A 40,862-nucleotide genomic window follows, 5' to 3' on the forward strand; every position below is an offset into this window, starting at 1 on the left:
CCAATCCATTTCTTCATCATTTAACACTCCTTACTCGAGTTTTCATTCCTCTTAAAACTTACACACCTAAGGCTGCTGGAGGTTTTTATCATTTATTTAAAACCTTTCATATAGATTTGTACCTTTATGAAAGGATATTTTCACTGTATGGGGTACAAACAGGAAAAAACGTTATTCAACTATTAAATCTGATCTACAGGCGCTACGGTAAACTTTCCGTATGCCACTCCTTTTAAACTTGTCAACTTATTGCTGAGCTGCTGGATATCTTTTACTTTTCCTTTCACGACGATTATTTCAAGGCAACTCTCGTGATTTAAATGGAAATGTGTTGTTGCAATAATTAAATTGTGTACGCTATGCTGAATGTTTGTCATTTCCTCAAGCAGATTTCGTTGATGATGGTTATAGAATAATAGAATACTTCCTGCAACAATTTGTTCATCACCTTCCCATAATTGTTGAATAAGCGCATCACGGACAAGATCTCGAACGGCTTCAGAACGATTTTCATATCCTTTCTGTTTTACTAAAAGGTCAAACTTCTCAAGCAAATTCCCCTCCATTGAAACACCAAATCGTTTTAATGTTGAATCTTGCACACGGCAACATCCTTTCTTTTTTGTCTTAAATTTTCAATTAAGTAACACGAATTTTAAAATTTGTAGCACCTTTATACATGCTGAACGTTATATTTGCATGTTTAAACACTTCAATAACCTCTATTTTGATAAAAAACATAGAATCAAATCCTTAAGTACGGTTTGTTCCAAATATTAACACTAATACTATAATCATAGATATTTTAAATCAAGTTTTTTTTCAACAGTCTTTTTGAGTTTAAGTAAGTTCTTGCCTGTCAAAACTGCTAACAAGGAAAAAGAAGGAGAACTCAGAATACTAGAAACAATTATCGCTTTACTTTCCTCTTCAATATTCGATAAAATTTGTGTATAATATACGGTAATTGTATATATTAAATGTTTTCTAGGGTTCCGCAATCATTGTATTGGACTGGTCCGAGAGAAAACTCACGCTTAGACGTGCCACGGAAGGATAAAAGCCTGGGAGATACTGTTCATCAGATCTCTCAGGCTTTTTTGTTTCGATAATCGATTGGAGGTGCTATAGAATGAATCAAAACTGGATAAAAGTATTTGTTGCAGCCTTTTTGGAAGTTTTTTGGGTAATTGGATTAGCTCACGCCTATGACTTTTGGACTTGGACTGGTACCATCATTGCTCTCATTATCAGTAATTATTTAATGATTACAGCCGCACAAGTGCTCCCCGCTGGGACCGTCTATGCCATTTTTGTCGGATTAGGTACAGCAGGTACGGTCATTTCGGAGATTCTATTCTTTGGAGAACCGTTCAAATGGGCAAAAATCCTTTTAATCGGATTACTATTGATGGGTGTGATGGGTTTGAAATTAGTTACAGATAACAAGAGTGAGGAAGGAGCTGAATCCTAATGGCTTGGTTTTCTTTAATTTTAGCCGGCTTATTCGAGGCATTTGGTGTCGCCATGATTAATCAATTGTCGGTAAAACGCAATGGGCAAACAATTGTATTATTAATTTTGGGATTTGGTTTAAGTCTTCTATTATTAAGTTATTCCATGAATGTTATTCCTATGGGGACAGCGTATGCGATTTGGACAGGAATTGGTGTCGTTGGCGGTACCTTTGTTGGAATGATCTTTTATGGTGAATCCAAAGACTGGAAGAGACTCGTTTTTATTGCCATGGTTTTATCTGCTGCCATTGGACTAAAACTAGTTTCATAAGAGTAAGGAAAATAAGTTAATATGGCTAATAAAATAGACTATGTTAACGAATCATGTTGATCAGTCAGATTTTTGACTCATCCGTAAAAAATAAAAAACCAGCAGTAGAATACGAATTTCCACTGCTGATTTTTAACTTTACTTCACATCTGCTAAAGAAGAACGAAAATGCTTTTCAAGCTGGCGGCAGATTTCCTCATTGCTTGCTTCAACCACTTCTAGATATTGTGGCTTTTCAAACAACGCCTTAATTTCTTCCGGATAGGTTTGTTCAATCTCACAACGTTCAATCGATTCATTGAATTTTGCTGGATGGGCAGTAGAAAGAGTTACACAAGTTTCCCCTTGCTCATTGCATGCTTCATATGCAGCAACACCACATGAAGTATGTGGATCTAATAGATAGTTTGTTTCCCCATGATACTTACTAATCGTGTTCAAGCACTCTTCGCCCTGTACCCCATAAGCCGCAAAATCTGCTTGTACTTGACGCAGTTGCTCTTCGTTGACTGTTATCTTTCCTTCAGCTTTAAACTGATCCATAAAGACTGTAGTTGCATTAGAACTTTCACCTAATAGATAGTATAAATAACGCTCAAAGTTGCTTGCTACCTGAATATCCATTGAAGGACTATAGGTGCTGTGGAACTCACCTGGTTGGTAAACTCCTTCTTTAATGAAGCGCTCTAGAATATTATTTTCATTTGTAGCAACAATTAGCTTTCCAACAGGCAGACCCATTCTCTTCGCTAAATAGCCAGCAAAAATGTCTCCGAAGTTTCCTGTCGGTACACTAAAGTTAAGGCTCTGAATGTCTTTTTCTTTTGCTACTTGGAAATAAGCATAGAAATAATAGACTGTTTGCGCTAATATGCGGGCAAAGTTAATGGAATTTATGGCACGAAGATGATATTTTTCTTTGAAATCTAAATCAGCAAAGATTTCCTTGATAATTCGCTGACCGTCATCAAACGTTCCTTCAATTGCCAAATTTAACACACTTTCATCATCAACGGTCGTCATTTGCAGCTCTTGCACCTTACTTACCTTTCCATGAGGATGCAGTATACAAATGCGGATGCCTTCTTTACCCCTTACACCTTCAATGGCAGATGCTCCTGTATCACCAGAAGTTGCACCAAGAATATTGATAGTTACTCCCGTCTTCTTTGCAATATAAGAATATAGATTCCCTAAAAATTGCAGCGCCACATCTTTAAAGGCAAAGGTCGGGCCGTGGAACAATTCCAGTACATACATGTCATCCTTCAGCTTTACAACCGGAGTGACCTCGGATGAACGGAAAGTACCATAGCTTTTGTTAATTAATTCCTTTAGTTCGTTTTCAGGAATTTCGCCAGCAACATAATATGAAATAATTTCAAATGCTAATTCTTGATAGCTTAGCTTGGACAATTCCTGCAGTTTCTCTTCAGACAGCTGCGGAATTTTTTCCGGAACTAACAATCCTCCGTCCGTAGCCAGCCCCATTAAAACAGTATCAATAAAACCAATTTTGCTTACATTCCCACGTGTACTAATGTATTTCATAATGTCCTCCAAAGTTATAAAAGATATATTCTTATCGTTACCTAAAATCGGTTTAGAGTCAATAAGAATTATACTGAAATACCTGAATTTTTTAATATACTCTAAGATTAACACTAACTAGCTTATTTATTATGTAAATATAACAGAAATCAATCCACTCTTACAAAAATTTAAGGTAGGTTTATGATTAATTATTCATAATAGGACTAAATAAATAATACGCAATTAATACATATTGCAATTTAAAAGGAGAATATAAGTGAAAATGACCATTCAACGGATATTATTATCAGTTTTCCTTTGATTATTTCTCTACTTTTAGGGATGATTGATGTGCTCTAAAATGCAGTTAAAATACAGTTTTAAAATGTCCTATTACAGGATGATGTTGATTTCTAGCATAAAAAATAGGCCATCTCTTGATGGCCCCATCCTTTCACTAGGTAATCGTTTTTTACCTTTCTAATAGCAGGTAAATGATTGAATTTGTCGTAAGCTGATTCCGAAATAAACCCATCTATTTCCAGTCCAACGGTACCCCGAGACAGAGGTTCTACCAACAAATGTTGGATAATACCAAAATTGTTCAAAACCTCTCAGCCATATATATGTGTGTCTGAATAAACATCCTCTAATACCACCTGGGTCAACTGCATAAGCTTCTACCTGTTGTTGAGGTACAAAAGATGGCGGTGGTGAAGTTGGCGGCCCAGCAGTTGAACCTTGACCAGGAGGTTGAAAACCACCAAATTGTCTTTCATCAGGGATTGCATAGTAATAATTCTCTAGGAATGGTGTTGGAAATAAATAAGTTTGTTGACCATACGGATTGATATAATATGGCTGTATTTCACCAGGATACATAGAATTCACTCCTTACTTTTTACACTCACATCATCCTATTCTTTAATCAATTGCCTATCATCTTGTACCGACAAAATGTGTATATACCTATATCACAGTTATTTATTAGTTTAACAACTATTCACATTTTTTCATTATTTTAATCGTATGTGTATCACTATACTGAAGAATTTCTTAATAATTATAGGCAACAACACAGTCTTGTAGGTATTGACCTACATATCCTACACAAAGAAATTACGTTATGTTTTGGAGGGGGTTAATTGTACAGTCATTTTCAAAAACATAGGTATGGAAACTATACTGATTCTAGAAACATAACGTTCCTGGACATGAAGCAAGGTGATGTTACTGGTGACGGTATAATGGATAAAGTCTATTTAGTTGGAAGGAAACACGATGAAACAAATATCTTCGCAGATCATATTACCCTAATTATTCAAGATGGAGCCTCTAACCAAATATCAACCATTCATCTTCAAAATAATACAGGATATAATGCTAAGCTCTTCCTTGGCGATTTTTCTAAAGATAACATATTTGATATTTTGGTGAGCATTGATTCAGGAGGAAGTGGAGGCTACGGTATTTTTTATATTTATTCCTTCAGACATAATATTCCGCGCAAATTGTTTGATTTTGAGAAATATAATGCTGACTATATCTTCAAAGTCAATTATGAAGATTATTATACTGTAAGTGTAGGAAGCCTATCACTAGACCTGCTTTTTACCCTTGACATTAGCTACAAAGGCGATGATTACCTATCACAGCTTTACAATGAAAATGGCAAATTAAAACAACCCGTTCAAGGCCAGGTTCTTTCTGCTAGTGCTTTATATCCAATTGTTGCAAATCAAAAAAGCACTGGATATGATTTACTTGTTTTTCAACGGATTATTGGTATTTCTAATTCGGATACATTAGGATACGTCGAAAACCTTTTAACATGGAATGGCACACAATTTATATCCACAAGATTGACAACAGCGATACAGGGAACAAAGTTGATTAGCCTCTACTAATAACAATGTCCCCTTGCCCACTGTATCAGGCTCGCTCTATCATTATTAAGCAATGGAGGAATTATATGACCAATTTTTATTCTTTTCACGGGACCGTCACGATGATTAGTGATTTTTTTACAGGTCAAAATGGTGAAGGAGAAGGCTGTTATAAATTAATTACTGCAGAAAACGGATTGGGAGGCATAGTAAATTTCGTGGTGTCACCCTCCACTTACTTTGTAGACTATGTCATGGTGAGCGTAGGAGATCTTGTTACTGGATATTATGATGGTGATGCACCTGCTATTCTTATATACCCTCCCCAATACCCGGCACTTGTTATGGTAAAAGATAACCCAAATCAGAATGTAAAAGTAGATTATTTTAATAGTCAGTTGGTAAGCAGTGATGGACGATTACAATTAACTATATCTCCATTTACAAAGCTTTTATTAACAAACGGGCAATCCTTTTCAAGAAACCCAGCAAACAGAAATCTTGTTGTTATTTATGGACCTTCCACAAAAAGTATCCCCGCCCAAACTACACCCTATAGAATAATCGTTTTGTGCTAGGGTTTATGATCATCTGATTGTTGATTCTTTTTCCATAAACAAAAGGGCCTCAGTTTAATTCCGAGGCCCTTTACCTACACATAATAATTTTTAAATTACTGCCTTTTCAAGAATCTCAACAACGTCCAACGTTTGGACTTTGTCTTCTGCTTCTTTTGCTTTTGTTCCATCACTTATCATGGTTAAACAGTATGGACACCCTGTACTAATAACCGTTGGATTTGTTTCAAGAAGCTGCTCTGTTCTCGAGATGTTGATACGTGTCCCCTGATTTTCTTCCATCCACATTAATCCTCCACCAGCACCGCAGCACATCGCCGTCTCACGCTTCCGCTCAGGCTCGGACAACTTCACACCAGGAATTGATTTTAATATTTCTCTTGGTGCATCATACGTATTATTGTAACGTCCTAAATAACAAGAATCATGGTACGTAATCACTTCGTCTACCGGATTCTTTGGCTGCAGCTTTCCTTCTTTGATCAATTGTTCCAACAACTGCGTATGATGATAAACTTCCGCTTCTAAACCAAACTCCGGATATTCATTTTTAAATGTGTTAAATGCATGAGGGTCCATTGTAACAATTTTCTTCACATTGTACTTTTTAAATGATTCAATATTAGCATTTGCCAGCTCTTGGAATAAAAACTCATTCCCCAGACGGCGCGGCGTATCGCCAGAGTTTTTTTCTTCATTCCCGAGGATGGCTACCTTCACTCCGGCCTTATGTAAAAGACGGGCAAAGGACATGGTAAGCTTTTGACTGCGGTTATCGTATGATCCCATCGACCCAACATAGAACAGATAATCAAATTCTTCCCCTGCTTTTTTCAACTCTTTTGCTGTTGGAATCACCACTTCTTCTAAAGAATCTCGCCAATTAATACGTTCCTTACGGTTGAGACCCCATGGATTTCCTTGGCGTTCAATGTTCGTCATTGCACGCTGGGCATCAGAATTCAGTTTCCCTTCTGTTAGGACAAGGTAACGGCGCAAATCGATAATTTTATCTACATGTTCATTGGCTACGGGACATTGGTCTTCACAGTTACGACACGTTGTACATGCCCAAATCTCTTCTTCTGTAATTACGTCCCCTATTAAACGAACACTTTCTATTGTTGCCGCAACTTCCTGTGCACCACCGCCCGCTAAAGCAAGTTGGTTTGCTCTTGTGTTTTTAAAAGCAAAGGCAGGCGCCCAAGGCTGTCTAGAAGTTACCGCTGCTCCTTTTTCTGTCAAATGTTCCCTCATCTTAACAATCAAGTCCATTGGAGACAATGTTTTGCCCGTTCCTGAAGCCGGGCACATATTAGTACATCGGCCGCATTCTGCACATGCGTATAAATCTATTAGTTGCGCTTGAGTAAAATCTTCAATTTTACCGACACCGAATTCTTCCGCTGTCTCATCCTCAAAATCAATCTTCCTCAATTTCCCTGCAGGACCCTGTTTTTTAAAGAAAATATTGACCATAGCAAATAATTCATGGAACTGCTTTGACTGTGGAACAAACACCAGGAATGTGAAGACGGTCAGCATATGAATCCACCAAAATACGTAGAATAAAATCGTTCCTGCCGTTGTTCCAATGCCAGAGAAGAGTAGTGCAACCGCACCAGAGAATGGAGCATAGACAGGATTTGGTTCATGATTCAACATAACCGCTTCAAACCCTAAAGTAATCAAGATGGATAAAGTTAGAGTGGATAAAGCGATATAAACAAAAGCAGCTTTTCCATCGCGCTTCCATTGTAACCGCTTTAACTTTTCACCATAACGGCGGTAAAAACCATATAAGACTGCCAGCAACATTAAGAACGTAGCCCACTCCTGCAGCAGACTGAAATATTTATGACCATCTCCAAAAGGAAATTCATACCCTTTAATAAAACCTTTAATAATAAGTTCGATGAGACCTACTTGAATGATAAAAAAAGTATAAAATAAAATGAGATGCATTAAACCGCTTTTCTTGTCTTTAAATAATTTCGATTGACCGAAACCATTGATTAAAATGAGATTGAATCGTTCTTTAAGATTGGGTTCAAACTCAGCTTCCTTTCCAAGCTTTATAAAAAGATACCGGGTATATACTAGATTGACAAATAAATAGAAAGCATATCCAGCCACTGCTAGGAAAGCTAGTACATTTAGTAATGACAACATGGTTATTCATCCTCCTAATAATAAACCAGGGAGGAATTCACTCCTCCCTCTAACACATCAGACACCCGTACCCACGGTGATTTTTTTAAATTCTTCCGTTAACAATGGCACAACCTCGAACAAATCACCGACAATGCCGTAATCGGCTACATTGAAAATCGGGGCTTCCGGATCTTTATTAATGGCTACAATCACTTTGGAATTGGACATACCTGCAACATGTTGAATTGCTCCAGATATTCCACAAGCAATATAAAGATCAGGTGTAACCACTTTACCGGTTTGGCCAACTTGTAAAGAATAATCACTGTATCCCGCATCGCAAGCACCACGTGAAGCTCCTACCGCACCACCTAACACGTCTGCTAATTCCTGTAATACGGTAAATCCTTCTTGGCTCTTCACGCCGCGGCCTCCGGAAACGATAATCTTGGCTTCTGTTAGATCTACCCCGCCAGCAGTTTTACAAATCACATCACGGACAATCGTACGTAAATCCTTTATTTCAACATCTATGAACGCTACTTCCCCTGTACGTGAAGCATCTTTGTCCAACGAACTGATATTATTCGGACGGATTGTAGCAAAAATCAGTCCATCCTTAATTACTTTTTTCTCAAAAGCTTTCCCTGAATAAATCGGCCGAGTAAAAGCCATTTCATCTCCATTAACCTCAAGATCAACCACATCTGAAATAAGGCCTGCCTTTAACTTTGCTGCAATGCGTGCAGAAATTTCTTTCCCCATTGAAGTATGTCCGAGAATAATGGCTTCAGGTGTTTCTGCTTCTACTACCTGAATAATGGCCTGAGTATATCCATCTGATGTATAGTTCTGTAAATGAGGATGTTCAGGAATGACCACACGATCAGCCCCATATTGAATCATTGTATTGGCTAGAATTGCAGCCTCGCTGCCTATTAATACCGCAACTACTTCCCCACCATTTGCTATTTGTTTTGCTGCCGCAATAGCTTCAAACGAAACTTGACGCAGCTCCCCCTGACGTATTTCACCTAACACTAATACTTTCTTTGACATTTAGGCCCCTCCTCTAATATCCTCTGATAATTAATCTACTAAACTACCAATTAGATTACTTTTGCTTCTGTTACTAATAAAGATGCAAGCTCCTTCACTTGCTGCGGGATTTCTCCGTCAAGAACTTTCCCGTCTCCTTTAACCGGCGGTAGGAAACGATCAAGTACTTTTGTTTTTGCCTCAACATCCTCTTCATCTATATCTAAATCATCTAATTCTAATTTTTCCAGAGGCTTTTTCTTCGCCTTCATAATGCCCGGTAATGAAGGATATCGAGGTTCATTTAATCCTTGCTGACATGTCACGAGTAATGGAAGGGTTGTTTCAACGGTTTCAATATCTCCTTCTGCATCTCGTTCAATGACAGCTTTATTTTCCTCAATCGTTAGCTTCGTAATGGTTGTAACAATGGATATTCCTAGCTCCTCAGCCAGTCTAGGACCCACTTGTCCAGATCCTCCATCAACGGTTACGTTTCCTGCTAAAATAATATCCACGTCTTTTTCTTTAAAGTATGCGCTCAAAATAGCTGTGGTTGAGAATTCATCACCCTCTTCCAGCTCTTCCTCATCAATTAGAACTGCCTTATCTGCACCCATAGCCAGAGCGGTTCGAAGTTCTTTCTCCGCTTCCTCTTCTCCAATCGTGACAACAGTCACTTCCCCGCCATGCTTGTCTCGTAGTTTCAGAGCTTCTTCAATGGCATACTCATCATAAGGATTGATAATAAATTCTGCGCTATCCTCACTGATTTTTCCATTTTGAATCGAAATTTTTTCTTCCGTGTCAAACGTGCGTTTCATGACCACATAAATATTCATTTGTTTTCCTCCTCGTCTTCGTTTATAAATCTACCTATCTAATAAACTCTGTAACCCAATTATCGTGTGATGTTTGATTGTCCATTAAATATTCACCAAAATACTCTTAGATTTTTCTACCAATTCATGTTGATCAATCTGCTGCTCGTGAATGGATGAAATTGTTTTATCAAAGAATCAGGTTATTCATAGACTTCCCCCTATTCTCAAACTAATAGATAGAGGCCCAGCAACAATAAGCCTGTGCTTATGTTACTGGGCCTCTATCTATTAGTTGAGAAAGATTTTTGGACTTTCCCCATAGATAACCAGCACTACTTATTTATAAAGCGTAAGCTAATGTCTTCGACTCTTTGTATCGATCCCAAGCCGATTTGATTGATTGAATGACTGCGCCTTGTGAAGGGATTAATACTCGACTACGTAGGATTTCAATTAAAGGATTAATTCCTTGTTTTAAATCATATCCTCTGACAAGTGAGGTTAAATAATAGTTTGTTAAGTCTGCAATAAATGTAAATTCAACATCTTCAATCACTTCTGTTTCAACATTTATCACTAAAACGACTGCAAGTGATTGATATTTTTCATACTGCGTAGTTCCCTTTGGAAGCTGGGCAAAGCCAGTGGTTAAAATCGTATTATTACTAACCATACTTATAACCTCCTTGTTATCTATAATTGTATTTTATATCATTATAGGTTATTAATTCAATAGTTTTTTAAAATTTTCCCAATATTCTTTCTAATGAAATGATTACTAGGAAAAATAATGAGAAATGTAGTTCCATTACCTATTTCACTTTTTACTTTAATACTCCCTTTCATTGCCCGCACGATGCCATACGAAACCATCATGCTTAAACCGGTTCCCTTAGGACCGCCTGTCAAATAATAAGGCTTACCTAGCTGTTCTAGCTGCTCCTTGCTCATGCCTGTCCCTTTATCTTTAATTTCAATGATGACATTTGATTGATGTAACTGGGTGCATACAATTAAACTCCCACCTAAGGGCATGGACTCTATCCCATTTTTTATTATATTTGATAAGCATTGCCTGAACTTATTTGCATTCCCTATGATCGTTCCTACTGATAAATAGCTAGTATAAAAGTTAACGGAATGTTCTTCGGCTAACGGTCGCAATGTACGAAGAACATGATTTAGCTCTTGGTTTACATCAATTTCTTCAACTTGTTCTGTAAACTGTCTTGAATAAATCAGATAATCTTTAATAATTAACTCTGCTGCATCCAGCTCTTGCTTTACCATAGAGAGGTATTGCTGGTTTTTGGTTTGATCAACTTCTGTTTCTTGAAGAAGCTGGACAAATCCGATTGCCGTTGTCAGCGGGTTCCTTATTTCATGCGCAATTGCGGCACCCATTTGTTCAAGCGCAACCGTTTTTTCCGAATCAATGACTCGATTATATAAACGAATATTTTTTAAAGAAAATTCAACTGAATAGGAAAAAATAAAAATACCCAGAGTTGGAACGACTATATAAGCAAACAAGGCATCAAAATCTAGTGAAACCCATTCAATCAATGGTAAAAGTAATACCGTTATCAAACTAAAAATAATAGCAAAACTAACTGAAAAAGATATCCGTCTTTTTGGATGTTGTCTTATAAACCAAGGATGTAACTTTATTAAAAGGAAGGTTAATGAACCGTATATCGTTAAACCCACAAAAAACCCTTGATCAATTCCATAAAAAGCTCTAATAATAATAACGATGATTGTCAGTAATGGTCCAATTCCGAAATATAAACCGCCAATTAAGACGGGAATTAGTCTTAAATCGTATGAAACATAGGGAATCGGTTGATAAGAAAAAAGAAAACATACGAATATTGAACAGATGAAACTGCCTATCGTTATGAATTTAGGCATATTTTTTCTTCTCTCTAACCACATTAAATAGAAAAACAAAATAACTAATAATAAGGATAAGTTGAATAAAAGATGTCTAGTTATTTCCATTTTTACACCATCCAGAGAGCTATAAATAAAAAAGCATAATAAAAATTGGAGCAACGCTTCCTATCAGTAAGGAAGGATAGGATCACGTACTCCAATTTGAATCAAATTCGCCCGTCGAATTAAATTAACTCGAAGGCACCTGCCGATAAGAGGCTAAGCTTCCTCCTTTGGCCACCTTACTTGGGAGGTCGCGACCAAGAATTCTTTCCGCTTCCAGGGTTACCTCTATAAGCTTATCTAAGTCAATTCCAGTTTCGATTCCCAGCTCATGACACATGTGAACAAGATCTTCCGTTGCAATGTTTCCGGCAGCACCCTTGGATCCACCGAATGGGCATCCACCTAACCCTCCTACGGAAGAATCAAAATGTGTAACCCCCATCTTTAATCCAGCATAAGCATTGGCCAATCCCATCCCTCGGGTATCATGCAAATGCAAGATAATTGTTTTGTCCGGCCACTTATTTTGAACTTCACCGACAAGATACTCGATGGAAACTGGATTTGCCCATCCAACCGTATCACCAAGGAGGATACGATCTGGATTAAGCCCATGTGCGTTTGCCTTTTCAAATGTTCTGGAAATTAGTTGAACCACATGCTCTGAATCAACATTTCCCTCATAGTTACAACCAAAAGCAGTCATAACAGCAACGGTACTAACCGGAACATCAAACTTACGAAGAACGGCAATTCGTTCATCCATTTCATCAAATGTCTCTTCAATGGACCGATTTGTGTTCTTTTTGGAGAACGTTTCACTTGCAATGATACTAATAACGCCTTCCAAATCAAATTTCCCTGTGGCTTGCGCTCTCTCAATTCCCTTTGAATTCAGGTATATAGCTTGGTACTCTGTACCTGGATTCCTTTTAAAGCCTTTAGCAATCAATTCTGCATCTGCCATCTGCGGTACCCATTTTGGACTCACAAATGAAGTCACTTCAATCACAGGAAAATTACATTCAGATAGCAAATCAACTAAGCGAATTTTATCTTCAGTGGACACGGGGGTCCTTTCAATTTGCATGCCTTCCCTTGGCCCTACTTCGCGTATAACTACCTTTTTTGGAAATGCCAATCTTATCCCTCCAATAAATTTAGGTTATTTAATATGACAGCCTTTGCCATTTTCGTTCGAATATTCGAATAAATGATTAGTTATTTAAGTTGATAACAACGTTTCCTGGGTGCCGTGAAGTAACGAACACAACCGGCTCTGTATCACTCATATTTTTTTCAATATGCTGTACATTTGGAGGGACATTGAAAAAGTCTCCAGACTCCAAATCGACGAATTCTTCATAGTTTTCACCGTAATATATACGCAACTGTCCGCTGAGTATATAGCCTCCGGACTGCGCCTCACCGTGATGGTGTGCACCAGAATCTTTTCCCGGCGCAATGACAACCTGTCCCTTCCATAGGTTTGGTGTATCCAATGCGGTCAGCCTTGCTACATTTTCTGTTTGATCCTTAGCAACATTTAATTCATTGGCCCTTACTACGATGAGGTCATCATACTTTTTGGAAAAGACGGATGTGTCCTTTACATCCAGATTAACAACGATATTCCCTTTCGTTCTAGAGGTAATGAAAACGACCGGCTCCGTCTCGCTTAATGTTTCCTCAATATGCGGAATAAACGGAGGCACATACAAAAAGTCACCCTTTTCTAAATCAACATACTCTTTATAACCCTCACCATAGTAGATTCTTGTAGTGCCGCTTAGAATATATCCTGCCGTCTCTGCTTCCCCATGGTGATGCGCCCCTGATACCTTGCCTGCTTCTCCCATTACTCGTCCCATCCAATAATTTGGTGAGTCAACTCCTGTGACTCTTGGCAAGTTATCAGATTGGGCTGTCTGCTTCGAAAGATCAGCTGCTTTAACTGCAAGAACTTTATCGTTACTAGTACTTTTCATAACTCTAACAGCACCCCTTTTTAGAAAATTAATAGATTCACGGATTAATCAGGCCTCAACCCTGATTGATTCATCAACCGTTACAATCCCATTTTTAATACTGCCAATCCCTGAAATTTCCACCTCGACCACATCTCCTGCTCCTAAAAACAACGGCGGATTCCGTTTAGCACCGATACCGCTCGGTGTTCCCGTGAGGATAATGTCCCCCGGCAGAAGCGTCATCCCCTTTGACAGCTCCGCAATAATACGGTTAACAGAAAACATCATTAATTTCGTATTACTGGATTGAACCGTATTTCCATTAACTTTGCAGGAGATTTCCAGATTTTGAACATCTTCTATTTCATCCTTCGTAACCAGCCAAGGGCCCATTGGACAAGATTTATCCATGCTTTTCCCCATAAACCATTGACCGCCATGAGCTTGCTGTACATCCCTTGCAGATAAATCATTCGCACACATATATCCGAAAATATAATCGGATGCTTCTTCTTCAGAAATGTTTTTTCCTTTACGTCCAATAACAACTGCAAGCTCTGCCTCATAGTCGAATTTTTCTGTAAAGTTTTCCGGAAAAGGAATTCCCTCATAAGGACCAGCTACAGACTCTGTGGCTTTTGTAAAGACTGTTGGTTTAGCCGGAAGCTCAATATCTTGGCGGAAACGTTCGTTAAAATGTTCTAAGTAATTCCATCCCACACACATGACGTTTCGCTCTAATTTTGGTATGGGAGATACTAAACTCTCGATACTTAACGGCTTTCGTTCAACGTTCGAACCTAAGATTCTATTTATTTCATCCATTCCATTACGTCCTGCTTTAATAATGGACAAGACATCAGGAAATACATGGCTAACATCAATCACCGTATGATCTTGGACGATTCCGACACTTACTTTATGATCATCAAGAAAAGAAATGATCTTCATTGAGAAACACCCCTCCTTTAAAGGTTTATAACCTATTAGTCATCAATATTATAATTTTACAGCACCGAAGGTTATAAACCATTTAAAAAAATTTTAAAACTATCGTCCACTCCATACCGGCTCTCGTTTTTCTAGAAAAGCATTCATGCCTTCCTTTGAATCTTCAGTTTCACCTAAAATGACGACTTGATCACGCAGGTAATTCAATGATTTTTCATAATCCATTCCTTGAATCATCTGCATCGCTTCTCTGCCTAACGTTAAAGCAGTTGGATTTCGTTTGGCCAGTTGACGGGCAAATTGCGTAGCTTCCTCTATTAATTCATTATCAGGGTAAATGGTGTTTACAAGCCCGATCTCTTTTGCTTCAAACGCAGTGATCTTTTTCCCTGTATAAAATAATTCATAGGTCTTTTTAGAACCAATCGTTCGAATTAATGGTGCACTAATCATCATTCCCCAGAGGCCTACATTAATTTCCGGCGCTCCAAACAATGCACTTTCCTTTGCTAAAGTGATATCACATACAGCAGCGAGTCCTAATCCTCCTGCCAATGCGTAGCCATTAACCGCCGCAACAATCGGCTTTTTCAATTGATGAATCGCAAGCAGACAATTTTTATATTTTGAAACATGCTTCTTATAGGTTAAAATGTGCTGGTCATTATTTTCACTCATGCCGCCCAAATCTGCTCCAGAACAAAAGGATTTTTCTCCTGCTCCTGTTACTAACAAGACACGAACATCAGAGTTTTGATTCAATTCATTTAGAATCGAGACAAAGTCTTCCATCATGTCACCCGTTAAGGCATTATGTTTTTCCGGTCTATTTAACGTAATGGTCGCGACGTGGTCCTGGATATCAACTAAAATATGATTCTCTTTCACTTAAACACCTTCTTCCAGTCTAATAATGGATAATTAATTCACCTTCGTAGCTTTTAAGTAAGTGTCAATAAAATTGGTTGTTGTATTTCCAGCTTTATATTCCGGATGATCGACAATTTTCTTTAATGTTGGAATATTAGTTTTAATTCCTTCTACTATATATTGATCCAATCCTTCACTCATATTTTTTATCGCTTCGTTACGAGTGTGTCCCTTTACAATTAGTTTGGCAATCATCGGATCATAAAATGGCGTTACCACTGATCCTGATTTAACAGCCAATTCGTGACGAATATTTTCTCCGTTCGGAATACTTAAGTTTGTAATTGTTCCTGGTGAAGGGAAGAACGTATTCGGGTCCTCCGCATAAATTCTTACCTCAATCGCATGTCCGTTCAATTGCACGTCATCTTGACTAATTGAGAGCCTCTCCCCATTTGCGATTCGAATCATCTGTTCTACTAAGTCTAAACCAGTGACTTCTTCTGTAACCGGATGCTCAACCTGTAATCGAGTATTCACCTCTAGGAAGTAAAAATTCTTATTCTCATCCATGATGAATTCTACAGTCCCGGCATTTTCATATCCGATTGCTTTTGCTGCTCGGACCGCTGCACCGCCCATCTCTTTTCTTGTTGTTTCATCAATAAATGGCGAAGGAGCTTCTTCGACTACTTTTTGATGTCTTCTTTGAATTGAGCATTCTCTTTCCCCTAAATAAATCGTATTCCCCTCTTTATCTGCCAATAATTGAATTTCGATATGGCGCGGATTTAAAATGAGTTTTTCTAAGAACATCGCTCCATCGCCGAAAAAGTCTTTTGCCCGTTTTTGATTCCCTTGAAATGCCTTTCTAAGCGCTTCTTCATCATCCACCCGTTGCATTCCAATACCGCCGCCGCCAGCAGAAGCCTTTAACATGATTGGATATCCAATTTTTTCCGCCTCAAGAACCGCCTCTTCTACATCTGCTAGAGGGGCATCCGTTCCAGGAACAATTGGAACACCTGCTTGGCTCATTAATTTTCTAGCCTCAATTTTACTGCCCATTTGGGAAATGGTCGCTGGAGAAGGCCCGATAAAGACAATCTTATTTTCCGTGCATTTTCTAGCAAATTCTGTATTTTCAGACAGCAACCCATAGCCCGGGTGAATCGCATCCACGTTTGCCTGTACTGCCACCTCGATAATCTTATCCATATTTAAATAACTTTCATTTACCCTTGGCGGTCCGATTAAATAGCTTTCGTCTGCCATTTCTACATGCGGGGCATGTTGATCAGCTTCAGAGTGGATCGCTACGGTTTGAATCCCCATTTTTTTACACGTTCTCATAATACGAGCTGCAATTTCGCCTCTATTTGCAATCAAGATTTTCTTAAACAATATTTTCTCCCCCTAAGAAGTTATTTCAATTTAATAACCACATCACCATCGTTAACAAAATCGCCTTCATTAACGATAACTTCATCTACAATCCCGCTTACCTCTGCACTAATTGGAATTTCCATTTTCATCGATTCTAAAATCACGACATCCTGACCTTCTGTTACTTGATCACCTGGTTGAACAACTACTTTCCATACGTTACCTGCCATATTTGTTAATACTTCCATTTCTATTCACCTCATATATTGTATTGTTATAAATGTAAGATTCTACTTTTACTTTTATAATTTCTTTTAAACTTTTGTACCTTTTCTTTTAATTATCCTCTTCTAACAACTGTTTTCTTTTGTGCAATTCCTTCTAAAATGTCCCTGTTTTGGGTATATAGACCAAATCGTTGAATCAGATCCTTACGTAAGCGGTCGCCCGGCACAACATCATCAATATAAAGCTCTGATGCAGGACTCCATACATTAATGTCATCATTATATTTTTCACGCTGTTCTTGAATGAATTGCTGACGTTCAGCAGGATCTTCAATGGATTGAATCTTGTTATAATACATCGCATTGACAGCAGCCTCAGGACCCATAATCGCAGGCTGTGCTTGCGGCAGTGCAATGCATGCATCCGGCTGCATAGAAGCACCTGACATCACCACATATCCAGCACCATATGCCTTTCTCACAATAACGGCAATTCTTGGAACAGTCGCGTTTGCAACGGTTGAAAGCATTCTTGCCCCTCTTCTAATAATAGCTTCCTTCTCCACCTTACTTCCTACCATAAAGCCAGGTAAATCGACTAGGAACAGTAAAGGAATATTGTAAGCATCGCAAAGTGAGATAAAATGAGCCGCTTTTTCAGCAGATTCAGGAAAAATAACGCCGCCCTTTACCTTTGATTGATTGGCAACGATTCCAATTGACCTGCCGCCAATTCTACAAAAACCAGTAATCATTTCTTTTGCATACAGCTTTTTGAATTCGAAAAAGGAATCCTTATCAACAATTCTTTCAATAACCGGGTACATATCCATTGGAATTCGTTGATTGGCTGGTACTAGTTCTTCGATACTTTTTCCATCAACTGGAGGTTTTGCTTCAACGACGGCTGGCGTTTTCAACCAATTCTGCGGAAGATAGCTTAAATATTTTTTCGCAGCATCAAGTGCTTCCTGCTCCGTTTCTACTAACATATCACCTAGTCCACTAACAGTATTGTGCATACGGGCTCCGCCCATTTCTTCCATTGATACCTTTTCTCCTGTAGCCATCTCTGCCATACGTGGAGATCCTAAATAAACGCTGGCATTTTTATTAACCATCACGACAAAATCACATAGTGCAGGTAAATAGGCACTGCCTGCAGGTGATGGACCAAATACTAAAGCAATTTGCGGGATTAAACCTGACAATCTTGCTGTATCATAGAAAATCTTTCCAGCATGACGGCGGTCTGTAAAGGTTTCAAATTGTTCATTCAGTCTTGATCCAGCTGAATCAATCATATATATTAGCGGAATCTTTCTTTTTTCGGCCAGTTCCTGCATCCGAATGATTTTTTCAATGGTTTTCTTACCCCATGTCCCTGCTTTAATCGTCAAATCATTTGCGATGATTGCCACTGGCTGGCCATTGATTTTTGCCACTAGCGTAACAACGGCATCACCTGGAAGAAAATCTTCATCCTTGCATCGCGCGAATAGGCCATCCTCCACTTCAAAGCTATCTTCATCTACTAAATACTTGATTTTATCTCGCACAAACATCTTGCCAATAGCTTTCATTTTCTCGTAATATGGACGATTGGCCGATGTTTTGATTTCATGAGCTTTTTCATATACAGTTTGATCAATGCCTTTTTCTTTTGTTAAAGTACTTTTTGTTTCTTCCATTATAATAACCTCCTAAATGAACCTGTAATTGCTTATATTTAACATAATAGATATCAGAATATGAACCTACTATGATATCTCTTTCGCTAATCATTATGGTTTGAATTTCTGCTGATTCTATTAGTCAGCAGTTAATTGGGATACCATACTTCTTTTCTCGGCAGGGCTTCTTCCCATGCTTTTAAATACTGACCTGGTCCAGTGATACTAACTCCTAATTCACTAGCCGCTTTTAATGGCCAATAAGGGTTACGCAATAGTTCTCGAGCAATAAAAATTAAATCTGCCCGATTATTTTTCACGATTTCTTCTGCATGAAGAGCGTTTGTAATTAATCCAACTGCGCCTGTCGCAATGCCGGCATCCTGCCGAATTTTTTCAGCAAGAGGAACTTGATAACCGGGAAAGACATCAATCTTTGCAGGTACAATGGCACCTGAACTGCAATCGATTAAATCGACTCCCTGCTCTTTCATTCTTTTAGCAATATAAACCATGTCATCGATGGTATTTCCCTCAGGATGGTATTCATTTACGGATAGACGTACAAATAATGGTCCATCCCAAACCTCATTAATTCCATCAACAATCTCTTCCAAAAATCGATAACGATTTTCTCTTGTCCCGCCATAGAGATCGCTTCGATGGTTAGATAGTGGAGATAAAAACTGATTAATTAAATAACCATGTGCCCCATGGAGCTCAATAACATCAAATCCTGCTGCTTTTGTTCTTCTGGCTGCTTCTTTAAATTGATATATGATTGCTTTTACTTCTGATATGGATAATTCATCTGGCACCGGTTGATCTTGTTTATATGGGATAGGAGAGGGAGCGTAAATTTCTCCTTCAACATCTGCCTTCCTGCCTGCATGCGATAACTGAATCCCCGCCTTACTTCCAAATCGATGAATCTCTTGGACAAGTTCACTCAAGCCTTCGATGTGATTGTCATCCCATATTCCCAAATCCTTCATCGAGATTCTTCCTTGCGGCTCAACCGCTGTCGATTCAAGGATAATCAATCCAACCTGTCCCATTGCCCTGCTAAGATAATGCATATGGTGAAATTTACTCACATATCCATCTCTATTAAAGGAAGAATACATACACATCGGTGACATCACGATTCTATTTTTTAGGACGACATCTTTTATCGTAAATGGAGAAAATAATTTAACGATGATTTTTCACTCCTTTCACAAAGTGTCTTTTTCTTCCTATAGATATACAGCTTCACTTTCTAAAGTAAAACGCTTGCATTTTGTATGAAATGAATGTTTTATAACTGAATTATAAGTCCATCTCTTTGGCAATAATCTCTTTTTGAATTTCATCAGCACCGCCGCCAATTCTCATTAATCGGGCATCACGCCATTCTCTGGAAATTGGATATTCATTCATATACCCATAACCGCCGTGAATTTGTAAGGCTTTATCGGCCACTTCATAATAAACCTTAGAAGCTAGTAATTTCGCCATCGATATTTCTTTAACCAGCACTTCGCCTTTATCATAGTGAGCAGCTGTATTATATAAAAGAGCACGGGCCGCTTCGACTTCGGTGTTCATTTCAGCCAAGTAATGTCCAAGGACTTGGTTCTTGGACAAGGATCGGCCGAATTGTTCCCGTTCCTTTGCATATTGTACGGCTAAATCCAGACACCTTTGGGCACCTGCCACACAGGCAGTCGCTTGAATCAAACGCTCACCATTTAATTGCCACATCAACTGCTTAAAACCTTCTCCTTCTTTACCTAGCAAGGCACTATCAGGAACAAAGACATTTTCCAGGAAAATTTCAGCCGTATCTGATGCATGCATTCCGACTTTTTCTAACTTACGTCCGACCGTGTATCCTTCTAAATTACTGTCCACCAAAAAGATACTAAATAACGGTCGGCCATTTTTTTCTCCTGTCTTTGCGATTAAGATTTGATAATCGGCTCTTATTCCATTGGTAATAAAAACCTTGGATCCATTTATGATCCAACCGCCATCTGTTTTCGTAGCTGTCGTCCGTAATCCGGCTACATCTGATCCAGCAGAAGGTTCGGTAATACCAAGTGCAGCAATTTTTTCACCGGCAATGGAAGGCGCCAGATAGTTTTGTTTCTGTTCTTCTGTACCGAATTTTAAAATGGGATTCGTTGCCATTAAGGCTTGTACATTAAATGCCATCCCTAAACCTGCACAGCCTGATGAAGCAATTTCCTCTGTTACAGTCATGGCTGCGAAATAATCCATGTTGCTCCCGCCATATTCCTCAGGGTAGCGTACGCCAAATAACCCCATTTGCCCCATTTTTCTAAAAATCTCATTAGGAAATCCATTCTTTTCCCATTCTTCAATATTAGGAACAATTTCCTTTTGGACAAATTTGCGAACTGTTTTTCTTAATTGTTGATGATTCTCCATTACTGCATACTTCATATTAATTCCATCCTTTACCTTTTCAAATTTCAATCAATCATGCTCCATTTACGGGGGTAACAATCCTCCTTTTTCCAAACCAACACAAAAAGCCCAGCAAAAAATAGCGTACACGCATTTTTTTGCTGGGCTTATTTACGAAAAGAGATTGGCTTTTTTTGAAGAGTCAACCCCAATAAATAACAGCTTTTATTTAATTCTTGACTTTATTTTATAAATAAGCCAGTTTAAAGTCAAGGTTATTTTCGGAAAATATCAAAAAATGTAATAACTCTATAAAAATTTCTAAAATAAGACCGCTTTTCTTCTTATAATTCAATCTTTCTATTTAAAAAGATAAATTTTGTCATTGCTTTATTTTTTATATTGACATTTATATTTATTTATCATAAGATTCTGATAGTTCAAATAAATATGAAAGCGCTGTTATTTACGGGGGTATCAAAAAATATCTCTCTTAGTAAATAAGTCCAGCATAAAGTTCTCTTTTTACTTTATGCTGGACTTATTTTTTTTCGTAATAGGAACAGTTGTACCATCCCTCTTACTGGGATGTCACAATATACTGCGTTGTCCGAAGAATGGACATATGATGGTAAATTACATTTCTACACGATCTTATTAATAAAAGGAGGCGATTAGCTAGTGAAATCTACATAACATCTTTATCTTTTTAAATATTTAATACTATTAAAAAGGGGTTGAATGATTGTGTCTAAAAAGGGGAAAAAACTACATTATGCATGGTGGATAGCAGTTGCCTGCTGTGCGATTTATGCAGGAAGCGTCGGAATTGTTGTTGCATGTGCTGGATTATTCTATAAGCATGTGAGTACGGAATTGGGTGTCGGTACAGCTGATATCGTTTTTTATACAACACTTATGTATTTTGTGATCACCATTACCCTTCCTTTTGCAGGAAAAGTCTTTGAAAAAATTAATATGCGTGTACTATTATCCGTTGCTGCACTAACGGATGCCCTTGCATTTGGATTAATGGGCACTTATACATCTGTTTATCAATTTTATGTTTCTGGTGTAGTACTTGGAATCGCCAACTCCTTTTTAATTTATGCAGCCGTGCCGTTAATTATTAATAACTGGTTTAAGGTAAAAATGGGAACGGTTCTAGGACTGTCCATGACATTTATGGGAATAGGCGGAGCAATCTCTGCTCCATTTGCCGGTTATCTCATTGAAACCATTGGATGGAGACCTTCTTATATGGTGCTTGGAGCGATTGTTGCCGTCATCACCCTTCCATTTACCATTTTTGTCATCCGAAAGGATCCAAAAGAAAAGAACATGACTGCTTATGGGGCGGAATTTGCTGAAGAAGCTTCCAAGAATGTTGTGGAGGAAACAGGAACTTCTTTCAAACAGGCCATTAAATCCGTTCCCTTCTATGCGTTATTTATTTTTACAGGCTTTTTAGGTCTTGTGGTAACAGTAAATTTTCACATCCCAAATCATCTTCTATCAGAAGGATTTTCTACTTCATATGCTGCTTCTGTCGTTACGTGTGTCATGATTGGACAAACATCCGGGAAATTCCTAATCGGCTGGTTAAACGATAAAATCGGCATAAAGTTTACAAATCTTATTGGAATTGGTTCAGGTATGACCGGAATCCTGTTCATCTTATTTAGCGGAACCTTGGGTGGTGCTTCTATCTATATTGGCGGACTTCTCTTTGGTATTGGGTATTCCTGCAGTACGCTGTTACCTCCATTCATGATTAAAAACATTTTTGGAAATCGAGATTATGCATCCATCCTTTCCATGATCATGTCAGCGTCTACTTTAGCGATTGCTCTTGGAACAACAATTTTTGGATTTGCTTATGACATAACGGGATCCTATTACGTAGTATTCCTTGTCGTATTATCCATCCAAGTTTTATCTATTCTAATAGGTTTCATGTTACTTAGAAGAAAAACTGCGGCAGCCAATAATGAAACGATTTTAGCTGTTAATGAGAATTAATTATTCCAATTGACGGTGTGTTTACACTCTAGTCGTTTTAGTTCGTTGATTGACATAAGGTAAATCGTAGTCCTTTAACATTTTATCTTGTTAAACAACTTCACGTAGAATATTTAATCAAAAAAGCTCTAGTCTTTCTGCTAGAGCTTTTTTAATAAAGAAAGCGAGCAATAAGATTATTATAGGCGGTGTTTAATATGATAAAAACAATGATTCTACTTGGTGCTCATACAGGACAAAGCAGTGAAGATTTTGAATCCTCTTATCTTGATTCACATGTAAAAAGTGTAGCTGCCAATGCTAATGTAAAAGAGTATACGGCAAATGTCATCAAGGAACCAACGCAGGAAATGATTGATACAGGCTGGGGGTGGGGCGGAGTAGATGATTCCGGAATTTTAGCGATTGATGAGGTTTGGACAGATGGTACTATTGATGTTTTATCTCTGTATCGAGAAATGAACGTAATTGGTGCATATGAAAGCAAACAAATAATCCTACGTCCTTGTTATCCAAAATGGCCGATTGGAGAAAAATCCCGCTGGATTAAACGAATGGGTTTATTAAAATGCTTTGACGAGCAGCGTCCTGAAGATTGCTTTGCCTATTGGGAGCATATCCACGGTCCGAAAGCATTGTTACATCATATCGGCTCAGGAATATACGCTCAAAATCATTTTATTGAAACCATTAAACCTGCTCCGATCAACTGGAATGGATCTGTGTCGCTTTGTTACTGGAATATTGATGCTTTTCAATATGGACATTTCAGCAGGCCAGATTCTATGGATGTAATCAAAGAGGACGGTTCTCATTTCATGGATGTGTTCCAAGCGCTTTATGCTGAAGAATATGTAATGAAAAAATAAGTTTGCTAAATAATGGAATAGCACTAATTCTCAAAGTGCTCAATAAATTTTAAATTAATGTATAATAAGTTATATATTAATACTATTCGGGTAATAAAAGGAGTTCAAAATGGAGCTTTTACATTTAAAGTATTTTCAAACAGCAGCTAAATATGAACATATGACAAGAGCTGCCGCTGAGCTTAACATCTCACAGCCAGCATTAAGCAAGACGATTGGACGGTTAGAAGATGAGCTAGGAGCACCTTTATTTCATAGACAAGGAAAACAGATTTATTTAAATGAGTTTGGGAAAGCTTTCCTAGAACGGGTAAAACGTATATTTTTGGAATTAAACGAAGGCGCCCTTCAAGTGCAGGATATGAATAGCCCTGATAAAGGGATCATATCCATAGCCATGACATTACCGCATATTATGCCCAAGTTTTTTGGAGAATTTCTCAAAGATCATCCGCAAGTCAAAATTAAGCATAAACAAGCTTCCATTTCCGAAATGAAATATCAATTAGAAAATGCTGAACTTGACATCTGTATCTCTACCAGTCCAATTATAGGTGAAAATATTGAGTGGGTTCCGTTACGGGAAGAAGAAATATTTTTATCTGTTCCCCCTACCCACCGATTAGCAAATCATAAAACGATCGATCTTCGTGAAGTTTCTGATGAAAGGTTTATTAATCTATCACAAGGCTATGGATTTAGGGACATTACAGATAAATTTTGTAAAGAGGCAGGATTTACACCGAACGTAGCAATTGAAGTGGAAGAATCCTGGACGATTCAACCTTTGGTAGAATTAGGCCATGGAATTTCCTTTATCCCTAATCTCTCGATACTTCGGGATTCAGCACCTAATACTGTGCGCATTAAAATCAGTCATCCAGTTTGTAAAAGAACAATCGGGATTGCTTGGAATCCCAATCATTATCTATCAAAGGCTGCGTTAGAGTTTCGTGAGTTTTCTATTGAATTTTTTAAACATAAAGTTAATGAATATATTATTTAAACTGAGTCAAGAGTCTGGTGAAATGATTCATATTAATTTAAACATTAACCAAAAAATACCATACAGAACCCTTTTAATGGTAAATAAAAAAGAATCCATTTTGAAAAAGATTGATCAAAATGGATTCTTTTTTGTGTATTAGATTAAAATTTATATACAAGATAGGTTATTTTCTATATGTGAAATCTAACATTCACATCTTAAAGGGCTCCCATTCCACCATCCACTCGATATTGTGCACCAGTGATAAACTTGCTTTCATCAGATGCAAGGAATGATACTAATGCCACAATATCGCTTGAATCTCCATAACGTCCTAACGGAATAGCTTTAGAATAAGCTCCTTTGACAGATTCCGGATTATCCGGATTTGCTTCGGCTTCTATTGAACGCATCATCTGAGTATCTACCGGTGACGGGTGAATGGAATTCACACGGACATTTTTACGCGCTACTTCTAATGCAGCCGTTTTCGTTAATCCAACTACCGCGTGTTTAGAAGCTGCATAGGCTGCCATTTTAGGAGATCCCCTTAAACCGTCAATAGAAGAAGTATTTATAACACTGCCATTTTCTTGTTTAATCATGACCGGAAGCACATGTTTAAGACCCAAGAATACACCCCTAGTATTTACAGCATACACTTGATCAAAATCATCTACTGTCTGTTCGATTAAAGACGTTCTTTTACCTGTTATGCCCGCATTGTTAAAGAAAATATCAATTTGTCCGAACTGTTCCATTGCTTTCTGAACATAATTCTTAACATCTTCTTCTTTGGATACATCTGCTTGAACGATCACTACTTCTCCGTAAGAAACAAGCTCTTCCTTAGTTTTATTAAGAGAGTCTTCAAATAAATCAACTAAAACTACTTTGGCACCTTCTTTTAAAAAGGTTAAGGCTGCTTCTTTCCCAATCCCTCCAGCCCCACCGGTGATTACCGCTACTTTACCATCGAATTTCCGCATCATAATCTCTCCTACTCTATCTAATCTTTTAGGGCTTACATTAAAGTGCCTCTTTACTCATTTAGTACAACTATAGTAGGACAAGGAGCTCCTTGTCCTACTAAACATTTACGTTATTGTGCCGTGTAACCGCCATCAATTACTAATTCAGTACCAGTGACAAAACGTGACTCATCAGAAAGTAAGTACATGGCACCGTATGCAATATCTTCGGGAGTACCCAAGGTAGGCCATGGTGTCTTCTCTTTTAATGGATGTTGACCGTTTTGTACTTCTGCCATGGCTGTTGCAATAACACCAGGATGAATTGAATTAACTCGGATATAATCTTTCGCTAATTCTATTGCAGCCGATTTTGACATTAACCTTATGGCTCCTTTAGAGGAATGATAAGCTAAAGACGTTGGGCTTCCGACAAGCCCCCAAATCGAAGATATATTGATAATCGAGCCGCCGCCTGATTTCTTCATCAACCCTGCTCCATGTTTCATTCCAAGGAAAGTACCGTTCGTGTTAATAGATTGGATTTTTTCAAACTCCTCAATTGACGTATTTAAAATCCCGTTTCTAATTAAAATCCCGGCATTATTTATTAATCCGTCTAGTCTTCCAAATCTCGTTTCTGTTTTTGCAATAACGGATTCCCACTCCTCTTCCCTTGAAATATCATGTTTCAGTGTGAGAATGTCTTCCTGATGATCTTCAATTAAGGAAACGGTTTCAATTAAACCATCCTCATTCACATCCGTTAATACTAGTTTCGCACCATGTTTGGCAAACAATTTCGCTTCTGCTCTACCTTGTCCACCTGAAGCGCCGGTAATCAGAATTACTTTTCCATCTAATCTATTATTCATTCTTTATCCCTCTTTCCTCTTTTTTTATATTAAAATACTGATTTAATTGTTTCTTTCTCATCTAAATACCATTCTTTTAATTTAAACTTTTGTATTTTTCCCGTTCCATTGATTGGAAGTTCTTCTTGAGTCACAAACCTAATATACTTAGGAATCTTGAACCGGGCTAATTTATCAGATACATATGAGAGCATTTCTTCCTTTGTAGCACTTTCACCTTGTTCCAGAACAATCCAAGCCATTCCAACTTCGCCCATTAATGGACAAGGTACTCCTATTACATAGGCTTGATTTACTTTTGGATGACTTGTAATAATATCCTCAATTTCTTTTGGGGCAACATTCTCTGCACCAATCCGATAAATTTCTTTAATTCTGCCAGTCAATGAAATGTATCCGTTCTCATCGATGACACCTAAGTCACCTGTATGCAGCCAGCCGTCACTATCGATTGTTTTTAATGTTTCTTCCGGTTTATTGTAATATCCCTTTGTTACCATTGGTCCTCTGCATATTAATTCCCCTTCCTTTCCAAATGAAAGGATTTCACCCGTATCAAGGTCCGTTACTTTAAATTCAATATTTTTTCCATTCAGCTCTTTTAAGCCCACATGCCCGCCTGGGATTGGACGGCCAACATATTGATTTAAATAATACAACTCATCAGTTGGATCCGTTTGTAATACGCCAGCAGCAATTTCTGTCATTCCGTACCCTGTATTTAATTCTTCTATCCCCATGTCCTCTTTTAAACTTTTCCAAATATGTGCAGGCACTTCTGAACCAGCACAGTACATCGATTTTAAACTCGAGATATCATATTCTTTTAGTCGATAGGCATTCAGTAGTCTTAACCCTATTGTTGGTACACATAGAATATCTTCAACTCTGTGTTTCTCAATGATAGAAAGCGCTTTATATTCTTCAAAATCATGTTGTATGATGATACAGCCGCCTACCATCGATACGGCTACAAGCCCTACAATATAACCAAAACAATGATAGAATGGAATCGGTACAAAGATTCTTCTTCCTTCTTGATAGCCTCTGCTTATACTTGTTCCTAGGGCACTTCTCCAGATCATATCATGTGTAACCAGTACTCCCTTAGGTAATGATGTTGTACCAGAGGTATACATAATATCTGTAACGTCTAATACATGATCGTTACTATCTTTCTCATACCTTACTAAAAATTCATTTGATTGATTGTCTGCTATGGAATGAATGAGTTCATAAAAATCTGTCGTACCCTCATATGTTTTTCCTTCGGGTGAAAAAACAATAATTCTTTTTAAGTTTGGAAACGTTGATGATTGTTTTCCTTCGAATACTTCTGGACAAAGTTCTTTTAAGATGGATACATAATCAAATTGATTCCATCTGTCCAGCGTAATAATATAAGAAGAGTCAGATTGACTGATTAAATAACTTAGCTCTTCCTTTTTTAATCGGTAGTTCAATGGTACAGTAATACAACCGGCAATGGCACTGCCCAACTTTGAAAATATGAATTCAGGGTAATTAGGGAAAATTAATGCGATGTGGTCTCCTCTTCTTACTCCCAAATCCATCAAACCTGCAGCTAATTTGATTGATAAATTTTTCGTTTCATTATAAGTCCAGGATTGTTCTTCACCGATAATATACACATTTTCTTTGTATGTTTCGGTCATCCTAAAAAAAAGATTTTGAATAGGTTCTGGATTCCAATTTTTCGAACGTTCTTCGAATTTGGTTCTTCTTATCTCAATTGATTCCATTTTTTCACTTCCTATTACCGTTTTCTTTATTAAACATGCATAGCCTATAACAATGTCTAACCATTATTTATTAAATAGCCGGGATACCCGTTTTTTTCTTCATTAGTAATACAATCTCTCCCTCCGAAACGATTTCATCTCTCTGGTTGTAAACAAGAACAGTCCTTGTCAGAACACCACGGTCCTTTTTTGATGTTTCTACCTTTGCTTTTACGATAAATTTTGCATAAATGGTATCACCGGGAATAACTCCTCCTTTAAATCTCCAATTGATTTCTAATAGGCCAAGTGTTGATCCATTTACGATTCCCATCATCGACTGCAGACCTGTTATTACAGAGACAGATAATAGTCCATGAGCCACTCTTGTTTTATAAGGTGTTTCTTTCGCAAATACCTCATCAATATGAAGCGGATTATAGTCACCTGAAAGTCCTGCAAACTGTACCACATCCGTTTCGGTTATAGTTCTACGTGGTGTAATCATTTCATCCCCAATATGAAAATCCTCAAAAAACATATCCATTTTATTGCCTCCAATTCACGTTATATTTATTGAAATTAAACACAAATAGGCCCAGCAAAAAGGTGGAAATATCCACTCATTTGCTGGGCCTATTTACGATAAGAGATTGACTTTCTATCAACCCCAGTAAATAACAGCGATCATCATTTGATTTTTAATAATTAGATTACTCTTCCATTACCACCTTTCGAAAAAAATAAAAAAGCCCAGCAAAAAGTATAAGGTCTTATACTCATTTGCTGGGCTTATTTACTATGTAGATTGACCTTTTCAACGTGAATCAATCCTTGTAAATAACAGCTTACTATTCAATATAATCTAATATTAATCATACATTTTAGTTTTGTCAATTATATTTTGTATTTTTAGAATATTTTAAATAACAGAAAACAGTGACATGTAGCCGCTTTTACGCTTTCCTTTCTAGTCGATTACATACTAACCATTTTTTACGGAATAACGGTCGGTTTTTTTCTAAATTATTTAATGATAGCTGGATTGATGTATCTGTCCCCTCGACTCACGATTCTAAAATCTGTTATTTTTCTTTTTTAAATCATCAAAATAGCGATGACAATGTGCAACAAAAGCCTCTGACATTTTTGTCGGGTATAAATAACGATGTTTTAATAAGCCGATTGTACGTGTAAACTTCTTATTTTCAATTTTTAAGTGCTTTATTTTATCTTCAAATAGATTTACAGATGTTTCAGGTGTAAACGCTGCCCCACGTCCATTTTTTACAAGCTGTAATATCGTTGTAGCTTCTTCTACTTCTACTTGATAATTCGGTGTATATCCGATTGATTGACAAAATTGATCAGTAAATTGACGAAAGCCATACTGATTGGTTAAGCCGATAAATGGTAGATTACTTAATTCCATCAAGTCAATTGTGCCAGTTTTCGCTTCTTTGTAAGATTTTGGCACTGTTAAGAAAATTTCTTCTTCAAATAATGGTACCCACTCGACATTCGGATGGTCAATCCTCTCTGTGGTAATACACACATCATAGTTACCATTTTCAATAAACTGCTGCAGGTTTTCTTTCGATAACGGAACTTGTAGATACTTCACATGTGGATATTCATTAAAAAATAAATCTAAGATATTTGTAAATGTATATGGAAGTGTTGTAATAATCGATAGATTACCACTTCCTTCACCGCGTCTCTCCTCCAATTCGCGTTCTAAATGATGTATTTCTGAAAAAATACGCTCTGCTCGTTTAAATAAAAAACGGCCATTCTCATTTAATGAAATACGCTTACCATTACGGAAAAACAAATCCATTTCTAACTCAGCCTCTAGATTTGTAATCGCCTTACTTAACGCTGGCTGCGAAATCAATAGTTCTTTAGCAGCAAGCGACATATTTTCACATTTTGCTGTTGTATAAAAGTATTTTAATTTGATTAAGTCCATCATAACCCCCATTACTTATAACTCATAGTTATAAGCAAATAATTAATAAGTATTTCTCATTATATATAAATGTGTATAAAATGTGAATTGTAAACGCTTTATATACAAAATGTGAACATTATATGGGGGTTGTCTAATATGAGATTAAAAGATAAAGTTGCAATCATTACAGGAGCAGCATCAGGTATGGGGAAAGGTGAAGCGATCCGCTTTGCCAAAGAGGGGGCAAAAGTAGTCGTAGCTGACTTAAATATAGAAGGTGCACAAGCAGTTGCTGAAGAAATTAAAGCATTTGGCGGGGAAGCAATCGCGGTTGCAGTAAATGTGACAAAAACTGAGGATATACTAAACTGCGTAAAAGTAACAGAGGAAACATTCGGTCCAGTGGATGTATTAGTAAATAATGCAGGTGTATTCGATAAATATACTAAATCATTAGATACGACATTAGACCAATGGAACTTCTTCTTAAATATAAATTTAACAAGTGTATTTGAATTTTCAAATACAGTATTACCAAGCATGGTCGAACGTGGTACTGGTTCAATCGTAAATATTGCTTCTATTGCAGGTCTTGTTGCTGGTAAAGGCGGCGCTGCTTACACAGCTACTAAACATGGTGTTATTGGCTATACAAAACACTTATCTTCTGAATACGCACGCTATGGGATTAAAATTAACGCCATTTGCCCAGGAACAATCGAAACACCTTTAGTAAAGGATGTTTTGGCTGGCATTCCTAAAGATTTAGTACCAACCCGCACGTTTGGACAAGTAGAAGAAGTAGCTGATTTAGCTGTATTTTTGGCATCAGATGAAGCTAAATTCATGAGTGGTGCCATTGTACCAATCGATGGTGGATTCACCATTCAATAACTTCATAATAATGCATCTAGATTGATCAAAAATTTCAAAGTAGAGAAGCAAAAGTACTTGCTCCTCTATTTTTATAAGGTGAAAATATGAAAAGGAAAGGCAAAATCCATTATGCCTGGTGGATTATGGTAGCAAGTTCTGCGATTTATGCCGCAAGCGTCGGAATTATCGTTAGCTGTGCCGGTATCTTGTACCGAGCAGTAGCTGAAGACTTTCATGTTGGTGTTTCTGAAATTAGTTTATATACATCATTCATGTATTTAACCATCACCATTTTACTACCTTTTGCAGGGAAAGTATTGAATAAGTTTGATATTCGCTATGTTTTAACCATTGCCGGTATGATTAACGCCCTAGCATTTGGATTAATGGGTACTTATCATTCTGTTTTCTTATTTTATATTTCAGGAATAGCATTAGGTATTGGCAGTACGTTCTTAATCTATGGTTCTATTCCCTTAATCATGAACAACTGGTTTAAAGCAAAAGTTGGTACTACTTTAGGTATTGCTATGGCGTTTATGGGTATTGGCGGTGCGATTTTCGCCCAAATTACAGGTGTCTTAATTGAGTCAATTGGATGGCGTTCAACCTATATTGTATTAGGTATAATCGTAGCCATATTAATCTTACCGTTCTCAATTTTTGTGATTCGTTCAAAGCCAGAACAACTTAACATGACTCCTTACGGTGATAATGAAGCTGATGAGAATACTTCTAATGGACAAAAAACACCTGAAACAGGCGTCTTGAAAAATGCTGCAATCAAATCTCCGGCATTTTATTTGGTTATGTTATTCACGGGGCTTTTCGGTCTAGCTTCAACGGTTAGTTTCCACGTACCAAACTTTGTACAATCAGTAGGTTTCACAGCTACAATGGCCGCTACAGGTATCACTTGTGTAACCATTGGTCAAACGGGAGGTAAATTCTTACTTGGTGCCATTAATGATAAATACGGTATTAAACCAGCTCTGTTTGTTGGAATCGGCGGTGGTATGATAGGTGTAGTTGCCTTACTCATTTCTGATTCTTTCGGGATTGCTATGCTTTATACTGGTGCGTTGTTATTTGGGATTGGGTTCTCTGGGTCTACCTTGCTCCCTCCAGTAATCATACGTGAAGTATTCGGCGGGCGTGATTACGCATCCATTTATACAACCATTATGTCAGCTTCTACGTTAGGTGTAGCATTGGGTACAACCTTATTCAGTTACCTATATGATTTGACAAATTCCTACTACATCGTATTCATTATTGTCATAGTGATCTTTATTATTACGATTTCTTCTAGTTTATTCTCGTTAAACTGGAAGAAAAAATTAAATTATTAAACCTTTAAACAACCAACAAAGTCTCATATGATTTTGTTGGTTGTTTGATTAATTATAGAAGAATCTATAATACTATCTCTATCTCCTAACCAAAAGTAATTGGCAGTTCGTTTAACGATCTAAATCCCATTAATTTTCGCCACGAAGGTTCAGAAGATATTAGCTTCGGATTGTCCATCTGCTGCAACAGGGTTTGTATCGCAATTTGTGCTTCTAAACGTGCCAACGGAGCACCTAAACAAAAATGCGTACCATATCCAAATGCAAGATGATGGTTAGGGTTTCTTGTGAGGTCAAGTACATGCGCATCAGCAAATTGATTATGATCTCGGTTCGCAGCACCTAAAAGAAGATACACCTGATCACCCTCTTTAATCCTTGTCTGATTTATTTCAATATCCTCTGATGCAACCCGAGCAAGCATTTGGGTTGGACTTTCGTACCGTAAAAACTCCTCTACAGCATGTCCTATCAACGATGGGTTTTCCTTTAGCAGCTTCATCTGTTGTGGATGTTTTAATAAGGTAAGAATCGAATTACCAATCAAATTCACCGTTGTTTCATGACCAGCAATCACAATCAAAATACAGGTTGCCAATAGTTCCTCGTCTGATAACCAATCTCCTTCCTGTTCTTCTTTTATTAACAGGCTGATAAGGTCATCCCCGGGACTTTCTTTCCTTTTTGTGATTAACTCTTTAAAGTAATCCCTTAATATCATGGTTATGTGATTCCCGTTTTCTAAAGTCTTTCTCGAACGGGTAAAATCAATGGTTTGGATTAAGCTTACTGTCCATTCTCTAAATTGCGACAGATCTTCTTTGGGAACTCCAACTATTTTCGCAATCACGAGACTTGCTAAAGGAAAAGCAAAATCAGAGATGACATTCATTGATTTCCGATGTTGAACGTGTTGAAGCAGATTGTTTACCGTTTCTTGGATATCTGGACGAAGCTGTTCCACCATTCTCGGTGTAAATACATTACTAACGAGAAACCGTAACCGCTTATGGTCTGGTTGATTTTTAAAAACCATCATGCTATTTTGGATATTTTTGAGCTGCTCATATCTTTTTGAAGTCTGAGGCAGAGGCATGCGATTTTTAAATCGAGTATCTTTCAGAATCGTTAGCACTTCCTGATACCCTGTCACATACCAGCCTGGATTTTTTAATAGATTCCCGTGATAGATTGGGTGAATGGATCGAAGCTTTTCATAAAATGGATAGGGGTTTTGGAAGAACTCAGAATCAGTAAATGAAAGTGATATAGTTTGGTTTAAAATCGTTGTCATGTTAGCCTCCTGTCATACAATCACAATCCGTATACAGAGATGGTGGGACCCATCTCTGTATACTATTAAACTTATTTTTCCGCTGCTAAACTGGCTTTCATTTCTTCTACTGACTCTACTTCGAAACCTAAGTCGCGTAACATTTTTTCATCTTCTGTTTCTTCTTGTCCAGCTGTAGTTAAGTAATCTCCAACGAAGATCGAATTAGCTGCATATAGCGCTAGTGGTTGCAGCGAACCAAGGTTGACTTCACGCCCGCCTGAAACGCGAATTTCCTTTGTTGGATTAATAAAACGAAATAGTGCTAATACTTTCAAACAATACAACGGATTTAATTCTTTCACTCCCTGTAGCGGTGTACCATCAATCGCATGAAGGAAATTAACCGGAATGGAATCGGCATCAAGTGCCTTTAAACTATTCGCCATATCAACTACATCTTGCTTCGTTTCTCTCATGCCGACAATAACACCTGAACATGGAGACATACCCGCTTCTTTTACCGTTTCCACCGTACCGACGCGATCATCGTATGTATGTGAAGTGGTGATGTTTGCATGATTACTCGCTGAGGTATTGATATTATGATTATAACGGTCTACTCCAACTTCTTTTAACCGCTTTGCTTGTTCTGGCTTTAAAATTCCAAGACAGGCACAAACTTTCATTCCATACGTTCCCTTGATTTCTTTTACTGCTTCTACCACATGATCGATTTCTTTATTAGATGGCCCCCTGCCGCTGGCAACAATACAATACGTTCCGACATTTAAATCATAGGCACGCTTTGCTCCTTCAAGAATCGTATCCTTGTCTACCATTCTATAAGTATCAATCGGCGCTGTAGAAATAGAAGATTGCGAGCAATAGCCACAGTTTTCCGGACATAACCCAGATTTTGTATTGATGATCATATTAAGCTTTACTTTTTTCCCATAATAGTGTCTTCTTATTTTAAAAGCCGAATGCATAAGTAATAGGACGTCATCATCTGGACATTCCAAAATGGCAAGTGCCTCTTCATTTGTGATTGCTTTCCCTTCTAATACTCCATCTGCAAGTTCCATCCATTTATTCATTTTCCTGCCTCCAATTATTTTATTAGTAATGTCACGTCAATGTGATCTTCTACCATTTTTACTATGTTTTCTTTTGTGATTTCTTTTAGTTTAGGTGTGATTCCTAATATAGGTACACGACAAAACTCTTCAATTAATGCCGGATTTGTTTTTTCGGCTAGTTCAGGAGGATCATTGATCCCGTTTATTACGATTCCTGCAATGGTTAGACCTTGACTCTTTGCGTATTGAACCGTTAGATAAATATGATTAAATGTCCCAAGATTTGGCCGGGCTACAATGACAATGGGCAGCTGTAAAGCTTTTATCAAGTCACTAACGAAGAAGCCTTCACCTAATGGCACTGAAATACCTCCAGCACCTTCAACGATGAAAAATTCATGTTTTTCTTTAATCCTCTCCCAATGATTTATTATCTCGTCTATTCTGACGCTCTTCCCTTCCAGCTTTCCAGCTACATATGGAGCAAGCGGTTCTTTAAATGCAAAAGGAGTAATTTCTTCACGAGATAAAGGCGTTTGAGACAATTCCTTCAACAGACTTGTATCACTTGCCGGATCATCACGGGTAATCCCGCTTAACAATGGTTTAAATACACCAACATCAATCTCTTTTTCTTTTAATACTGCAGCAAGTCCGCTGGATATGATTGTTTTTCCAACATCTGTATCTGTTCCAGTTACAAAAAAACCCTTCATCCTATCATGTTCAACTCTTTTCCAATGAAATGAAAGCACTCTAACAAGTAATCTATTTCTTTTGAATCATGGGCGGAGGTAACGGTTAATCGGATTCGGCTCTCTCCATTTGGTACAGTAGGCGGACGAATCGCAGGTGCGTATATTCCGTTCGCCTGAAGCTTTTCTGCAAACATGACAGCCTCTCTGGGATCACCGATAATCACAGGAATAATCGGTGTTTGATCTCCCTTGACCATATAACCCATTTCTACTAAACCATTTTTCACCTTTTTTATATTCGAAAATAACCGCTGACGTTTTTCAGTGCTTTCTTCCATCCTTTCCAATGCAGCATAGGAAGCAGCACAAATCGACGGCGGCATGGCCGTTTGAAAAATAAAGGTTCTCGCATGATTAAGCAGAAAATCAATCAACACCTTTGATCCCGCAACAAAACCGCCTTCCGTTCCAACAGCTTTACTCAAGGTTCCAATGACCACATCAGGGTAGACACCGAAGTATTCACTTGTTCCTCTGCCGTTTTCCCCCAAAACACCTGTAGCATGTGCATCATCAACAATTACGCAGGCATCATACTGCTTTGCTATATGGATGATTTTATCAAGAGGCGCAATGGTTCCATCCATACTAAAAACGCCATCAGTGACAATAAACCGCCGTCTATAGGAAATCGTTTGCCTCAATTTCCCCTCGAGATCATTCATATCAATATGCTTATATACAACGGTTTTCGCTTTTGAAAGCCGGCATCCATCGATAATACTTGCATGATTGAATTGATCACTTAAGATCACATCCCCTGCCTCAGGTAAGGAAGATAGCACGCCGACATTGGCTAAAAATCCGCTGGAAAACAGAAGGGCTGCCTCCATTTGCTTAAAGCGGGCAATTTTTTTTTCCAGCTTTTGATGCCAATCTGTATGGCCTGTCGTTAACCTTGAGCCGCTGCTTCCGACGCCAAATTCGTCCATGGCTTTTTTGGCTGCATCAACTAAGCGCTGGTCGTTCGCAAGCCCTAAGTAATTATTAGATGAAAAAACGATCTGTCTCTGACCATCAATGAGCCTCTCAGGTAAAGGAGCTGTATTCATGGTCCGCAGCCTTCGATACAAACCAGCTTCTTTTGTTTCGTCCATTCTCTGGCCTAACCATTCATCGAGTACCAACTTCTTTCACCCCATTTGTGACCTCAATAATCGCTTCTTTCAAGATATTGACCATTACTTTCAGTTCTTCCTTTGTACTTACATGTGGAGGCATAAAGACAATCACATCGCCAAGCGGCCTTGTTAGCATGCCAAGCTCTCTCATTTTTAACGTAGTGTGATAGCCTACTCGTTTTTCGGCAGGAAAAGGTTCGTTTGTTTCCTTTGAGTAAACGAGCTCAATCCCACACATAAAACCTAGCTGCCTAATATCTCCAACGTGCGGAAGCAATTTCAGCTCTTCTAGAAGTAAATGGAGATACTCCGACTTTTCCGCTACTTTTTCTACAAGGTTTTCCCTTTCAAATAAACGTAAATTTTCTAAGGCAACGGCACAGCCAAGCTGATTTCCTGTATATGAATGGCCGTGGAACAAGGTTTTTAACTTGTTGTAGTCATCATAGAAGGCTTGGTAGATGTCTTCTGTTGCTAATGTAGCTGCAATGGGCAAATAGCCTCCAGTAATTCCTTTTCCAACGGCCATTAAATCCGGCTGAACTCCCTCATGTTCACAAGCAAACATTTTCCCCGTACGCCCAAAGCCGGTAGCTACTTCATCCACAATCATTAAAACATCATATTTTGAACAAAGTTCACGTACACCAGACAAAAAACCTTCTGGCATGACTATCATCCCGCCAGCCCCTTGGACCATGGATTCAATGGTAAGTGCAGCAATTTCTTGATGCTTTTCAACCAGCAGCTTTTCAAGAATAGCTAAGCATTCATCACGGCATTGGACAGGATTGCCACTTTTAGAATGGTAGACATCAGGGATTGGTGCTTTAAAGCTCTCAAACATTAATGGTCCGTACACGTGATGATAAAGATCAATGGAACCAATGCTGACAGTTCCAATCGTATCGCCATGATAGCCATTTTTCATCGCAATAAATTTTTGCTTTTCCGGTCTCTCTATGTTCTTCCAATATTGAAAGGCCATCTTAAGCGCAATTTCCATTGCCTCTGCGCCACTATCTGAATAAAAGACGCGTGTTAGCTTTTCAGGACTTATTTCGATTAGCTTTTCAGCAAGCTCTGTTGCCGGAACATTTGTCATTCCTAAAAGGGTAGAATGGGCTATTTTATCAAGCTGTTTCTTAATCGCTTCATCTAATTCTTTTTTACGGTGGCCATGGACATTTAGCCATAGAGCTGAAAATCCATCATAATATTCCTTGCCGTCCACATCTTTTACTTTTATTCCATTTCCACTCTCAATAACGATTGGGTTTTCATCATAGTCCTTCATCTGAGTGAATGGTAACCAAAGGTATTTTTTACTTTTTTCTATTAACTCGTGTGACATGCCTTTTCCTCCCATTGAACAAATATCGGCTGTTTTTCTAGGTATTCTATGTATGATGCAAGATCACTTAAACCATCCACAAAAAAGATTCGGCAACCGCGTTCATCACCATATTCTTTTAGTTTCGTAATACGCTGATAGCCTAGTCTTTTACTGGCAACATAACCTGTGATATATTCCGGATCATCGGACCAGCATAGTTCTGCTACAGTAGCGGGATGGGCACACACCTTTGCAGCCAGCACAAGCGCTTCCCTCATTCTTTGACTTCGAGTCAATTGGTAATGCTCAGCCCATTTTTCAAAATTGGCTGTTAACCAGTCCATTCTTGAAACCCTGATCCCCTTCTCATTTCGATCATCAATTCGTAAACCAGAACGGATATCAAACAAAATGGCTCCTCTTAGTTCGGAAAATTCAGTTATTAATTCATATGCCTTGTCAATACTTTCTGTCGGAACTCCCGCTTGCTCTAAAAGTTTCCGGGCAGCAGATTGTCCTTCCTCAACAGATGACGCTTCATAGGTTCTAACTGGTAATGGCTTTAATACTTTTATCGGCTCTTCAATCTTTTCAAACTGAATTTGCATAAAATCTGGGTTACCTCTTGAATGTGATAACGCTTTTTCTAGCAAGACATTAACCATACTTTTTAAATCAGTATAAGTGGAAATTTGTTCCCCACCAGAAATATGCTTTCCACCTTGTTCATGAGGCCCGTTCTGAGATGCTCTCATTCTTACACTATAGTATTTTTCCTCTAGCAAGATTTCTACCATCCTTTCATTTTCTCAACATCCTTATCGGCGGAAAAGCGGTGTTGATATTTATACATTCCTTTTGACTTTGCAATTACAGTCATCGTTTTCTTCTGAATGGACTTTTGTATAATTCAAACAAGAATATGGAATCTACTCATAATTACCTGTTGAACCTCTTACATTCGTTTATTAAATAAATCCTTTTTATATGTTAACTTATTTTTTATAATAGTTAACATATAAAATAGTAAATAATATTGTTTATTTTGTCAATGTTTTAATTAGTATAGAAACTTCTCTATTTTTTTCAAATTGGAAGAGCTATTTTAAAAGAGAAAAATTTAGTAATGAAAACGGATAGCTGTTGTCGTAGTGTAAGAAATAAAAATATGCCTACATAAATACATATGTAATTATGTAGGCGGAATTAGTCATACAACTCGGTTCTACTGTTGTCATATGACCATTTAGGAGAGGGTACATAGCGATTTTTGTGATTTGTTCTTCTTAATCAGCTGCTTTTATCCATAATTGCTGGTCACAAATGAAGGCAGCTATGAGCGGAGTTTCTGTATAAACCCTCGTTTAATGATCATTTCATCCCCTTAGGTCAGACCCTGTGCACTAAGACTGCACAGACTAGAACCATCTTTTCCTAATCAGCCAAATAAGAGTTCCGATGCTCAGGAGACCGGTAATTATATAAAAAGGGTTAAAGGATTTCGAAGCGCCTTCTTTCTCGACCGACTTTGAGTGAGCGATTTGCTTTTCACTACTGGCCTCGTTTCCTTCAGAATCGTTTTCGGGAAAAATAGTGGCAAGATTAATTTCTTCGTAATCTTCCGGATCAGATCGATATAAAGGATTCCTTCCTTCAGTTGAAGTATTTGAATTGGATTTTACATGCGTCTGTTCCTTTGACTGCGATGTTGAATTGGATGTTGATGGTGAATCTGGCTGCTGTTGTGGATTTGGTTCTACTTCTGGTTTGGGTTTGGATTCTGGTACCGGTTCAGGTATTGGATTAGGTGTTGGCGCAGGTTCTGGCGTCGGTCCAGGCTCTGGTGTTGGCGCGGGCTCTGGTGTTGGTGCAGGCTCTGGTGTTGGTGCAGGCTCTGGTGTTGGCGCGGGTTCTGGTGTTGGCGCGGGTTCTGGTGTTGGCGCGGGTTCTGGTGTCGGCGCGGGTTCTGGTGTCGGTGCGGGCTCTGGTGTCGGCACGGGCTCTGGTGTTGGCGCAGGTATTTGTGCTTGTTCAGTTGCTGGCAGGGGTTCTGGCTCGGGTGTTACATTCGGGCTTGAAATGGCTGCATATACAGGATGATTTCGGCTATGTAACCCAAAGCTTCCTAACACTAATATTATTATTGTCATGGACCAATATAGACTTTTTCTTAAGATGTTTGATCTTAATTTCATACGCATAGCAAAGGTCTACCTCCTGTTCTTTATTAGAATCATCAAACGGCTCCATTGTTAGTTTAACAGAACAAAGGAGACGAAACTACTCAGAGCATATAAAGACAGACCACTTTTTTTAGAAAGAAATACATAAAGTGAAACTTCCATCAGTGGGGTTTTTTCCATCCCCCACTGATGGTTAGTTGAGGCCCACAGGATGTGGGTCACA

At 38.1% G+C, this 40,862-nt stretch carries 39 protein-coding genes and 1 riboswitch (1 of these 40 only partly in view); of the genes, 10 read left to right on the forward strand and 29 right to left on the reverse strand.

Annotated elements, in window-relative coordinates:
* Both F4V44_RS06930 and nikR read right to left on the reverse strand, forming a co-directional pair.
* Positions 1-20, reverse strand: the 5' portion of a protein-coding gene (locus F4V44_RS06930) for an ABC transporter substrate-binding protein (protein WP_150439270.1). Its footprint begins 1,585 nt before the window's first position; only the first 20 of its 1,605 coding nucleotides appear in the window; the start codon lies at positions 18-20; its stop codon lies beyond the left edge, outside the window.
* Positions 21-182: 162 nt separating this feature from the next.
* Positions 183-602 carry a nickel-responsive transcriptional regulator NikR gene (nikR, locus tag F4V44_RS06935; RefSeq protein WP_150439271.1) on the reverse strand — a complete coding sequence of 140 codons (420 nt, stop codon included), beginning with the start codon at positions 600-602 and terminating at the stop codon, positions 183-185.
* A 374-nt stretch (positions 603-976) separates the two neighbouring features.
* Positions 977-1,073, forward strand: a riboswitch (guanidine-I (ykkC/yxkD leader).
* A 59-nt stretch (positions 1,074-1,132) separates the two neighbouring features.
* Between nikR and F4V44_RS06940 the strand changes: the two genes are divergently transcribed.
* Together F4V44_RS06940 and F4V44_RS06945 are read left to right on the forward strand one after the other, a co-directional pair.
* Positions 1,133-1,474, forward strand: coding sequence for a DMT family transporter (locus F4V44_RS06940; protein WP_150439272.1), 342 nt, complete (start codon positions 1,133-1,135; stop codon positions 1,472-1,474).
* Positions 1,474-1,788, forward strand: a complete 315-nt coding sequence (locus F4V44_RS06945; protein ID WP_150439273.1) for a DMT family transporter — start codon at positions 1,474-1,476, stop codon at positions 1,786-1,788. Before F4V44_RS06940 ends, F4V44_RS06945 begins: the two co-directional genes overlap by 1 nt.
* Positions 1,789-1,926: 138 nt before the next feature.
* On the opposite strand, the gene thrC is transcribed toward F4V44_RS06945, so the two are convergent.
* Positions 1,927-3,339, reverse strand: coding sequence for a threonine synthase (gene thrC / locus F4V44_RS06950; RefSeq protein WP_150439274.1), 1,413 nt, complete (start codon positions 3,337-3,339; stop codon positions 1,927-1,929).
* A gap of 462 nt (positions 3,340-3,801) precedes the next feature.
* Positions 3,802-4,203 carry a hypothetical protein gene (locus F4V44_RS06955; protein ID WP_223881826.1) on the reverse strand — a complete coding sequence of 134 codons (402 nt, stop codon included), beginning with the start codon at positions 4,201-4,203 and terminating at the stop codon, positions 3,802-3,804.
* A 263-nt stretch (positions 4,204-4,466) separates the two neighbouring features.
* On the opposite strand from F4V44_RS06955, the gene F4V44_RS06960 reads away from it, so the two are divergent.
* Positions 4,467-5,228, forward strand: coding sequence for a VCBS repeat-containing protein (locus F4V44_RS06960; RefSeq protein WP_191090601.1), 762 nt, complete (start codon positions 4,467-4,469; stop codon positions 5,226-5,228).
* A gap of 65 nt (positions 5,229-5,293) precedes the next feature.
* Positions 5,294-5,785, forward strand: coding sequence for a hypothetical protein (locus F4V44_RS06965; protein ID WP_150439275.1), 492 nt, complete (start codon positions 5,294-5,296; stop codon positions 5,783-5,785).
* 90 nt (positions 5,786-5,875) lie between these two features.
* Here F4V44_RS06965 and F4V44_RS06970 read toward each other — a convergent pair whose 3' ends face one another.
* From F4V44_RS06970 to F4V44_RS07035, 14 genes are all read right to left on the reverse strand, one after another.
* Positions 5,876-7,957 carry a (Fe-S)-binding protein gene (locus tag F4V44_RS06970; protein WP_191090602.1) on the reverse strand — a complete coding sequence of 694 codons (2,082 nt, stop codon included), beginning with the start codon at positions 7,955-7,957 and terminating at the stop codon, positions 5,876-5,878.
* A gap of 57 nt (positions 7,958-8,014) precedes the next feature.
* The gene (locus F4V44_RS06975) at positions 8,015-8,998 is read right to left on the reverse strand and encodes an electron transfer flavoprotein subunit alpha/FixB family protein (RefSeq protein WP_150439276.1); all 984 of its coding nucleotides are present in this window, start codon (positions 8,996-8,998) and stop codon (positions 8,015-8,017) included.
* A 50-nt stretch (positions 8,999-9,048) separates the two neighbouring features.
* Positions 9,049-9,819 carry an electron transfer flavoprotein subunit beta/FixA family protein gene (locus F4V44_RS06980; protein WP_150439277.1) on the reverse strand — a complete coding sequence of 257 codons (771 nt, stop codon included), beginning with the start codon at positions 9,817-9,819 and terminating at the stop codon, positions 9,049-9,051.
* A gap of 322 nt (positions 9,820-10,141) precedes the next feature.
* Positions 10,142-10,474, reverse strand: a complete 333-nt coding sequence (locus F4V44_RS06985; protein WP_150439278.1) for a DUF3870 domain-containing protein — start codon at positions 10,472-10,474, stop codon at positions 10,142-10,144.
* Positions 10,475-10,530: 56 nt separating this feature from the next.
* Positions 10,531-11,715 (reverse strand): sensor histidine kinase, encoded by a 1,185-nt coding sequence (locus F4V44_RS06990; RefSeq protein WP_223881827.1) that lies wholly within the window; start codon positions 11,713-11,715, stop codon positions 10,531-10,533.
* A 214-nt stretch (positions 11,716-11,929) separates the two neighbouring features.
* The gene (locus F4V44_RS06995) at positions 11,930-12,886 is read right to left on the reverse strand and encodes a hydroxymethylglutaryl-CoA lyase (protein ID WP_223881828.1); all 957 of its coding nucleotides are present in this window, start codon (positions 12,884-12,886) and stop codon (positions 11,930-11,932) included.
* 76 nt (positions 12,887-12,962) lie between these two features.
* Complete coding sequence (locus F4V44_RS07000; protein WP_150439281.1) at positions 12,963-13,733, reverse strand: cupin domain-containing protein; 771 nt, start codon at positions 13,731-13,733, stop codon at positions 12,963-12,965.
* Positions 13,734-13,781: 48 nt separating this feature from the next.
* Entirely contained in the window at positions 13,782-14,666 is an 885-nt protein-coding gene (locus tag F4V44_RS07005) for a fumarylacetoacetate hydrolase family protein (protein ID WP_150439282.1), read from the reverse strand.
* 99 nt (positions 14,667-14,765) lie between these two features.
* Complete coding sequence (locus F4V44_RS07010; RefSeq protein ID WP_150439283.1) at positions 14,766-15,554, reverse strand: enoyl-CoA hydratase/isomerase family protein; 789 nt, start codon at positions 15,552-15,554, stop codon at positions 14,766-14,768.
* Positions 15,555-15,587: 33 nt separating this feature from the next.
* A complete protein-coding gene (locus tag F4V44_RS07015) occupies positions 15,588-16,940 on the reverse strand; it encodes an acetyl-CoA carboxylase biotin carboxylase subunit (RefSeq protein ID WP_150439284.1) in 1,353 nt (450 codons plus the stop codon).
* Positions 16,941-16,960: 20 nt separating this feature from the next.
* On the reverse strand, positions 16,961-17,170 hold the full coding sequence (locus F4V44_RS07020; RefSeq protein ID WP_150439285.1) for an acetyl-CoA carboxylase biotin carboxyl carrier protein subunit: 210 nt from the start codon (positions 17,168-17,170) through the stop codon (positions 16,961-16,963).
* 92 nt (positions 17,171-17,262) lie between these two features.
* Complete coding sequence (locus F4V44_RS07025) at positions 17,263-18,840, reverse strand: acyl-CoA carboxylase subunit beta (protein WP_150439286.1); 1,578 nt, start codon at positions 18,838-18,840, stop codon at positions 17,263-17,265.
* A gap of 131 nt (positions 18,841-18,971) precedes the next feature.
* Complete coding sequence (namA, locus tag F4V44_RS07030; protein ID WP_396897487.1) at positions 18,972-19,964, reverse strand: NADPH dehydrogenase NamA; 993 nt, start codon at positions 19,962-19,964, stop codon at positions 18,972-18,974.
* A gap of 169 nt (positions 19,965-20,133) precedes the next feature.
* Positions 20,134-21,306, reverse strand: a complete 1,173-nt coding sequence (locus F4V44_RS07035; protein ID WP_223881829.1) for an acyl-CoA dehydrogenase family protein — start codon at positions 21,304-21,306, stop codon at positions 20,134-20,136.
* A 678-nt stretch (positions 21,307-21,984) separates the two neighbouring features.
* Between F4V44_RS07035 and F4V44_RS07040 the strand changes: the two genes are divergently transcribed.
* The 3 genes from F4V44_RS07040 to F4V44_RS07050 all read left to right on the forward strand — a co-directional run bounded on the left by F4V44_RS07040 (position 21,985) and on the right by F4V44_RS07050 (position 25,134).
* Positions 21,985-23,259 (forward strand): MFS transporter, encoded by a 1,275-nt coding sequence (locus F4V44_RS07040; RefSeq protein ID WP_150439288.1) that lies wholly within the window; start codon positions 21,985-21,987, stop codon positions 23,257-23,259.
* A gap of 197 nt (positions 23,260-23,456) precedes the next feature.
* Positions 23,457-24,128 (forward strand): EthD domain-containing protein, encoded by a 672-nt coding sequence (locus F4V44_RS07045; protein WP_150439289.1) that lies wholly within the window; start codon positions 23,457-23,459, stop codon positions 24,126-24,128.
* 109 nt (positions 24,129-24,237) lie between these two features.
* Positions 24,238-25,134 (forward strand): LysR family transcriptional regulator, encoded by an 897-nt coding sequence (locus F4V44_RS07050; RefSeq protein ID WP_150439290.1) that lies wholly within the window; start codon positions 24,238-24,240, stop codon positions 25,132-25,134.
* A 200-nt stretch (positions 25,135-25,334) separates the two neighbouring features.
* Here F4V44_RS07050 and F4V44_RS07055 read toward each other — a convergent pair whose 3' ends face one another.
* The 5 genes from F4V44_RS07055 to F4V44_RS07075 all read right to left on the reverse strand — a co-directional run bounded on the left by F4V44_RS07055 (position 25,335) and on the right by F4V44_RS07075 (position 30,676).
* The gene (locus tag F4V44_RS07055; RefSeq protein WP_150439315.1) at positions 25,335-26,105 is read right to left on the reverse strand and encodes an SDR family NAD(P)-dependent oxidoreductase; all 771 of its coding nucleotides are present in this window, start codon (positions 26,103-26,105) and stop codon (positions 25,335-25,337) included.
* A 113-nt stretch (positions 26,106-26,218) separates the two neighbouring features.
* Positions 26,219-26,962, reverse strand: coding sequence for an SDR family NAD(P)-dependent oxidoreductase (locus F4V44_RS07060; protein ID WP_150439291.1), 744 nt, complete (start codon positions 26,960-26,962; stop codon positions 26,219-26,221).
* A gap of 29 nt (positions 26,963-26,991) precedes the next feature.
* The gene (locus tag F4V44_RS07065) at positions 26,992-28,725 is read right to left on the reverse strand and encodes a class I adenylate-forming enzyme family protein (RefSeq protein WP_150439292.1); all 1,734 of its coding nucleotides are present in this window, start codon (positions 28,723-28,725) and stop codon (positions 26,992-26,994) included.
* A 70-nt stretch (positions 28,726-28,795) separates the two neighbouring features.
* Positions 28,796-29,251 (reverse strand): MaoC/PaaZ C-terminal domain-containing protein, encoded by a 456-nt coding sequence (locus F4V44_RS07070; protein WP_150439293.1) that lies wholly within the window; start codon positions 29,249-29,251, stop codon positions 28,796-28,798.
* Between the two features lie 528 nt (positions 29,252-29,779).
* On the reverse strand, positions 29,780-30,676 hold the full coding sequence (locus F4V44_RS07075) for a LysR family transcriptional regulator (RefSeq protein WP_150439294.1): 897 nt from the start codon (positions 30,674-30,676) through the stop codon (positions 29,780-29,782).
* Between the two features lie 138 nt (positions 30,677-30,814).
* Between F4V44_RS07075 and F4V44_RS07080 the strand changes: the two genes are divergently transcribed.
* Entirely contained in the window at positions 30,815-31,552 is a 738-nt protein-coding gene (locus F4V44_RS07080; protein WP_150439295.1) for an SDR family NAD(P)-dependent oxidoreductase, read from the forward strand.
* Between the two features lie 86 nt (positions 31,553-31,638).
* Complete coding sequence (locus F4V44_RS07085) at positions 31,639-32,886, forward strand: MFS transporter (protein ID WP_150439296.1); 1,248 nt, start codon at positions 31,639-31,641, stop codon at positions 32,884-32,886.
* Positions 32,887-32,971: 85 nt separating this feature from the next.
* Here F4V44_RS07085 and F4V44_RS07090 read toward each other — a convergent pair whose 3' ends face one another.
* From F4V44_RS07090 to bioW, 6 genes are all read right to left on the reverse strand, one after another.
* Entirely contained in the window at positions 32,972-34,180 is a 1,209-nt protein-coding gene (locus F4V44_RS07090) for a cytochrome P450 (protein ID WP_150439297.1), read from the reverse strand.
* A 71-nt stretch (positions 34,181-34,251) separates the two neighbouring features.
* A complete protein-coding gene (gene bioB / locus F4V44_RS07095) occupies positions 34,252-35,259 on the reverse strand; it encodes a biotin synthase BioB (RefSeq protein WP_150439298.1) in 1,008 nt (335 codons plus the stop codon).
* Between the two features lie 14 nt (positions 35,260-35,273).
* Entirely contained in the window at positions 35,274-35,957 is a 684-nt protein-coding gene (gene bioD, locus F4V44_RS07100; RefSeq protein ID WP_150439299.1) for a dethiobiotin synthase, read from the reverse strand.
* Complete coding sequence (bioF, locus tag F4V44_RS07105; RefSeq protein WP_150439300.1) at positions 35,954-37,126, reverse strand: 8-amino-7-oxononanoate synthase; 1,173 nt, start codon at positions 37,124-37,126, stop codon at positions 35,954-35,956. Before bioF ends, bioD begins: the two co-directional genes overlap by 4 nt.
* Positions 37,113-38,474: an adenosylmethionine--8-amino-7-oxononanoate transaminase gene (gene bioA, locus F4V44_RS07110; protein WP_150439301.1), complete on the reverse strand. Its 1,362-nt coding sequence runs from the start codon at positions 38,472-38,474 to the stop codon at positions 37,113-37,115. The genes bioF and bioA overlap by 14 nt, the downstream gene beginning before the upstream one ends.
* Complete coding sequence (bioW, locus tag F4V44_RS07115; RefSeq protein WP_396897485.1) at positions 38,459-39,253, reverse strand: 6-carboxyhexanoate--CoA ligase; 795 nt, start codon at positions 39,251-39,253, stop codon at positions 38,459-38,461. The genes bioA and bioW overlap by 16 nt, the downstream gene beginning before the upstream one ends.
* An 874-nt stretch (positions 39,254-40,127) precedes the next feature.
* On the opposite strand from bioW, the gene F4V44_RS07120 reads away from it, so the two are divergent.
* Positions 40,128-40,556 carry a hypothetical protein gene (locus F4V44_RS07120; protein ID WP_150439303.1) on the forward strand — a complete coding sequence of 143 codons (429 nt, stop codon included), beginning with the start codon at positions 40,128-40,130 and terminating at the stop codon, positions 40,554-40,556.
* Positions 40,557-40,862 lie beyond the last annotated feature (306 nt).

The sequence above is a fragment of the Niallia endozanthoxylica genome, from assembly GCF_008710145.1.
Lineage (GTDB): Bacteria > Bacillota > Bacilli > Bacillales > Cytobacillaceae > Bacillus_BD > Bacillus_BD endozanthoxylica.

What these genes read in the sequence shown, in the direction of transcription:
- F4V44_RS06940 (WP_150439272.1), top strand. Translation starts at nt 1,133, where the DNA reads ATGAATCAAAACTGGATAAAAGTATTTGTTGCAGCCTTTTTGGAAGTT.
- F4V44_RS06945 (WP_150439273.1), top strand. Translation starts at nt 1,474, where the DNA reads ATGGCTTGGTTTTCTTTAATTTTAGCCGGCTTATTCGAGGCATTTGGT.
- thrC (WP_150439274.1), bottom strand. Translation starts at nt 3,339, where the DNA reads ATGAAATACATTAGTACACGTGGGAATGTAAGCAAAATTGGTTTTATT.
- F4V44_RS06955 (WP_223881826.1), bottom strand. Translation starts at nt 4,203, where the DNA reads ATGTATCCTGGTGAAATACAGCCATATTATATCAATCCGTATGGTCAA.
- F4V44_RS06965 (WP_150439275.1), top strand. Translation starts at nt 5,294, where the DNA reads ATGACCAATTTTTATTCTTTTCACGGGACCGTCACGATGATTAGTGAT.
- F4V44_RS06970 (WP_191090602.1), bottom strand. Translation starts at nt 7,957, where the DNA reads ATGTTGTCATTACTAAATGTACTAGCTTTCCTAGCAGTGGCTGGATAT.
- F4V44_RS06975 (WP_150439276.1), bottom strand. Translation starts at nt 8,998, where the DNA reads ATGTCAAAGAAAGTATTAGTGTTAGGTGAAATACGTCAGGGGGAGCTG.
- F4V44_RS06980 (WP_150439277.1), bottom strand. Translation starts at nt 9,819, where the DNA reads ATGAATATTTATGTGGTCATGAAACGCACGTTTGACACGGAAGAAAAA.
- F4V44_RS06985 (WP_150439278.1), bottom strand. Translation starts at nt 10,474, where the DNA reads ATGGTTAGTAATAATACGATTTTAACCACTGGCTTTGCCCAGCTTCCA.
- F4V44_RS06990 (WP_223881827.1), bottom strand. Translation starts at nt 11,715, where the DNA reads ATGCCTAAATTCATAACGATAGGCAGTTTCATCTGTTCAATATTCGTA.
- F4V44_RS07000 (WP_150439281.1), bottom strand. Translation starts at nt 13,733, where the DNA reads ATGAAAAGTACTAGTAACGATAAAGTTCTTGCAGTTAAAGCAGCTGAT.
- F4V44_RS07005 (WP_150439282.1), bottom strand. Translation starts at nt 14,666, where the DNA reads ATGAAGATCATTTCTTTTCTTGATGATCATAAAGTAAGTGTCGGAATC.
- F4V44_RS07020 (WP_150439285.1), bottom strand. Translation starts at nt 17,170, where the DNA reads ATGGAAGTATTAACAAATATGGCAGGTAACGTATGGAAAGTAGTTGTT.
- F4V44_RS07025 (WP_150439286.1), bottom strand. Translation starts at nt 18,840, where the DNA reads ATGGAAGAAACAAAAAGTACTTTAACAAAAGAAAAAGGCATTGATCAA.
- namA (WP_396897487.1), bottom strand. Translation starts at nt 19,964, where the DNA reads ATGTCACCGATGTGTATGTATTCTTCCTTTAATAGAGATGGATATGTG.
- F4V44_RS07045 (WP_150439289.1), top strand. Translation starts at nt 23,457, where the DNA reads ATGATAAAAACAATGATTCTACTTGGTGCTCATACAGGACAAAGCAGT.
- F4V44_RS07050 (WP_150439290.1), top strand. Translation starts at nt 24,238, where the DNA reads ATGGAGCTTTTACATTTAAAGTATTTTCAAACAGCAGCTAAATATGAA.
- F4V44_RS07055 (WP_150439315.1), bottom strand. Translation starts at nt 26,105, where the DNA reads ATGCGGAAATTCGATGGTAAAGTAGCGGTAATCACCGGTGGGGCTGGA.
- F4V44_RS07060 (WP_150439291.1), bottom strand. Translation starts at nt 26,962, where the DNA reads ATGAATAATAGATTAGATGGAAAAGTAATTCTGATTACCGGCGCTTCA.
- F4V44_RS07065 (WP_150439292.1), bottom strand. Translation starts at nt 28,725, where the DNA reads ATGGAATCAATTGAGATAAGAAGAACCAAATTCGAAGAACGTTCGAAA.
- F4V44_RS07070 (WP_150439293.1), bottom strand. Translation starts at nt 29,251, where the DNA reads ATGGATATGTTTTTTGAGGATTTTCATATTGGGGATGAAATGATTACA.
- F4V44_RS07075 (WP_150439294.1), bottom strand. Translation starts at nt 30,676, where the DNA reads ATGGACTTAATCAAATTAAAATACTTTTATACAACAGCAAAATGTGAA.
- F4V44_RS07080 (WP_150439295.1), top strand. Translation starts at nt 30,815, where the DNA reads ATGAGATTAAAAGATAAAGTTGCAATCATTACAGGAGCAGCATCAGGT.
- F4V44_RS07085 (WP_150439296.1), top strand. Translation starts at nt 31,639, where the DNA reads ATGAAAAGGAAAGGCAAAATCCATTATGCCTGGTGGATTATGGTAGCA.
- F4V44_RS07090 (WP_150439297.1), bottom strand. Translation starts at nt 34,180, where the DNA reads ATGACAACGATTTTAAACCAAACTATATCACTTTCATTTACTGATTCT.
- bioB (WP_150439298.1), bottom strand. Translation starts at nt 35,259, where the DNA reads ATGAATAAATGGATGGAACTTGCAGATGGAGTATTAGAAGGGAAAGCA.
- bioD (WP_150439299.1), bottom strand. Translation starts at nt 35,957, where the DNA reads ATGAAGGGTTTTTTTGTAACTGGAACAGATACAGATGTTGGAAAAACA.
- bioA (WP_150439301.1), bottom strand. Translation starts at nt 38,474, where the DNA reads ATGTCACACGAGTTAATAGAAAAAAGTAAAAAATACCTTTGGTTACCA.
- bioW (WP_396897485.1), bottom strand. Translation starts at nt 39,253, where the DNA reads ATGGTAGAAATCTTGCTAGAGGAAAAATACTATAGTGTAAGAATGAGA.